This window comes from Actinacidiphila sp. bgisy167, from assembly GCF_965342175.1.
Classification (GTDB): Bacteria; Actinomycetota; Actinomycetes; order Streptomycetales; family Streptomycetaceae; genus Actinacidiphila.
Genome location: NZ_CBDRBL010000009.1, coordinates 1 through 55,924, shown reverse-complemented (window position 1 = coordinate 55,924; position 55,924 = coordinate 1). Strand labels below are relative to the sequence as shown.

Below are 55,924 nucleotides of genomic sequence, written 5' to 3'. Positions count from 1 at the left end.
AGAGCTGGGCGACCAGCGGGGTGTCCTCGGCGGGCTTGAGGACGACCGTGCAGCCGGCGGCGAGCGCGGGGGCGACCTTGGCGACGATCTGGTGAAGCGGGTAGTTCCAGGGGGTGATCGCGCCGACCACGCCGACGGGCTCGTGGAGGACGGTGGAGTTGCCGATCCGCTCCTCGAAGGAGTGGGTGGCGGCGAGTTCGGCGTACGAGCCGGCCACCACGACGGGAAGCCCCGCGTGGACGTTCTGACTGAACGGCAGCGGGGCGCCCAGCTCGGCGGTGACGGTCTCGGCGATCTCCTCGCGGCGGGCGGCGAGGACGTCGCGCAGCGCGGCGAGCCGGGCGGCGCGCTCGGCGGGCGGGGTGGCAGCCCAGCCTCGGAGGGCCGCACGCGCGGCGCGGACGGCGGCGTCGACGTCCTCGGCGGTGCCGGCCGGCACTCTGGCGAACACGCGCTCGTCGGCGGGGTCGACGACGTCGATCGTCCCCGTACCGGCGGCGGGCCGCCAGTCGCCGTCGATGTACATCCCGTCGTGCGGCTTCATCCCTCGTCCCTCCGGGTGGACCTGCCCTGGCCCGCCCAAACTAGCGCCGATAGTTTTCCTTTTCCAGGGCGGCGCCCGAACCGTCGGGAGTCCTCCGACGGGATCGCCGCTGCCGCACCGCAGGGCGGGGTGCCCGCAGGCGACCGTCGCCGTCATGGGCGCGAGGTGCGGCACAGGTTCTCCACAGGCCCCCGCGATCCCTTGCGGTCGCGATTCCTATGGACAACCATAGGAATCGTGACCAGCACAGAGATCGCCAGCACAGAGACCTCCGGCACACGGACCCCCGGCGCACAGACCCCCGGCACACGGACCCCCGGCACCGGGATCATGAACGGCCAGGTCCTCACCTACCTCCCCGGCTTCGGCAACGAGCACATGAGCGAGGCGGTCCCCGGTGCGGTTCCGGTGGGCCGGAACTCACCACAGCGCGCCCCGCTCGGGCTGTACGCGGAGCAGCTCAGCGGCACCGCCTTCACCGAGCCGCGGCATCACAACCGCCGCTCGTGGCTGTACCGCATCCGGCCGTCGGCGGCGCATCCGCCGTTCCGCCGCATCCCCAACGGGCGGCTGCGCAGCGCGCCCTTCACGGCCGAGCCCGATCCCAACCGGCTGCGGTGGAGCCCGCTGCCGCTGCCGCAGGAGCCGGCCGACTTCATCGAGGGCCTGGTCACCGTCGGCGGCAACGGCGATGTGCTGCGGCGCGAGGGCATCGGCATCCACTGGTACGCGGCCAATCGCTCCATGGACAGCCGGGTGTTCTCCTCCTCCGACGGCGAGCTGCTGATCGTGCCGGAGCGCGGGCGGCTGCTGCTCCGCACCGAGATGGGGGTCCTGGCAGCCGGTCCCGGCCATGTCGCGCTGATCCCGCGCGGGGTGCGCTTCCGGGTCGAACTGCCGGACGGCGAGGCGCGCGGCTACGTCTGCGAGAACTACGGCCAGCACTTCCGGCTGCCCGATCTGGGGCCGATCGGCGCCAACGGCCTGGCCAACGCGCGGGACTTCATGGCGCCGGTGGCGGCGTACGAGGACCGGGAGGAGCCGGTGGAGGTGGTGAACAAGTTCGGCGGCAACCTCTGGGCCGCCGAGTACGGCCACTCCCCCCTCGATGTCGTCGGCTGGCACGGCAACCTGGCGCCGTACGTGTACGACCTGCGGCGCTTCAATGTGCTGGGCAGCGTGAGCTACGACCACCCGGACCCGTCGATCTACACGGTGCTGACCTCTCCCTCCGACACCCCGGGCCTGGCCAACGCCGACTTCGTGGTCTTCGCGCCGCGCTGGCTGGTCGGCGAGGACACCTTCCGCCCGCCGTACTTCCACCGGAACGTGATGAGCGAGTTCATGGGGCTCATCGAGGGCGCGTACGACGCCAAGGCGGAGGGCTTCGTCCCCGGCGGGGCCTCGCTGCACAACATGATGTCGGCGCACGGCCCGGACCGGACGACCTTCGACAGGGCGAGCGCAGCCGAACTGGTCCCGCAGAAAGTGGACGACGGGCTGGCCTTCATGTTCGAGACGCGCTGGCCGGTCGTGGCGACGGCGGAGGCGCTGGCGGCGGAGCACCTGCAGCGGGACTACGACGGTGTGTGGCGGGGGCTTGAGCGACACTTCAGAGCATGACGACGAGCCCGAGCCGCGCCTTCGCCCCCGACTCGCTGGTGCTGAACCGCAAGCTCCCGCTGTGGTACCAGGTCTCGCAGTCCCTGCGTGCCTCGATACTCGGCCGCCGGCCTGACGATCCGCTGCGACTGCCGACCGAGGACGCGCTCGCGGGCCACTACGGCGTCAGCGTGCTCACGATGCGCCAGGCCCTGCGGGAGCTGGAGGAGGAGGGGCTGATCAGCCGCCACCGGCGACGCGGCACGTTCATCGAACCCGCCGCGCTGCGCGGCGCGCCGGTGCGGCTGCTCGGCTCGGTCGACGCGATCGTCGCCCAGCAGTCGGGAGAGCGCACCAGCGTGCTCAGCCACGGTCCGTCGCCCGTGCCGCCGGAGTTCGCCGAGTACTTCCCGGGGCTCGCGGACACCGTCGCCTACCGCCGGCTGCGCTGCGACGAGTCGGGGGAGCCGACCAACTGGGCGGAGAACTTCGTCCTGCCGGAACTCGCCGCACGGATCGACCTGGCGGACCTGGCACGCTGGCCGATGACGAAGGTGCTCCGGGACGCCCTCGGGGTGCGGATCAGCCGCATCACCGACACCGTCGAGGCGCGGCTGGCCGACCCGGACACCGCCCGGCTGCTGCAGGTGCCCCTGCTCAGCCCGATCCTGCACTACACGGGGGTGACCTATGACGACACCGGCCGAGTGGTCGACGTGGTGCGCATCCACTACCGGGGCGACCGCTTCTCCTTCACCGTGACCATGGAGGCGCCCTGAGTGCCTCAGTAGCATGCTCACGGTGAGCCATGAAGCACCCATGCTGGCCGACCTGATGCCGTGGTCCGTCCCGCCCCTGCGCATGGGGCGGAGCTGGGTCATGGCTCCCGAGGCGGCGACTCTCACCGCCCGCTGGGACCGGTTGGTGACGGCGCGGGGCGCCGAGCGCGAAGTGCTGTTCCGCCCGACCCGGGCGCGCACCCCGCGCACCGCCGTCGCCCAGTTGCCGGGCCACCCGGCGCCCACCACGCGGCTGGAACGGGAGGACGGCCCGTGCGCGGACCCGGTGCGGGTGCTGCACGGCCCGTACGACCTGCAGTGGCTCATCCCCGACCACCGCCTCATCGACGCCGCCCGCCCCGAGTTGTGGCGGGTCGCCGACCGGGACCGGCAGGTGTACGCGGTGGAGATCGCGCGGCTGCCGCAGCTCCCGGGGCCGCCGCTGGCGTTCTCCGCGCTGCTCCCCGACGGCCACTCCCCCGCCGGGCGGCCGGGCCGGATCCGGCCGCTCTTCCGCCGCCCGGGCGGACGCGACCCGAACCTGGCACCGGGCCTGCTCGACCGCCTCGCCGAGCGGCTGGCCACCCCGGTCACCGCGGAGGACGTGCTCGCCTGGATCGCCGCCCTGGCCACGGGCTCGCCCGTCGAGGTCCCGCTGACCGCCGATCCGGCGCTGTGGGCGGAGGGGGTCGCGCTGGGCCGCCGTGTGCTGTGGCTGCACACCCGGGGCGCGCGCTACGCCGATCCGGCGCAGGACCGCCCCGCCGGGCATCCCCGCTTGCCGGGCGGTCGGCGCCCCTACGTCCGCGCGGCGCTGCCGGAGGTGCCGCGGGAGGCGCCTTCGTACGACCCGGGGGCCGAGGCGCTGATGCTGGGGAGCGGGCGGGTGGCGCCGCTGCCGGAGGCGGCCTGGGAGTTCCATGCCGCGGGGACGCGGGTGCTGGGGGCCTGGTTCGAACGGCGGATCCCCGCCGGGGCGGCCGACGGCCTGGACGCGATCGCGCCCGGCGCCTGGCCGCGGGCGAGGACGACCGAACTGCTGGAGATGATCAGTGTGCTGGCGCTGCTGGCGGAACTGCGGCCGTCACGTCGCGCGCTGGCCGCCCGGGTCGCGGACGGACCGCGGATCGGCGTCGCCGAACTGCGCGCCGCGCGCGTCCTTCCGGTGCCGGAGACGGCGCGCCGTCCGGCCTCCGTGCTGGACCATCACGAGGAAGGGCCGGACGGGCAGTTCGCCCTGCTGTGACCACAAGTCGATATGCCACAGGCCCGGACGGAGCACACCGACGCGCCGCATGACACGGCGCGGTGCCGGGACGGTGTGCTGCGCCCGAGCCTGTCCACTGAAGGAGCTCCGGAAAACGCCGGGAACTCTGAGATCAGTGGCGGCTGCCGAAGAGCGAACGGCGCAGCCGCCGCAGCGGGGCGAACAACGACACGCGCGCCCCGCGGTTGGCGTTCGCGCGCACATGGTCGCGCGCGGTCAGCTCGCGCATGAGCAGCGTGGCCTCCTCCGCCTCCCGCTGCGGCACGGCAGGGCCGGCCAGCACCGAGAGATGGCGGTCGAGACGCGCGCTGGTCGCGCTGCTCCCACACGTGATGGCAGGCACTCGCGGCCTGCTCCGCATTGCTATCTGATCCATGACACTCCCCACCCGTTCGAGGGCACCCGGCACCGGGCAGGGTAACCCTATCGTCCTGCGGCGTCACCTATGCATCCGCGCTCCCGGATTCACCTGTCCGTCAAGGGGGTTGACGAGATGCGGCTGATTCTCAGCGCTCACAGGGGGAGTTGAGCCACGGGATCCATGATCGGCTCCGCTGATCCGCCAGTCGGCTCAACCGTCACGGTGACGGTGTACGAAGGCGCCCCCGTCCCTCGGTCGCTCACGCACGGGCGCGCCGCGCGCCGCCGCGTCAGCGCCCGCGCCGACGCCGGGTGGCCCCCAGCACGCGGACGAGCGGCAGGGCACCGCGCGGCGCGGCGGGCGCCCCCGGCACCACCGCCGGTCCACTGACGCGCACACCGGCGCCGGCGACGACCGGTTGAGGGAGCTTTCCGCCGAAAGGGTCCGTTCGGCCCGAAGTTCGGTCATGCTGGACTCGGGCGGAGCGAAGGGGGCACGCCGATGACACGGCTCGTGGCGGGACGCTACCGGCTGATCAGCGAGCTGGGACGGGGCGGTATGGGCGTGGTGTGGCTGGCCCGCGACGAGCTGCTCCACCGCGAGGTGGCCATCAAGGAGGTCAAGGCGCCGGCGGGCCTGGAGGACAGCGAGATCGAGCGTCTGTACGCCCGGCTGCAGCAGGAGGGGATCGCCGCCGCCCGCGTCGAACACCCCAACGTCATCAAGGTGTACGACGTGGCCATGGCCGAGGGCAGTCCCTGGATCGTCATGGAGCTCGTGCGGGGCGTGGCGCTCGCCGACGTCCTCGACGCCGAGGGCCCCGTCGACCCGAGGCGCGCCGCGGGCATCGGCGGCAAGGTGCTGCGGGCACTGCGCGCCGGCCATGCCGCAGGGGTGCTGCACCGCGATGTGAAGCCGGGGAACGTGCTCATCGGCAACGACGGCCGCGTCGTGCTCACCGACTTCGGCATCGCCGTGATCGAGGGCACCTCGGCGATCACCCGCACCGGCGAACTGGTGGGCTCGCCCGAGTACCTGGCCCCCGAGCGGGCGCTGGGCCGCCGCCCGGGACCGGAGTCGGATCTGTGGTCGCTCGGCGTGCTGCTGTACGTGGCGGTGGAGGGCGGCTCCCCGTTCCGGCCGCGCCGCACGGCGGTGGCGGTGGGCGTGCTCGTCCTCGCACTGGGCCTCGGGGGCCTGGCCTACGCCCTGTTCGATGACGAGCCGGTCGGCCGTCCCGGTCGCGGGACCAGTGCCGGGGACACCCCCGGCGGGGGGCGATCCCCGTCCGCCGCGGACACGCAAGAGGACGACGGCGGCGACGCGGACGCCGCCGGTCACGAGACGACGGCCGGCAGCGGTTCACCGCCCTCCCCGCCCACCTCGGCGCCGCCCACCACACCCGTCCCGGTGAACGTCCACGTCACGGTGTCGGCCGTACGCGACAGCTACATCGGGAGCTGTCCACCGCCCCCGGAGCAGGCGCCGTCCTTCTCGGCGGTCGTCACGGTGGACCGCACTCCGGCGACGGTCACCTACCGCTGGACGTCGAACGCCGGCGGTTCCGGCGAGGACCGGCGGACCCTCGGCTTCGCCGAGGGGGGCCCGAAGAGCCGCACGATCCACTCCACGGAGGCGGCCTACGAGCCGGACGGCACTGTCGAGGGCTGGGTCGCGGTAGCTGTGCTGAGCCCGGTGAAGACGGAGTCCGGGCACGTCCCCTTCACGGTCACGTGCCGGGCTCCGAGCCCGTCGCCGAGCGGTTCCACCGAAACGGCGCCGACCTCTGAAGCCGACGCCCTGGAACCCACCGAGCAGCCGACGCCGTGAAACCGACCGAGCAGTCGGCGTCCCGAAACCCGCGTCCTGGGCCGCTTCCCGAAGTTCGGCCACGAAGCCGCCCTCCCGCGACCCGTCGCGCCCACCCCAGGACCGCCCGGCACGGAGGAGGGGTGCCGGGTGATGCCGGCACCCCTGGTCTCACGCCGTGCGGGTGCCGGGCGCGGCCGTCCCGCGTGCGTCACGCGGCCGAGGTGAACACCGGCAGGTAGCCGCCCGACTGCCCGGAGGCGGTGGGGTGGTACGACTCGTAGACAGGCAGGGTGAGGCTGTGCAGCCACGCCGAGCCGGAGCAGAGCTCGTGCCCGGTGAAGGTTCCCCGGACGTCGCCGAAGGCGAAGCCGTGATCGGCGGCGCGCTTGGCGGTGACGGTGTCGAGGAGGTCGGCCGCGTCGTTGATGGCCTTGCGCTTGGTCTCGCTGAGGCCGATGCAGGTCGTGCCCAGCTTGTAGAAGCGCGGGTAGCCGAGGACGACGACACGGGCTGAGGGGGCCCGGGAGCTGATGGCGTTGTAGACGGAGTCGAGGCGTGCGGGCAGCTGGTTGTTGGCGAAGTCCTTGGCCTGGTTGACACGGCTGAGGCAGGTGCTGTCCGAACTGAGGACGCAGGTGGTCATCACGTCGACAAAGCCGGCGTCGTTGCCTCCGATGCTGATGCTGACCAGGGCGGTCGAGGAGTTGAGCGGACCGAGTTGGTTGTTGAGCACGTCGGTCGTGGTCGCTCCGGAACACGCGGTGAAGGAGAACGCGGACGGGCTGTGCGCGTTGGCCCACAGTCGGGGGAACGCCTTGGTGCTGCGGTAGCAGCTGCCGCTCGAGCTGTCGTAGCTTCCGGCCCCGACTCCGGCGGAGTACGAGTCGCCCAGGGCCACGTAGACGGGACCGGCGGCCTGGGCGGTGCCGGCGCCGAACAGGGCGAGTACGGCGGTGAGGAGGAGTGTGGATGCGGCTGACACGGAACGGGACAGTCTCATGGAACCTCCCTCGGCAGGCTCTCTGCCGCGTCTTTCGTACCGCGCGGTAACCCGTTCGGGAAGTGTCCATGCCAAAAATTGTTCGCACGGTCCATTGCCGGGTCCGCAGGCAGCAGCATCTTGACGGCCGCTCAGACATCCTGCAGCCGACCGCTGAACAGCGTTTCTCCCGGACCTTTCCGCGGTGGCCCGGCTCGAACGCCGCAGCCTCCGGACCGCGCTGACACCGCCGCACGCACCCGGCGCCTCCCTCCCGCCAGGCCGGCCGGGCGCTCCGGCAACCGCATCGGCCATCGCACCCGGCGCGCGAACCGGCGTGCCTCCACCGGGCGTTCGAGGATCGCCGGGAATGGCCCCGCCCCGCAAAAACCCGGTGCGACGGGCAGCCCCGTGCCGGATCATGTGCGGCATGCCCGACGCAACGCCCCCGCATCGCGCCCTGTCCATCCGTCTCGGCATGAACGACGACGACTCGCCGTCCGACGCCATCGACGCCCTGTTCCTCAGCCGCTTCGTCACCGGCGAGCAGCCCCACTCGTGCGGCACGTCCCTGGACCGGGTCACGTCGGGGCACTCACTCGTCCCACGGGGCGGGTCGGTGCTGCGCTCCGCACGGGACAAGGACCGCGGCGCGACCCTGGCCGAGGGCGACGGCTGGACGATCCTCGTCTCGCGCTGGCACCGACGGGCCGACGTGACGGTGACGGCGGTCAGCGAGGAACTGGCGCGGCGTGTCCTCGCCGAGGCCGTCGAGGGCGCCGAGGACCAGCCGGAGCCGCAACCCGACGACGTGGCCATGGGTTTCTGGTACGTCGCCCCGCGCCGCGGGCCGCACCGCATCACCCGGCAGATCAGCGCCGCCCCCTGGGACGACGTGCGGGGCAACTACACGGCACCCGTGGCCGAGGCCATGGACGGGTTGATGAAGCTCGGCGCCGACGACGTCAGTGGCCGGTTGCTGCTCCTGCACGGCCCGCCGGGGACCGGCAAGACTTCCGTGCTGCGCACGCTGGCCCGCTCCTGGCGCGACTGGTGCCAGGTGGACTGCGTCCTCGACCCCGAGGTGCTCTTCAACGACGTCGGATACCTGATGGAGATCGCCATCGGCGAGGATGACGCCGAAGGGCCGGGCCGCTGGCGGTTGCTGCTCCTGGAGGACTGCGACGAACTCATCCGCGGCCAGGCCAAGCACCAGACCGGCCAGGCCCTGTCGCGGCTGCTCAACCTCACCGACGGCCTGCTCGGCCAGGGCCGCAACGTCCTGGTCGGCATCACCACCAACGAGGACCTTGAGCGACTGCACCCGGCAGTGGTCCGGCCCGGCCGCTGCCTGGCCCGTATAGAGGTGGGCCCGCTGACCCGCGCCGAGGCGACCGGCTGGCTCGGCACGTCCGAGGGGATCGGCCGGGACGGCGCCACGCTCGCGGAGCTGTACGCGCTGCGCCGCGCCGCCGCGTCCTCCGGCGGCGCCGCACTCCCCCACCAGACGGCCCCGGCCTCCGCCCCCGGAGGCCTCTACCTCTGACGGACGGCCCCCGGGGCCGTCCGCGGTCGCACGGCTGCTGGGACCATCTGTACGCGGCGCCGCTGTGGCCGCTGCACAGCGCCGATCTGAGGACGCTGCTGCGCACGTGCGACGCGGTCGGCGCGTGCCTGGTCGTCCCGCGCTTCCCTGGTGCCGCAGGCGCTCGGCCACGGCAACACCCTGCGGCGGCCGGTCTGCGTCCACTGGACCGTTGATCCCCTGGGCTGTTGCAGCGGCGGCGCGACCGCGGGGCGCACGTCTTCGGGCTCGAACTCGCCGACGAGGCCGTACGGCCGGCCGATCTGCCGGCAGCGCGGCGCACCACGGTCGTCGTGCTGGGGCACGAGCAGCACGGGATCCCGCCGGAGGCGCTGGACCTGCTCGACCTCGCCGTCGGGATCCCCACGGTGGGCACGGGCGCCGGCCTCGATATCGCGGCCGCCGGCTCGCCGGCGCTCTGCAAACCGGCCGACCGCTGTAGCGGCGCGGGCTACCCCTCGTACGCGGCGCGCAGCGCCTCCCGCACGGCGCTCTCCGCGGCGGCCCGGTCCAGTCCGAGGCGCCGGGCGCGCTGGGCGTAGGCGGACGCGGCCGCGGCCGCTTCCCGGGCGGCGGCGTCGCCCGCGGCCGCGACGAAGGTGCCGTTGCGGCCGCGGGTCTCGATCACACCGTCCGCCTCCAGGGCACGATAGGCCTTGGCCACGGTGTTCGCCGCCAGGCCGAGTTCGTCGGCGAGGCCGCGGACGGTCGGCAGCCGGTACCCGACCGGGAGGGCGCCGGAACGGGCCTGGTCCGCGATCTGCTCGCGCACCTGCTCGTAGGGCGCGGTGTCCACGCCCGGCCTGACGGTGATCTTGAGGCTCACGGTGTGTCGTCCTCCCGGCGGGACGGTTCGGCGTATTTTGTCGCGGCCATTGTGCTGCACGCGCCGTCCGCGAGGACGACGGCACGGTCCGGCCCCGCGGGATCGTGGGCGATGGCGTCGCCCGGATCGTGCAGATGCAGCACGAAACGCTCACCCGCACGGTATGCCTCCAGGCCTGCCCTGCAGTAGGCCACCATGTCGTCCGGCAGCGCGTGCAGCGGGAACCAGCCGAGCTCCGAGCACTTGTCGGGCTCGCGGTTGACCGGTTCGTGGGCGCCGCCGTCCGCCACGAAGAACCATCCGATGCGCTCGCGTCCGCCGGGCGCGCGGTGCTGCATGACGAGGGCGACCGAGACCTCCTCGGGGCGCAGCACGACACCCACCTCTTCGCGGGCCTCGCGGATCAGCGCCGTCAGGACGTCCTCACCGTCCTCGACATGGCCGGAGGGGGCGTGCAGCAGGCCGTCGGCATATCCGGTGTCGACGCGGCGGCCGAGCAGGACCTCGTCGCCGCGGCGGAGTACCAGGTGGACGTCGACGATCTCCGTGTGCCTGCGGGGCGGGCCGCTCCGCACGACCGCCACGTAGCGCTCGTCGTGGACCGGGCGGCCCCACAGCGCGGTGTCGTGCGCGAGCTGCTCGACCTCGGTGTGCTCGGCGAAGGGCCGCACCATGGCGGCCAGTTCGGCGGCGCGGATGCCCACCGGCTCGGCCTCCCCCCAGCGGCCCTCGACCAGCACCAGGCGCCCGCCGCGGCGCAGCAGCCCCGTCCAGCGACGCAGCACCGCCACGGGATCGGGCAGCGCCCACAGCAGGTGCCGGACGAGAACGACGTCGAACCGGCCCTCCGCGACGGGCGGTTCTGCCGCGTCCCCGAGCAGGACGCGGGCCTCGGTGCCGGCCAGCTTCGCCCGGGCCAGCGCGGCCATGCGCGGTGAGCGGTCGACGGCGGTCACCCGGTGGCCCTGCTCGGCGGCGAGCCGCGCGAGGCTGCCCGTACCGCAGCCGAGGTCGAGCACGTCCGCCGGGACCGCGGGCAGCCACTCGCGCAGCCGCGCCGCCCATGCCTCCCGCACCGCGGGCTCCCGCAAACCGTGGTCCGGCTCCTCGTCGAAGCGGTCCGCCATGCTGTCCCAGTACGCGTCTGTGCTCGAGCTCCCCATCCCGCGATCCTGCCACGCGCCACCGACAACGCCCGGCGGACGCCGGAGCCGAGGGGCCTCGGGGCGTCGGGACGCCGGGGCACGGCTTTGGCCCGCGAAGGGACGGGGCGTCAGCTCAGGCCCAGATTGCGGTAGCGGGTGCGGCGGGCGGCGAGGCGGACGGCACGGGGCCAGGTGCGCAGGGACGCGAGTTCGGCGCCCAGGACCGCGCCGAGGCGGGCGAGGAACGCCTCCGGCTCGTCCGCCGCGTCCGGCGTCTCCTCCACCACGCGGTCGACGATCCCGCGCGCGGCCAGGTCGGCCGACCGCGCACCCTGGCGGCCGGCCACTTCGTACGCCCGTTCCGTCGTCCGGTACAGGATCGCGGAGGCCCCCTCGGGCGGCAGCGGGGAGAGCCAGGCGTGCCGTGCCGCCACCACCCGGTCCGCGGGCAGCAGCGCGAGCGCGCCCCCGCCGGCGCCCTGCCCGAGCAGCAGGCACAGCGTGGGCGTGGGCACGGCCATCAGATCGGCGAGGGAGCGGGCGATCTCGCCCGCCAGGCCGCCCTCCTCGGCCTCCCGGGAGAGCGCGGCGCCCGCCGTGTCGACGACGGACAGCAGGGGCAGGTCCAGTTCCGCCGCGATGCCCATGCCGCGCCGGGCGACCCGCAGGCCGGCCGGGCCGAGCGCGGGCGGGCGGCCGTCGCCGGTCTCGCGCCGGTCGTGGCCGAGGACGACGCAGGGCGTGCCGCCGATGCGGGCGAGCGCGAGCAGGAGTCCGGGGTCCCGCTCCCCCGCACCGGTGCCGCTGAGCGGGGTCACGTCTCGGGCGGCCACCGCCAGCAGGGCCCGCAGGCCGGGCCGCTCGGGGCGCCGTGAGCGCCGGATGGACTCCTCGGCCGAGGGGACGGCGCGGGGTACGGCGGCGGCCTCGGGCTCGGTTCCGGGCTCCGGACCGGTTCCGGGCTCCGGCCCCGGCTCGGTGCGGGAGCCCCGCGCGCCCGTCGTGTCGCCGCACAGCACCCCGAGGACGCGTGCCACCGCGGCTGCGAGCTCCCCGGAGGGCAGGACCGCGTCGACGATGCCGTGGGCCAGCAGGTTCTCCGCGACCTGGACGCCGGGCGGGAACTGCTCTCCGTACAGGGCCTCGTGGACGCGCGGTCCGAGGAAACCGATGAGCGCGCCGGGTTCGGCGACGGTGACGTGCCCGAGCGAGCCCCAGGACGCGAAGACCCCGCCCGTGGTCGGATGCCGCAGGTACACCAGGTAGGGCAGGGCCGCGGCCTTGTGGTCGGCGATGGCTGCCGCGACCTTGACCATCTGCAGGAACGCGACGGTGCCCTCCTGCATCCGCGTCCCGCCCGAGGCCGGCGCGGCCAGCAGCGGCAGCCGCTCGCGGGTGGCCCGTTCGACGGCCCGTACGAGGCGTTCGCCCGCGGCGACGCCGATCGAGCCGCCGAGGAAGCCGAACTCGCCCGCCACGACGGCGACCCGGCGGCCGCGGATCCGGCCCGCACCGGTGACGACCGACTCGTCGAGACCGGTGCGCTCCCGTGCCCGGGCGAGGTCGGCGCGGTAGCCGGGATCGTCGAGATACCCGGGCAGAGCGGTCACGGGCTCGTCCCAGCCGCGCCAGGTGCCGGGGTGGACGACGGCGTCGAGGAGATCGAGGGCGGCCGCGCGCCGGGGCGTCGGTTCGGTCATGGCACCCACCCTAGGATGCCCGCGGCGACCCGCCGCCGGGGGCCGCCGCCTCACAGAACGCGGGGCGGTGTCACTCGTACGGCGCAACTCCATCACGGGTCGAGGGTCGTTGTGGGAATGTGGTCACAGTCGATCCCCAGAACGTGCCGTGTGCGCCGTCCGGGAGTGCGGTCCCCCGGACGCCGCCGGCGCCCGTCCGCCGCAGCCATCCGTACCGCCCGGCACAAGCCCTCCCCCTCGGGGAATGGATGCTCGTCCCGGGAACGGCGGGGCTCTTCGGCCGGAGTTGCGACGCCTACATCGAGCGTGGCGAGGAGCACGTTCCACTTGTGTACTGCTCTTCGGAACTGGAGCAGTTCGCCAACGAGATGGCCGGGATCGAGGGGGATTTCACCCGCCGCTGCTCCGGAGCCGATCCGGATGCGCGGTATTAGGGCGTGCATTCCCCGTACCCGCCGCCCGCGCCCGGCCCCGACAGGAATCTCTTCATGCCGCCTTTGCAGGACCGTTTCCGTTTCGAGAACGACGTGCCGTACGAGGACCACCACCTCAACGGCCACGCCATCTTCCGTCCCCGCCAGACCACGGACGACACTTCGGGGAACGGCGTGTTCTCCGCCCCGGACTACGACGTCCTGAACGGGGCGTGGACGTCCGAGGAGGAGCTGGCCCAGCTCCTGGAATCGCCTCTGCCGGAGGACGTGGACGAGGACGAGGACGACGACGTCTTCGCCGCGCCCTCCCCGCAGTCCGCGACCCACGAGCTGCCGCTCACCCGGCACCGGCACCGCAGGATCCGCCGGGCGGCGCTGCGCCAGAAGGTGAGCCGTACCCAGACGCTCAGCTTCGTCGTGGCGGCCGTCACCGCCACCATCGTGGCCATGGTGAGCGTGCTCGGCGGGATGGTCGCCCACGACCCGCTGCGCCACATCGCGTCCCCCGACGGGGCGTCGAAGCTGGCGAACTGGTGGCCGCTGCTCGTCTACGGCCCCTGGATGGTGGCCTCGTTGTCGATCCTGCGGGCCGCGCTCCACCAGCGCCGCGCCCCGCACTCCTGGGCGGTCGTCCTGCTCTTCTCCGCCTTCGCGATCCTGTTCTGCGTCGCCTCCGCCCCCCGGACGATCACCGACTGGACCGTCGCGAGCCTCCCGGCCATCGCCGCGCTGTCCTGCTTCCACCAGCTCGTGCGGCAGATCACCCTCACCCACCCCCCGCGGCGCACCTCCCGCAGCCGGCACGCCTCCTGAGGGGCGGGCACGGCGGACACCGCCCGCGATCCGCATCATTGGCGTGTCCATTGCGATGGTGTGAGGACGCCGGTGATCCAGTCGGGCAACGAGCCTTTCCTGGAGGGGACTGAACAAGCCCAGGGGCGCCTCGGTCGCCGCGGCCGTGGCCGCGACGCTCACCGGAATGCCGGCGCTCGCCGCCCCGGCGAACGCGAGCGCGCCCTGCAAGGCGTACGCGACGAGCGCGGCCTGCAAGACGGCCGGCCAGAACGTCGTCAACTCCGGCCAGGACTGCCAGTGCACGTGCACATGGGACAGCCCGGGCCACCTCCTGACGCTCTGGCTCGGCTGACGGCCCCGCCGGGACCGGGAACAGCAGCACCCGCGCCGCCTCGCCGACGACGGCGGGTGCACCGCCGCCGTCACCCGGTGCGCCGGTGCTGCTGCCCGCCCCCGCAGCCGCCGGGCGGCGGGGGCCGATGCGGACCGTCAGCTGAAGGCGTCCCCGCAGTCGGTCGCCTCGGCGTGCGCCGGGTCGAGGGCGTTGGCCGTCTCATGGAACACGATGCGGTCGGCCAGCCCGACGAGGACGTGCTCGGACAGGTCGAGCGGGCACAGGTCCTGCAGCACCACGTTGCGGACACCGGGGCCGGACAGGAACTGCGAGGTGTACGGCGTGACCACCTCGTCGTACCTGGTCGCGATCACCGTGTAGCGGATGCCTGGGAGGGTGTCCCCGCCGGCGTTCAGCCGGGTGAGGAAGGCCGATCCCGCCATCTGGTCGGTCAGTGCCTGCGGGGTGAGGTGCTCGATGGCCTCGGCCGCCCCGGGGAAGTAGGGCAGCAGCCTGAGCAGCCCGCCGAGGTCCGTCCCGTGGTTGCTGGGCGCCAGGCCGACGAGCGCGTTCACCTTCGGGGCGCCGCCCAGGAAGTTGATGTAGTGGCGCGGCATCACGCCGCCCTGGGAGTGCCCGACGATGTCGACCTTGGCCGCGCCGGTGGCCGCGAGCACCCGGTCGACGTGGTCGGCGAGCTGCCCGGCGGACGCGGCGATGGAGCCGAGCCCGTGGAAGAGGGGCACACCGGGCAGTTGGCCGTAGTCGAGGGAGTAGACGCAGTAGCCCCGCTTGACCAGGTAGGGCGCGAGGCCGAGCCAGTTGTCGACGGAGTTGCCGAAGGTCCCGTGGACGAGGACGACGGGCCGCGGGTGGGCGGCGGACGGCTTGCACGACCAGTTGTTCCACCCGCTGCTCGCGGCGGCGGTGACGGAGCCCGCGGAGGTGGCGTGGCCGGCCGCGCTGGCGGGGGGCGCGTCCGCCGCCGTGGTGGCCCTGGTGTCGTAGGCGGGCGCCTTCGCCAGCGCCGCCGGGGCGGTGTCCGCCAGGACGGGGGCGGTGATGAGGGCGGCGGTGAGAGTCAGCGCGGAGAGGAGCCGGAGCGCTGATCGCGGTCTGATGGGCGGCATCGAGCGATCTCCTCGCAGGTGGAAGGACTGGCTCCCGTGCGGCCTGTGATCCGGATCACCGGAGTGCTGAGCCTCCGTCAAATCTACGGAGGAGTAACAAGCCGTGCCAGCTACCTGCGGGTAAAAGAATCGCCGCAACGGTTGCGCGCCGGTGCCGCGACGAGGCGTCAGGCGGCGCCCGACAGCGTCGCGGGCATCAGCGCCCGCGGGCCGAAGCGGGCCCGCGCCCGGTCCGCGACCGCCTCGATCCGGCGCGCCTTCTCGTCCCCCGGATCCAGGCTGAGCTGCAGCGGCGCGAGAGCGGCGTCCGTCAGCCCCTCCGCGCGCAGCGCGAGTGCGCGCACCCGTGCCCGCTGCAGCCCCAGCCCCTCGTAGAGCCGGTACGCGGCCTCGGCGAGGACGGTGCCGTGGCCGCTCGGCTCGGGCAGCGCGCGGGTGCGGATGGTCGTGGAGCGGTCGGCATAGCGGACGGTGAGGGTCAGTGAGCCGGCGACCCTGCCCGACGCGCGCAGGGTGGAGCCCAGTTCCTCGGTGAGCGACAGCAGGGCGCGGCGGTGCCGCACCGGGTCCAGCTCGTCGTGGCCGAAGCGGCGTTCGGCGCCGGCCGAGCGGGCGGGGGCGTTCGGCACGACCGGGGTCGGGTCGATGCCGCGGGCCCGCTCGTGCGTCCTGCGACCCGCCGCGGCGCCCAGGATCCGCTGCAGGGTGCTCAGGGGCGCGGCCGCGACCCGGCCCACGGTGTCCAGGCCGTACGTGCCCAACTGCCGCGCCGTCGCCGGGCCCACCCCGTGCAGTGCCGCCACCGGGCGCTCGGCGAGGAAGGCCGCCGCGGCCGCGGGGTCGGTGGGCGCGACGCGCACCGCGCCCTCCGGTCCGTCCTGCGCCGCCATCCGGGCGAGCAGCGGGTTCGGGCCGACGCCGATCGTGCAGTCCACGCCGTGGAGCGCGAGCAGCCGCACCCGCAGCAGCGTGGCCAGTTCCGCGGCGTCGCGCCCGAAGTAGCGCAGCGCCCCGCGGACGTCGGCGAGCGCGGCGTCGGGCGGCAGTGCCTGGACGACGGGGGTGAGGTCGCCGAGCAGCGCGAGAAGCCGCTCGTACGCCGCCTCGCCGGCGTGGACATGCACGTACAGCACCTGCAGGTCGTCCGTCATCGTCCCGCGCTCCCCGGGCTGGAGTGCCACAGCTTGCGGCCGGTCGGGGCGCCCTCGCCCGCGGGCCGCAGATCGGCCCAGGGGTGCATCTCGTAAACGGTGGGCATGCGGACCCGGCGGCCCTCGGGCGGGGGCCCGGGGCGGCCTGCGGGTTCGCCCGGGGTCTCCGCCAGTCGTGCCGCGACCGCCTCCAGGCCGCCCTGCCTGCGCAGTTCGACCAGTTCGGCCAGGTTCCAGGCGGCGGCGCCGACGACGGACAGGCTCTGCGGTCCCCGGCGCTGGACCACCCCGCGGACCAGCAGCAGCCAGGAGTGGAAGACGGTGTGGGCGCAGGCCTCGTGGCTGTCGTCGAAGAAGGCGAGGTCGACCAGGCCGGTGCCGTCGTCGAGGGTGGTGAAGACGACCCGGCGCCCGGAGCGGACGGGCGGGGTCTGGGTGGCCGCCTTGGCCCCGGCGACCAGCACGGTCTCGCCGTGCCGCACCTCGCGCAGCCGGTTCGCCGGGATCGCGCCCAGCTCTTCCAGGAAGGCGAGGTGGTCGTCCATCAGATGGCGGGAGGCGTCCATGCCGAGGACGCCGAGTTCGGCGCCGAGCCGTTCGCCGTCGTCCATGTCGGGCAGGCCGATCGGCGCGAACGCCGGCTCGTCCGCCCCTCCGGTCAGGGTGAGCTGGCCGTCGTACGCCGACGCCCGGCCCTGCCGGTGCAGTTCCGCGACCTGGAGCAGCATGTCGCGGCGGTTGCCCCCGAAGGAGTCCAGCGCGCCGACCTGGACCAGGCGTTCGGCGGCGGCGCGGCCTGGGCGGGCGCGCTCCCACAGGTCCTGGAGGGAGGCGTAGGGCGCTCCGGCGGTGATCCGGGCGACCTCGGCCTCGCTGATGCCGTGCACCTCGCAGAGCGCGAGCCGCAGCCCCCACAGCTCCTCGCCACTCTCCTCACCGGACACCAGTTCGATTCGATAGGCCGCGCCCGACCGGTTGACGTCCAACGGCAGCACCGGCACCCCGCGCCGGCGGGCGTCCGCGAGCAGCAGCCGCTTGGGGTACATCCCGGGGTCGTGGGTGAGCACCCCGGCGTAGAAGGCCGCCGGGTGGTGCGCCTTGAGCCAGGCGGACTGGTAGGTCGGCACGGCGAAGGCGACGGCGTGCGCCTTGCAGAAGCCGTACGCGCCGAAGGCCGAGACGATCTCCCAGGTGTGCCGGATGACCTCGCGGGAGTAGCCGCGCTCCCGGGCCGCCTCCGCGAACCAGGCCCGCAAGCGCCCCTGCCGTGCCTCGTCCGACAGCGCGCGCCGGGCCTCGTCGGCGAACCCCCGGTCGCAGCCGGTCATGACGCACATGATGCCGATGAGCTGCTCGTGGAAGACGACCACCCCGTGGGTCTCGCGCAGCACGGGCTCCAGGTCGGGGTGCGGGTAGTGGACGGGCCTGCGGCCGTGCCGGGCCTCGATGAAGGGCCGCACCATGTCGGCGGCGACCGGCCCGGGACGGAAGAGGGAGATGTCCACGACCAGGTCGTGGAAGGTGGCCGGCTGCAGTCGCCCCACCAGGTCGCGCTGGCCGGGGGACTCGATCTGGAAGCAGCCCAGCGTCTCGGCGGAGCGGACCAGTTCGTACGTGGCGGGGTCGCCCTGCGGGATGCGGTCCAGGTCGATCCGGCCGCCGCCGGTCCGTTCCACCTCGTCCAGGGTGTGCGCCATCGCGGACTGCATGCGCACCCCGAGCACGTCGAGCTTGAGCAGCCCGAGGTCCTCGACGTCGTCCTTGTCGAACTGCGACATGGGGAAGCCCTCGCCGCTGGTCGGCACGACCGGGGTGCGGTCCAGCAGCCCGGCGTCCGACAGCAGCACCCCGCAGGGATGCATGGCGACCCCGCGGGGCAGCGCGTCCAGCGCCTCGACCAGCTCCCACAGCCGGCCGTGGTCCTCCCCCGCCACCTGCCGCAGCTCGGGCAGTTCGGCGAGCGCGGCCCGCGCGTCGCGGGCCCGGATGTGCGGGAAGGCCTTGGCCAGCCGGTCGGTCTCCTCCGGGTCCATCCCGAGGGCGGCGCCCACGTCGCGCACCGCGTGCCGGACGCGGTAGGTCTCGGGCATGGCGACGGTGGCGACTCTATCGCCGCCGAAGCGGTCCAGGATGCGCCGGTAGACCTCCAGCCGGCGGGCGGACTCCACGTCGATGTCGATGTCGGGCAGGGAGACGCGCCGGCCGGACAGGAAGCGTTCCATGAGCAGGTCGTGCTCGACGGGGTCGGCGGCGGCGATGCCCAGCAGGTGGTTGACGAGCGAGCCGGCGCCCGAACCGCGCGCGGCGACCCTGATGCCCATCCCCCGTACGTCGGCGACCACCTGGCCGACGGTGAGGAAGTACGACGCGAAGCCGAGTCGCTCGATGATCCGCAGTTCGTGGTCGAGCCGCGCCCAGTACTCCGGGTCCCGGTCGTGGCCCTCCCGGACCATCCCGGCGGCGCAGCGCGCACGCAGTACGCGGTCGGCGCTGCGGGCGCCGGCGCCGACGACCTCCGGCTCGGGGAAGTGCACCTGCCCGAGCCCCAGGTCCTCCTCCGGGTCGACGGCGCAGCCCGCGGCGGTCTCCTCGGTGGCCCGCAGCAGCCGGCGGGCGTCGCCGCGGGTGAACCCGGCCGCCTCCATGACCCGCTCGGCGGTGCGCGCCATGTCCCCGGAGTCCTTCAGCCAGCGCTCGCCGCTGTCCAGGCTCCCCGCGTCGCGTACGTCGACGGGCACCAGGCGGCGCGCCGAGTCCAGGACGTCGGCCACCTCCCCCTGGCCGGGGTCGGCGTAGCGGACGGCGTTGGTCAGCACCGGAACGACGCCCTGCTCGACGGCGAAGCCGACGGTGCGGGCGGCGAGCCGCAGCGAGCCGTGCCCGGTGCCGGTGCGGCCGTGGTGCACGGCCTCCAGACGCAGCGCGTCCCCGTACACCTCGCGCCAGGGGCGCAGCAGCCCGGCGGCCCGGTCGGGGCGTCCGGCCGCCAGCGCGCGGCCGACCTCGGAGTCCGCGCCGAGCAGCACGTACAGCCCCTCCCGGCCCAGGTCCCGCCAACCGATGCCGCCGTCGGCGTGGGCGGCGCTGACCAGCCGGCACAGCGCACCCCAGCCGCGGCGGTCCCGGGCGAGGAACACCGCCCGGTCGGTCGCCTCCGGCACGAAGGCGCCGCCGCGCACCGGGGTGCGGCGGCGGGGCTGCGGGCCGGCCTGCGGGCCGGTGCCCTCCCCCGCGTACGCCGCGGGCACCGCCAGGGAGACACCGAACAGCGGCCGCACCCCGGCCCGCGCACACGCCTTGGCGAAGCGCACCACCCCGGCCACCGTGTCCCGGTCGGTCAGCGCCAGCGCGTCCATCCCGCGTTCGGCGGCGCGCTCGGCGAGCTGCTCGGGGTGCGAGGCCCCGTACCGCAGCGAGAAACCCGAGACGGTGTGCAGGTGTGTGAATCCCGCCATGCGCACCTCCGACCGCCCGCTTCTCCCCCCTTCTCGAACCCTCTGCCTTCCACCATAGACCACTTATCGAACGCGTGTACGAAACCCGCCTCGGGTCGGCTCCCCAGCGACCCCGAGCGGGCCCGGACGGGAGCGCGCCGCGCACATCCCCGAGGTCATCACGCACAACCCGAGGTCACCGCCGCCGCACCCCACGACGCCGCTCCCGGGCACGGACCCCGCCCTCACCCCGGCATGACGACGGGAGCGAGCCCGGCCGCCCACCGCAGCAGCTCCTCGTCCTCACCGGGGCGCCCCACGACCTGCAGTCCGAGCGGCAGACCGTTCGCCGCGGACCCGGCGGGCAGGCTCACCGCGGGGAAGCCGGCGTTGCTCCACGGCAGGCACATCACCGCGTCGCCGGTGCCCGCCAGCCCGAAAGGTGCGGGGCCGGTGGCGGACGGCGCCAGCCAGAGGTCGACCGCCCCCATGGCCGCCAGCAGCCGCTCGCGGAAGACCCGGCGCTCGCCCACGGCCCGCTCGTAGTCGTCGCGGCCGATGGCGTGGCCCTCGCGGATGGCGGCGACGGTCTGCTCCCGGTAGAGGTGGCCGTACCGGGGGAACCAGTCGGCGTGCGTACGGGCGACCTCGAAGCGGTTCATGACGTACAACTGCCGGACGACCGCCGCGAAGTCGGGCATCAGCGGCACCTCGCGCACCGTCCAGCCCGCCGACTCCAGCCGCTTGACCTGCGCCGCGAAGGCTTCCCGGGCCTCCTGCCCCGCCCGGTCCAGATACGGGCCGACCGGGACGCCGAGCACCGGCGGGCCCTCGCCGGCCGGCTGCTCCCGCCAGTCGTCGCACAGGACACGGGCGCCCCGCGCCGCCGTCGCGACGTCCGCGGCGAGCACCCCGACCGTGTCGAAGCTCGGTGCGTTGGCGATCACCCCGTCCACCGGAACGCGCCCGAAGGTCGGCTTGAAGCCCACCACCCCGCAATAGGCCGCGGGCCGGATCACCGAGCCGACGGTCTGCGTCCCGACCGCCAGCGGCACCAGTCCCGCCGCCACCGCCGCAGCCGAGCCGCTGCTCGAACCCCCGGGGGTGTGGGCGGTGTTGCGCGGGTTGCGGGTGGGGCCCGGAGCGGTCACCGCGAACTCGGCCGTCACCGTCTTCCCCGCGACCAGCGCCCCGGCTCCCCGCAGCCGGTCCACCAGCGACGCCTGCGGTCCGGCCAGCGCCTCCGGCGGCACCGCGGACCCGGCCCTGGTCTCCATCCCGTCGATCCGGACGATGTCCTTGACGCCCACCATCACCGCGGACAGCGCCCCCGGCGGCGCCGCGGCCGCCTCGGCCAGCTCTGCCGCCAACCGGCCCCTCCGGTCCGGCTCTCGCACGAACGCCTTGATCCGGGCGTCGAGCCGGTCGATGCGGTCGCACGTTCGTGTCACCAGATCCGTCACGGCGGACACGCTACGCCGGACCGCCCCTCTGCACCCCGGACACGGCGTCATCGCCCCGACCCGCGGGTCCCGGTGGCGCCGGGCGGGCGGCCGGGCCGCGAGGGAGGCAGGGCAACGCACCCTCCAGGACGGCCCAAACACCGCACGGGTGCGAGATGTGTCACCTCCGGGCGCCCCATCGATGCTCCTCCGTCCCATGCGTCGACCCGCGTCACGCGAAGCGCCACCCCGGTGCTGCCGAGAAGTTGCGTCGGCAAGGGGACGGCACGGTTTACTGAACGCCATGACGGCGACCGACACCCTCTCCAAGCCCGTGACGCACCGCGGACGGCCGCGCATGGTGAGCCTCCTGCGCCGCCTCGCGGACTCGGGTCTGGTGGAACCGCCGTACGGCGCACGGCCCCCGCAGCACCCGGGGGACGAGGAAGCCGAGGTCTGGGACGACTTCCGGCACCGGCTGGCGGCCCTGCTGGTCGGCCTGCACGAGGAGGCCAAGGCGCCGCGCCCGGCGCACCGGACGGCGCACGTCGGCGCGACGGTCATGGCCTTCCCCCTGCAGCGCCGGTTCCGCTGATCTACGCGAGCCCGGCCCCCAGGGCCCTGCGCTCCGGACCCCGAGCACCGCGCCCGGCTGCCCCGGCGCCAATGCGTTCGCCCCGCAACGTGGTTGTGTGGAATCCACCCGCTGTGGGGCGGTTCCGCCCTCCCCCAGTGGCGGGAACAGGACAGGGCGCCCACCGGGCGACGGTGGCGCCGGGCCCGGCCGGCGGTCGCGGCGGGGCACCGCTTCGTCCAGGTCTACGCGACCCCGGACAGCGCCCCCATCCTGCGGCTGGGCCTGCGGCCGGTGGCGGCGGCCGTGCCGTACGTCTGGCGACCGGACGGGCCGCAGGCGGAGGACGGACTCAGCTGGCGGGTGGGGCGGACTCAGCTGACGTCGGTGGGCCGCTGCGGCCCGAGGGTGTCCAGCAGCGGGTCCGCGGCGAGGTTCCCGCGCACCTCGGCGGGAAGCTCCTCGGCGGTCCCGGTCGTCCCGACCGTCCCGACCGTCCCGGCGGTCCCGGTCGGCGGCGTGCCGGAGTCGGACGGGCCGGGCTCCGGCGCTGCGGACTCGTACGAGTCGGCGGTGCCCCGAGGAGCAGGCGTGGATGCGGGACCGGCCGCCACACCGGGTCCGGCCGGGGGCCGCTGTTCGACGACCGCGGGGTAGGCGTTCTGGGCCCGCTCGAGGAAGCGCAGCAGCTCCACCGGGAAGGGAAGCACGAGCGTGGAGTTCTTCTCCGCGGCGACGGCGACGACGGTCTGCAGCAGGCGCAACTGGAGTGCGGCAGGGGTGTCGCTCATGACTGCCGCGGCGTCGGCGAGCTTCTTGGACGCCTGGAACTCGGCGTCCGCGTTGATGATGCGCGCCCGGCGCTCGCGCTCGGACTCGGCCTGGCGGGCCATCGAGCGCTTCATGGCCTCCGGCAGCGACACGTCCTTGATCTCGACACGGTCGATCTGCACGCCCCAGCCGATGGCCGGGCTGTCGATCATCAGCTCCAGGCCCTGGTTGAGCTTCTCGCGGTTGGAGAGCAGGTCGTCCAGGTCGCTCTTGCCGATGATCGACCTCAGCGAGGTCTGGGCCATCTGCGAGACGGCGAACCGGTAGTCCTCGACGTTGATGATCGCGTCGGCGGCGTTGACGACCTTGAAGTAGACCACCGCGTCCACCCGGACCGTGACGTTGTCGCGGGTGATGCCCTCCTGGGCGGGCACCGGCATCGTCACGATCTGCAGGTTCACCTTCCGCATCCGGTCGACGACCGGCACGATCATGGTGAATCCCGGGGGCCGTACGCCGCCCCTCACCCGGCCGAGCCGGAACACCACGCCCCGCTCGAACTGCTGCACCACGCGGGCTCCTGCCAGAAAGTACAACGCTCCTGCCGAGAGCACACCGGCTATCAACTCGACGACCATCACAGCCCCCGGGTGTCTGGAATCGCGGTACTTCCACGGTACCTCGCGGGTAACCTGCGGGAAACGGGGCGGAGGCCGCTCACGGTCCCGGTGGCGCCCCGGCGGCGTCCCCCCGCGGCGCGCCCGCCGCCCGGGCGAGCCGGTCCGCGACGGCCCGGAGCCGTTCGGCCGGCTCCAAGGGCTCCCGCACCTCGCAGTCGACACCGAGCATGCCGATGGAGACGGCGAGCGCGTCGAGGGACTCCGAACCGGCGCGCAGCACGCAACTGTCCGGCCCGGTGGATTCCACGGTCGCGTACGCGGCGTACTCGGCCACCGCCTCGGCGGGGGCGTGCACGACGACGACGGCCTGGTGGCGGTAGGCCCGCGAGGTGACGCCGTGGGCGACGTACGACGCGGCGTCGGCCGGCGGCCGCCGCGGCGTGAAGCGGGGGCCGGTCGGGGACTTCAGGTCCATCCGGTCCACACGGAAGGTCCGCCAGTCCTGCCGGTCGGTGTCCCAGGCGAGCAGATACCAGCGGCGGCCATGGTGCACCAGGCTGTGCGGCTCCACGGTGCGGCGGCCGACAGCGCCGCCGTGCGCCCGGTAGTCAAGCGCAGCCGTTCGCGGTCGCGGCAGGCGGCGCCGATCACGGTCAGCGCTTCCGGGGCGACGGCGCCCGGAAAGGCCCGCGGGCCGGGAGACCGCGACGGCTTCCATGGCCTGGGCGCGGCGACGCAACCGGGCGGGCAGCACCTGCTCCAGTTTGGCCAGGGCGCGCAGCGAGGTCTCCTCGATCCCCTCGACGCTGCCGCCGGCGCCGGTGCGCAGGCACAGCGCGACCGCGATCGCCTCCTCGTCGTCGAGCAGCAGCGGGGGCAGCGCGGCGCCCGCGCCCAGCCGGTAGCCGCCGGCCGGGCCAGGCGTGGCGTGCACGGGGTAGCCCAGGGCGCGCAGCCGCTCCACGTCGCGGCGCACCGTGCGGGCGGTGACGTCGAGGCGCTCGGCGAGTTCGGGCCCCGTCCAGTCGCGCCGGGACTGGAGCAGGGACAGCAGGCGCAGCAGTCGGGCGGAGGTTTCAGGCACAGCGGCAGTCTGACAGGCATCGCGGACGGGTCCTGACCGCGATCCGCCCTACCGTGACCGCCCATGGAGACGATCCCCGAAGGCGCCGTGCTGGACCGCCGGACACTCAACCGCTCGCTCCTGGCCCGGCAGTCGCTGCCGGGCCGGGTGCGCACCGGCGCCGCGCAGATGATCGAGGGGCTGGTGGGACTGCAGGCGCAGGAGCCCGCGCCCGCGTGCCCGGCGGCCGTGCGGCCGCCGGGCACGTCCGTGACGGAAGGGAGGCGCGGACCTCCCGGAGGGTCAGAAGACGCTGACGCCGTAGACGCTGAGCGCCTCCGTCACCGGCTGGAAGAAGGTCGTCCCGCCGGTGCGGCAGTCGCCGCTGCCGCCGGAGGTCAGACCCAGGGCGATGCCGCCGGAGGTGTACAGCGCGCCGCCGGAGTCGCCGCCCTCGGCGCACACATTGGTGCGGATCATCTGGTAGACCACGTCGCCGCCGCCGTAGTTGACGGTGGCGTTGAGGCCGGTGACCGTACCGCTGTGGATGCCGGTGGTGGAGCCGTCACGCAGGACGGCCTGGCCCACGAAGGCGTTGCCGGCACTGGTGATGTCGGTGTTGCCGGCCGTACCGCTCTTGGTGACGGAGGTGTTGCTGTACCGGACCAGGGCGTAGTCGTTGGTCGGGAAGCTGTAGCCGGCGTTCGAACCCAGCACTGTGGTCTGGCCGGAGTTGGAGTACCAGGTGGAGGCGACCTCGGCGCAGTGCCCGGCGGTGAGGAAGTAGTTGGTGCTGCCGCTGCGCACGTTGAAGCCCAGCGAGCAGCGGTAGCCGCCGCCGTAGATGGCGTCGCCGCCGGCTATCAGCCGCTTGTAGGTGCCGGCCTCGCGGCGGAGGGTGACCGCGTCGCCGTAGGAGGCGGTGGCTTCCCGCAGCTTGGCCATCTCGGCGCCGGAGACGGTGCTGTCGGCCGTTATCTCCAGTCGGTTGGTCCTGGGGTCGACGACCCACGAGGTGCCCGCGACGTCCGCGGCGAGCGTGGCCTTGCCGGCCTTCTCCAACTGGGCGGTGCTGTGCGCCACGAGCTTCGGGACCGCGCCGGCCGCGCTGACGGCCCGGGCCGCCTTGTCGTTGGTGACGTTGACGACCATGGCCTTGGCCTTGGCGTCGTAGTACGCACCTGCGGTGGAGGTGGAGCCGAGGGACGTGGTGAGTGCGGCTGCGGCCTCGGGGGTCGCCGTGGGCGCGGGGGCGGCCTGGGCGGCGGGCAGGGCGAGCGCGGTGGCCGCGAGCAGACCGGACGCCACAGCGATCAGCCGTGCGCGTCTCGGGACGAGGGTGTGAGTGGTGCGCTTGATCCTCACGGTTTCCTCCTGTGGGGGAAGGGAAGTTGACCCGCGTAGCGCGGGCCGGTGAGGCGCAGTGAAGGCGCCGCCTTGCTGTGGGGATGGCGTGTTCCTGACAATTCCTACGCCTCACCGGGAGTATTCAGAGTCGGGCACAAGCGCACAAGGGCGGGTTTCGGCCGCATCACACTCCCGTAACACTCCGATACCGGCGTGTATCCGCTTACATGACGACGTATCACCTGCTACTCCACGCACCGGCTGGCGAGATGCCCGCCTTTTCGGCCCAGCCTCAGCTTTGGCGCGAAGGGACGGCTCCGCTGCCCCTGCCCCTGCCCCGGGGCCGGCGCCGGATCAGCCGGCGCTGCGTCAGCAGTCGCAGCCGCAGCAGTCGCAGTCGCAGCAGCCGTCTCCACAGCTGTCTCCGCAGCCGCAGTCGCAGTCGCACCTGGAGCACCAGCCTTCGCGCCGTTCACCGCTCCAGGGGTCGTCATAGTGCTCCTGGCAGCAGAGCCGGCAGGTGCAGCAGAGCCCCGCGAACACCGCACACCCGGCGAGGAGTCCTCGGCGGGGGCCCTGTCGGCGCGCAGGGCCGGGGGTCCGCCAGGGCGACCCCACCGGACCTCCGGGCCCGCCCGGGTGGTGTGCGCACGAGGCGCCGAACACCCGGTCCACGGACCGCCGCAGCTCGTGGGCGAGCAGGAGGCGGGCGAGGGCGCCGTCGGTGAACTCGACCTCGCGCAGCGCCAGCCGGATGCCGTGCACGGCGTCGTCGCACAGCCGCCGCGCCTCCTCCAGGCTCGCGCCGGTGGCGGTCAGCGGGTTCCACGCCCCCGCCGCCGCGTCGGCGTCCAGGTCCTCCACGGCGTCGAGCAGGTGCGCGAGACGGCCGAAGAGCCGGCCCGCCTCCTCCAGCGGGGCACGGTTCGCCGGGCGTCCGGCCAGCACGGCCGTGTGGGCGAACGCGGCGGCGGTCGCGGTCTCGGTGGGCTCGGTGACGGTCGGCAGCGATGTGCCGGGCCCCGCGGCCGCCTCCACGGCGGTCTGCCGGCCGGCCGCCTCCACCAGCACCGCGGTGTCGAAGCCGAGCCCCGAACCGGTCACGGCCCCCGCGCGGTCCCAGCGCCGGGCCACCGAGCGGGCCGCGGCGGCGACCGGGCGGCGGGCCGGCAGCCCGTCCCCGTCCGCCATGTGGTCGCGCAGCTTCGCCGAGGCCAGCACCAGCGAGACCGCGGCGGCCAGCCGGGCGCCCTCCCCTGTGGCGACGAGCGCGGTGCGCATCGCGCGCAGCGGGCACCGCCCCGCGGTGCGGCGACGGCTCTCCGTCCGTCCGGCCTGCGCCTCGACCAGCACCGAGATGACGAGCCCGTCGTAATTCGTGGCGGGCCTGGCCAGTTGACCGTGCTCATCCCGCAGGACGAGGCAGAGGCCGCACAGATGAGCCGCCCACTCCATGGCGAGCCTCTCCGGCAGACGGTGCCTGCACGGCCTGACGATTCCGAACATCGCGGTCCCCCGTACGTCATTCGCAGCAGCGGAGCATGTCATCGGCTGGTCGTCCGGTACCCCCGCCCGTTCGGCTGTCCGGCGGTGCGCCCTCACTCTACCGAGCGAGACCCTTTCCGATGATCCGTCAGAAGACGTATGACATGGGTTGACTGGGGGCCACTAGTGCGATTTATGCACCAGGTCTGTCACGAATCCACCCCACAGTGGGTATCCGCTTGGCGCAACATCCGCATCATGCACGACCATAGAGGTGCGGACGGCAGACTGACCGCGTGCGAGAGGAGGCGTCCATGGGATCGGTACGACGGGCGAGCGCCTGGCTGGGACTCGTCGACGACAACAGCGCCGAGGAGTACTACGACGAGGATTACGCCGATTACGGCGACGGCGCCGAGGCGTCCTCCCCCGACTCCTGGGTCACCGACCCCCGCGTGCGCGTGGCCTCCGACTCGGCGGAGGAGCAGGGCCGCAGGATCGCCACCGTCACCCCGGACGGCTTCCGGGACGCCCGCGGCATCGGCGAGCTGTTCCGGGACGGCGTCCCGGTCATCGTCAACCTGACGGCCATGGAGCCCGCCGACGCCAAGCGCGTCGTCGACTTCGCGGCCGGTCTCACCTTCGGTCTGCGCGGTTCCATCGACCGTGTGGCCAACCGCGTCTTCCTGCTGACCCCGCCCGACTACCTGGTCGTCAACGCCGACAACAAGCGCGGCGGCGACGGGTTCTTCAACCAGAACTGACCGCGGCGGCCCCCGGTGCCGCGGACACCGGAGCGCGCCGCGGACACCGGAGCGCGCCGCGGCCACCGGAAGGCGCCGCTCTACCGGAAGGCGTCCAGGCCGGTGAGCGCCTTGCCGAGCACGAGCTGGTGCATCTCGACGGTGCCCTCGTAGGTGAGCACCGACTCCAGATTGGTCGCGTGCCGCATGACGGGGTACTCCAGGGAGATGCCGTTCGCGCCGAGCACGGTCCGGGCCGTGCGGCAGATCTCGAGCGCCTCGCGCACATTGTTGAGCTTGCCGAAGCTCACCTGCTCCGGACGGAGCGTCCCCGCGTCCATGCGCCGCCCGAGGTGGTGGGCGAGGAGGACGCCCTTGTGCAGTTCCAGCGCCATGTCGGCGAGCTTCGCCTGGGTCAGCTGGAAGCCGCCGATGGGCCGGCCGAACTGCTCACGGGTGCGGGCGTACTCCAGAGCCGCCTCGAAACTGCTGCGCGCGGCGCCCATGGCGCCCCAGACGATGCCGTAGCGGGCGTGGTTCAGGCAGCTGAGCGGACCGCGCAGGCCGGTGACCTCGGGGAGGACGGCGTCGGCGGGCAGGCGCACGTCGTCCATCACCAGCTCGCTGGTGACGGAGGCGCGCAGCGACCACTTGTGCTTGATCTCGGGGGCGGAGAACCCGGGGGCGTCCGTGGGCACGGCGAAGCCGCGGATGCCCTCGTCGGTGCGGGCCCACACCACGGCGACGCCGGCGACCGAACCGTTGGTGATCCACATCTTGCGGCCGTTCAGGATCCAGTCGGATCCGTCCCGCTTGGCGTGGGTGCGCATGCCCGCCGGGTCCGAGCCGTGGTCCGGTTCGGTGAGTCCGAAGCAGCCGATGACCTCGCCGGCCGCCATCTGCGGCAGCCACCGCTGCTTCTGCTCCTCGGAGCCGTAGCGGTGGATGGCGTACATCGCCAGCGAGCCCTGGACGGAGACCAGCGAGCGGATGCCGGAGTCGGCCGCCTCCAGCTCCAGGCAGGCCAGGCCGTACTGCACGGCGGTGGCGCCCGCGCAGCCGTAGCCCGTCAGCGACATGCCCAGCGCGCCGATCGAACCCAGTTCCCGGGCCAGCTCGCGGATCCCGGGCAGTTCGCCGCGCTCGTACCACTGCGCCACGTGCGGCAGCACGCGGTCGGCGGCCCAGCCGCGGACGGTGTCCCGCACCGCGCGGTCCTCGTCCTCCAGCAGGTCGTCGAGGCCGAGCGGGTCGTACGGGTCGAACTGCGGCTTTCCAGCGGACATCGTCGTCCTCTCCGGTGATCACTGCGCTTCGCCGACGAAGCTACTTCCGCGGCGGGAGCGGGTAAAGCCCCCGGAGGTGTGCTCAGCGCGACGCGTCGGCGCCGGCCAGGGCGTGCTCGCGGGGCGCCGGGATCCCGGGCGCCGCGGGCCACTGGGCCGCCGCGCCGCACTCCATACGGCGGGGCAGCCGCAGCGCGGCGACCGCGCCGAGCAGCAACAGGGCCGCGCTGACCACCAGGGTGAGGTGCATCCCGTGGACGAAGGCGTGGCGTGCGGCATGCCGCAGGGACGCCCCGGCCGAACCGCCGAGGTGGTCGGAGACCTCGTAGGCCTCGCCGAGCGACTTCCCGGCCGACGCGCGGGCGTCCGCCGGCACTCCGGGGACCCGGCCGACGGCGGGGGCGTAGGCGGCGTTCATGACGCTGCCCAGCAGGGCGATGCCGAGGCCGGCGCCCAGTTGGTAGGACGTCTCGCCGATCGCCGCCGCGCCGCCCGCCTGTTCCGCGGGTGCGTCGCTGAGCATGGACTCGTACGCGCCGAAGAGCGTGGTCTCCAGCCCGAAGCCGAGCAGAACGAAACCCGCGGTCAGCACAGCGGGCCGGTCGTGCTGGCCCATCAGGGTCAGCACGAGCACCGCGCCTGCGGTGAGGACGAAACCGGAGCTCACCATGGCACGCGGGCCGAGGCCGCCGAGCATCCGCGAGCCCAGGAGCCCCGCGGCCATGGCGGCGAGGGTGAGCGGCAGCAGCCGCACCCCCGTCTGCAGCGGGCTCAGGTCGAGGACCAGTTGCAGATACTGAACGGCGATCAGTTCGAGGCCGACGAGGGCGAGCAGCGCCAGCACGATGCAGCCCACGGAGGTGCCGAAGGCCGGCCTGCCGAACATGCGTATGTCGATGAGCGGGTGCTCGCGCCGCCGCTGCCGGCGTACGAACAGCACCAGCAGGGCCGCCCCGGCGAGCAGCGGGACGAGCGCGGAGGGCTCGTACGGAGCCGCTCCGCCGCCGATCTGCTTGACGCCGAGGATGGCGCCGAGGATGCCCAGCGCGGCCATCACCGCGCCGAGGACGTCCCAGGGACCGTCCAGCTTGCCGCGCGACTCCGGCAGCAGCCAGCGGGCCACCGGAAGGATGGCTGCCATCAGCGGGATGTTGATCAGAAAGACCGAGCCCCACCAGAAGTGCTCGACGAGGAAGCCGCCGAGGACCGGCCCGACGGCCGCGCCGACGGCCGCGACGGCGCTCCACACGCCGATGGCGACGGCCCGCTCCTGGCGGTCGGGGAAGACCTGCCGGAGGATCGACAGCGTCGCCGGCATGATCATCGCGCCGCCGACGCCGAGCAGAGCGCGGGCCGCGATGAGGACGCGCGGGTCGGGTGCGAAGGCGGCCACCGCCGAGGCTGCCGCGAAGATCGTGTAACCGAGCAGCAGGATCCTGCGCCTTCCGACCCGGTCGCCCAACGTGCCGAAGAGGATGAGCAGGGACGCGGCGACGAGCGGGTAGGCGTCGACGATCCACAGCAGCTCTATCGCTCCGGGGCGCAGGTCCTCGCTCACCGCGGGAACGGCGACGTGCAGCACGGTCGCGTCGAGCGCGACGAGCAGCAGGCTGACGCAGAGGACGATCAGCACGGTCCAGCGGTTGACCGGCCGAGTGTGCCGTGGGACGGCGGCAGGCGCGGGGATGCCGGCCGAGGACGTCCCTGTCATGTACGTACCTCCCAGCGGTGCGCTCGCGGTCGCTGGGCAGGACGAGGGGACGGTCCTGGGGGAACCCAGTGACGAGGGCGAGTGAAGTCGTCAGACTACGCGAGTCCGCGCCGATGGCGAGTGGCGCGTGTCACGTTCTCCCGTGACCGGCACAGCGCAGGCCACGCGCCGGCCACCCACGGGTCACCCGTGCGAGAACTGCCGGACACCTCCCTTGCGCGGGCGAACGGGCATCCGCCCGGATCGCCGGCGCTCGGACCGGCCGGGCCGGCGAGCCGCCCCGAGGGGGGCGAGCCCCGGCGGAAGTGACGGCCGATCAACGGCGGCCACTGCGCACGAAAAACCATGGCCGTATTTTCCGCGAACAGCACTCGGCGCACGTCGAAACACAAAAACAATGAGTTCCCGCATTCGGCTCAATGCACATGCCGGCCCTGCCGCCATTGGGTGGAGTGAGACGCAGTCCACATCACATGGTCATTACGAACCAGCCCTTCCGGCCGAACTCCGCCATCACACGCTGTAACGTCGATTGAGTGCGTACCGATGACAAGCCTCGCCTCGTGGAGGAGCCCGGGACAGCTCAGGCGCCACCCGGCATGAGCCGGACACGCGTACTGCTGTTCGGCTCGACGCTCGTGGCCTATGTGGCCATCGTCGTAGCCGTCCTGACCACGTCCAAACTCGTGACGCTGGACTGGCAGGTGATGATGTGGCGGCCGTACAAGCAATGGCCGCAGATCCACGCGTTCCTCGACTACTTCGTCGTCCTGGGACAGCGCGGCCCGACGGCCGTGATCGTGGCCTCCTGGCTGGGCTGGCGCGCCTGGCGTCAGCGCACCCTGCACCCGCTGCTCGTGCTGGGCACGTCGCTGCTGCTGCTGAACGTCACGGTGGGCGCGGTGAAATACGGTCTCGGCAGGCTGGGCCCGCACTACGCGACCACCGCCGGATCCGCCGAACTCTTTGCCGGCGGCGATATATTTCCCTCCGGTCACACCGCGAACGCCGTGGTGACCTGGGGCGTCCTGGCCTATCTCGCCTCCACCCCGTGGGTCCGCCGGGTCGCCTCCGTGATCGCCGCCCTGCTGGCGCTGGGCGTCGGCATGACCACCATCTACCTCGGCACCCACTGGGTCAGCGACGTCCTGCTCGGCTGGGCGGCCGGCCTGCTGATCCTGCTGGCACTGCCCTGGTTCGAGCCCCTGATGGCCTCCGCCGAGCAGCGGATCACAGCCGCCTGGGAGCGGCGCCGCGCCACCGGCCCGGTTCCGGCGGCAGCCCGCCTCGCGAACACGGCGGCGGCCCCCGGCCAGCTCTGCGACAACCCGGACGGCCTACTCGAGCCCGTCGTTCTCAGCGGCCGCGCGACGGCGTCCGCCTCGGGGGTACCGCACCACCCGGCACATCCGCACACCAACCGGCACGAGCGCACCCCGGTCACCCCCTCCGGCAGCCGCCGACCGCCCGCCGACCGGCCGGGCCGCCCGGCGCCCGTCGGCCAGGCCGGCGCTGCCCGCCGCCGCGGCGCCACCGGCTGACCGGCCGCGGGGCAGGTACGCACGCTCCCACCCCGCCCAAGGCCGCACGAAGGCCCTGACCGCCCCGAGACGGGCGGCCAGGGCCTTCTTCCGTACGGGGCGCCGTGTCCTTCTGCGCGGCGCCGTGCGGGGGCCGGAGACCTCAGCCGCTCCAGCAGCGGATCACCCGGCCGCCCTGGACGGTGAAGTTGAGCCGGCCCACCCGGTACTCCATGGTGATGACGGCGCCCGGCGGCAGGGCGCGCACCGTGCTCCAGCCGCGCTCGGTGGCCCGGCGCTCGGCGTCGTCGGCCGGGAGGCCGACGTAGGAGTCCGGTTCGTCCTGCGGTTGCCGTGCGGCGATCGGATCGGTTGCCATATGAGCAACCGTAGGCGCACACGAGCCGTGACGGAAGGAGTGGGCGACTTGATCGTCACACTTGTGTCACAGAATCCCGGTCGGCGTTTGGCGTGCACCGTTCACTCTTTGGGGGTGACTTTTCCCGGCGGCCACCGAATTCACGGACCTGGCCCCTGAATATCGTCCGGAGCGGTCGCGCGGAATTCCCGGCGAACGTCCCACACACATCCCTCACATCACATCCCAAGCGTCGACAACTCGTCGTCCGTCAGCAGTCGGGAACGAATGAGAAACCGGTTGCCCGTCGGCGCTTCCAGCGAGAAGCCGCTGCCGCGCCCGGGCACCACGTCGATCGTCAGATGGGTGTGGCTCCAGTAGGCGAACTGGTCGCGCGACATCCACACCGGCACCGGATCGATGCCCGGGACGCCGAGGTCGCCGAGGTGCACGTCGGAGTCCCCGGTGAGGAACTCCCCCAGCGGGTAGCACATGGGCGAGCTGCCGTCACAGCAGCCGCCGGACTGGTGGAACATCAACGGGCCGTGCTGGTCGGCGAGGCGCCGCAGCAGCCTCGCTGCCTCATCGGTGACGGCGACCCGGGCGGCCCTCGGTGCGGTTGAGGTCATGGGGTCAGAGTGCTCCCGCCGAGCGCCGCCCGCCAGACCGCCGCAGGACGTGCCGCCGGGCGGAGCCCACGGTCGACGCGGCCTCGCGTTCCGGCAGACCGACGCGGACGGCCGCTTCGACCATCCGGGCGGCGACGTGGTCCCCGTGCCCGTTCTCGAACGCCCGGCAGGCGGCCCAGAAGAGCCGCTCGTTGCGCTCCCCCACCGGCGAAGCGAGGACGAAGCGGATCAGCGGCTCGGCCGCGCCCGCCGTCGTGCCCGTCGTGGCCCGCCCGGCCCGGCGCTGCGGGGACGCCAGCAGCAGCCGCAGCAGCCGCCTTGGCACGGCGGCAGGCGGCATCGAGGCCGTCGGCGGGTCCCAGCGGTAGCGGCCCGCCGTGGTGACCGAGCCCGGCCCCACCAGGTAGCCGCCGCTGCCGCGCACGTCGATCCCAGGGCCGAGCCTGCGCACGGAGTTCGGCACGATCACTTCGGCCGGCCCGCGCAGCCACAGGTGCCGGCCGCCGCTCGGGGTGAGCACCGTACGCGTCCACGGCACGGCGAAGCCCCACCGGGCGGCGAGGTCCACCAGGTCGGTCACACCGTCGACGCCGTCCTTGCGGTCGAGGTCGAGGCCGATCAGATGGTGCGGCGACCGCCCGCACGCGATCCCGTACCCGCTGGCCCAGGGCGCCGCCGCGAACAACTCGGCTATCCGGGCGGGCTCGGTGGCGGCGTCGTGCACCCCGTGACCGAGCCGTCCGCACTGTCCGCGGCACATGCCACGGCCGGTCTCCCCGCGGTGCGGTGAACGGATCGCGGGGAGCTTGGTCCGCGACAGCGGGATGACCGGGAGGCCGCGCCGCGCGGCCGCGAGCGCGCATTCCAGCGCGCGGTCGTGCTCCGGATGCGTCACGGGGTGCCCCCCTCGATGCGCTACGGCATGACCCCCTCATCGTAATTTCGTTCGACCGGACGCTCAATGACGCACCGAGCAGGCAGAACGCGCCCGCGAGCCGCCCCACCGGATCCGGCCGATCACGAACGGCGGGGACCGGCCGGAGCGGGCGCGATCAGGCCCGACCTCCCGGCACTCGGCGTCGACCTCACCGCGGACTCCTCCGAACCCGCCGTCGGGAGATCTCTCCCTCCTCATCCCTCTTCATCGGCGACGCCGGTGTGGTCCCCGGCGACGCCCGCCATCCGCGCCCGCCGTCCCCGCCGTCCGCCTCGCGCGCGGCCGGGGTCCCACCGTGCCGGACGCGGGCAGCCGGCACCCTCCTCCGGGCGGAGCCGTTCGACGACACGCGCTATCGGTCGGTCGGCCCCCCGACCGGCGATCCACCCTTCGTTCCGTGCCCGCGAAGCATGCCCCGCGCCTTGCCCCGCAGCTTCTTGCGGAGGCGGCGAGCCCGCCGCCGCGCCGCGCCGGCCAGGTCCTTGCCGGAGTACGCGACACCCACGCCCAGGCCGCCGACATGGCGTCCGACGGCACGCAGCCTGCCCCCCGTCCCCGCCCGGCGGGCGACCAGTTCCTCCATCAGGCCCTCGAAGGCGCCGGCGATCTGCGCGGGGTCGTAGCGGGCGCCCTTCTCCAGGGCTGCCCTGCCCATCCGCTGACGGAGCTCGTCGTCGTTGATCAGCCGGAGTATCGCCGCCGCCAGCCCGTCCACGTCCCGCGGGGGCACCAGCAGACCGTCCACCCCGTCGCCGATGATCTCGCCGGGGCCGAGCGGGCAGTCCGTGCTCACCACCGGCAGGCCCACCCGCATCGCCTCGACGATGGTCATGCCGAACGACTCGGTGCTGGAGGACACCGCGAGCAGCGAGGCCTTGGCCATCTCCGGCTCGATCGGCGACGCCGCGCCCATCATCGTCACCCGGTCCCCGACGTCCAGGTCGGCGATGAGCCGCTCCAGCTTCTGCTTCTCCCCGCCCGTGCCGTACAGCCGCAGACCCCAGTCGGGGCGTTCCCGCGCGACCTTGGCGAAGGCTCGGATGAGGTCCCCGTAACGCTTGACCGGGGCCAGCCGGCCGACGGCCACGACGTACCTGGCGTCCAGGGTGCTGGGCGCGATGCCCGGGTCGGGGACGCTGTTCGGCACGGCGACCACCCGCACCCCGGGCAGCCGCAGTCTGCGGCGGTAGCAGGCGGCGTCGGCCTCGGTGGTCGTGGTGACGGCGTCCAGCCGTGGGTACAGCCGGCGCAGCGTGAGCACCAGCGGCACGGAGTGGGTGTCCAGCGTCAGGTGCTCCTGCGCGATCCGGACGGCGTGACGCGGGGCCTGCAGGGCGATGTGGACGTTCAGCCCGGGGCGCGTGCCGATGACGACGTCGGCGTCCAGGGACGCCAGATGGGCCGCGATCCGCCGGTCGGTGAGGGCGTTGTACTGCTGGTAGCGGTTCTCGCCGGACGGGAAGACCTTCGCCGGCCTGCCGTACAGCGGGTCGTCGAGATCGCACGTCCCGCCGCCGCGGCGCAGGTCCAGCAGATGGCGCAGGCCGACGCGCGGGTCGAGGGCGAACGTGGGCTCGTCACGGTGGCGGAAGACGGAGACGATCTCGACCTCGTGCCGTTCAGCCAGGGCGCTGGCCAGGTTGTAGGTCGTGCGGATGGTGCCCCCGACCCCGTACGCATTGTGGATCAGTATGGAAATACGCATGCGTCCCCGTGTTCCTGCTCCCATGGACCGGTGCCCGCCGTCGTGCTGGAAAGACCCCGCTCACCAGACCCACAGGTTGTACCGGTTCGCCTTCTCGTACGCCCTCGTGTCCGCACTGTTTCCCCCCTGTGACGTTTGTCACCGGTTCCGGGGCGGCGGGCAGGCGCTCCACGCTGCCTTCCCCGGATCGGCCGGCCGCTCGGGCCACGGGTGGCGCTGTCACCCCGCCGGGCTACGGACAGGGACTCGCCGGGTGACGGCCGCGGGCCGCGGGCGCGGGCACGACGGTGGGGCGGGCGGTCCGGCGTGAGCGCGGCAACGGCCGGGACGCTGCGGCCGAAACGGTGCGGCCTGACCGGCGGTCCAGGTCGGAGCGCCGCCGCAGTGCTCCCGACGGCCTCACTTCGGCAGGCGCAGCAGTGTCCCCGGGGTGAGCTGCCGGTTCGGGTCGGAGCCGATGACGTCCTGGTTGAGCCGGTACAGCTCCGCCGCGCCGCCGCTGACGTCGAAGCGCCGGGCCACCGACTCCAGGGTCTCGCCGCGCTGCAGCGCGTGCGCCCGCCCGGACAGCCGCAGGCGCTGCGCGCAGGTCGGCCAGGCCTCCCAGCCCTGGTCGCGCAGGATCTCCTCGGCGACGGTCACCTGCTGGTCGGGGGTGGCGCGGTCGGGCCTGGGAGCCAGGTCGAGACCACCGTGTTCGGCCCAGGTGGGCTGGAAGATCTGCAGCCCACCGTAGAAGCCGTTGCCGGTGTTGGTGTTCCAGCGGTTGCTGCTCTCGCAGGTCGCCAGCTCCAGCCAGACGGGTGCGTGTCCGTCGGCCTGCGCGGCCCCTGACGCGAGGGCCGCCGACGCGGCGAGCGATACGAGCGCGGTCACCGCGAGACGGCGGGGACGGGACATGCGGGCCAGGTTAGGCGCGGCGGTGGCGGCAGCCGCCTCCCGCCGCGCCGTGCGCGCCCCGGGGCCCACCCGGTCGGAGCACGGCCGGGTGGGCAGGGGTGCGCGGAGGGTCAGATCGACAGCCGCTGACCGGGAAGGATCAGGTTGGGGTCGGCGCCGATCACGGACCGGTTGACGGCGTAGAGCTTCTTCCAGGTCGTCCCATGGGCCGCCGCGATGCCGCTCAGGGTGTCGCCGCTGCGGACGCGGTAGTCGCCGTGGCCCTTCGCGACCCGGCTCTGGCCGCGGTCGGTACGGCCTGCGGCACCGCGCGACTGCCGCTGCGGCGCCGGGGACGTGTGCCGCCTCTCGGGCGCGGTCGGGGCGGCGCCGAGGGCGGGGGCGCTCCCGTAGGCGCCGGCACGGGCGGAGCAGGTGGGCCATGCCCCCCAGCCCTGCGCCCGCTGCACCTTGACGGCGACGGCGATCTGCTGCTCACGGCTCGCCCGGTCGGCGGTCGCCGCGTACACGGTCCCCCCGTAGGCGCGCCATGTCCCGGCCGAGAACTGGAGTCCTCCGTAGTATCCGTTACCGGTGTCGATGTGCCAGTCTCCCCCGCTCTCGCAGCGCGCGATGCGGTCCCAGACCCCGCTGTCGGCGGCCTTCGCGGGCCCCGCGACGGCCATGAGGGCCAGCGGGGCGAGGACGGTGACGCCGGCGGCGGCTGCGGACCGGCGGTACGTGCCTGATACGGCCATCAGATCCCTCTCCACGGACCCGGGACTCCCCCACGTCGCCGCACCCCTGGTGCGGCGGCCGGCGGACGGGCACCCGCGCGTCCGGCGCGGCCCCCGTCCCCGTCGCTCGCCGACCGACGGCTTTCCGATCCGCGGTCGCCCTCCGTGCGAGCCCTCCCGGGTGGTGCTCCCTGCACACGGCGGGCAAATCTAGGCAGAGTCGCGTTCCGTCACCAAGCATGTGCCTTGCGTCGCAGGCCAGTTGCCGGTTACCGGAAGTAAAGTCCTATTCCGGACAGTGGATTGATGGCGCTTTTTACGGCATGTCCGTACAGCGCATATGCACCATGTGATCCGTCTCATAGGCGCATGGGCATCGCGGGGTGAAAGGTGGGACGGGGAGTGATCGGCTACGCGCCTCCGCTCACTCTCCGCAGGCGGACGTGCGAGCACGCGCCAAGTAGGCCGTGACTCCCGCCACAGATCGGCCGTTGTCACTGTGTGCCGGGCGAGGCTCGGCAAAGGAGCTCTTAGCCGTCATTCCCAAGGAGGCTTCAGTGCCGCCCATGCTCGACGTCAGCGACGAGGTACGAGCCGAGATCGGCGATGAGGAGGCGGCACGCCTGCTGGCCGGCGTCAGCGCGCCCGGCACGTACGACTGCACCTCCTGCCGTACTCCGGGGGACACCGCCACGGAGCGCACCAGCACCGTGCTGTTCGTCGGCGAGGAGACGGCCGTGCTGGCCTTCGCCCACGCGACCTGCATCCCCTCCCAGGTCGTGCCGGTACCGGAGGAGCAACTGCAGGGCGCCGTGCAGAGCATGGCCGTCGAGGAGACGGCCGGAGCCGCCACCGCGGCCGCCGCGCCGCGCCAGGCGGTGCTCGGCATCACCTGCGGCCTCATCCTCCTCAAGGAGGAGGTGTGCCCGGCCCTCGTCATCGAACCCACTGGTCCGATCGCCCGCCCGGGGCACGACGGCCCCGGCGACGACTTCCTGCCGATCCTCATCGAGCAGGGCTTCCTCCCCGTGAACGACCTCTCCACACCGCCCTCCCCGCTGCCCGGCTGGTCCGTCCTGCTGGCCATGGGGCAGCTGCACGCCATCCTGCAGCCCGGCAACGCCGGGGCGTGGTGGCAGGCGCACCAGCCGCTCGCGGTCAGCGAGGGCTGGCGCCAGGCGGTCAACAGGTCCAACGCGGTGTACGTGTACGCCGCCCCGTACGGCACCATCGGCCAGCAGCCCCGCGAGGACCTGCTGCGCGACGCTCTCGAGCGCGCCTGCGGGCGCGGACTCCTCGTCGCGGCGACGATGCCCCTCTCCGGGACCTGACGGCCCCGGCTCACGCAGAAGGCGCGTACGGCCGACCGTACGCGCCTTCTGCGCGTGGCGGTGCATATGCGTGATTCATCCGCCCGACCCGCATCCCCGCAGCTGAGCCGCTCGTTGCCACGACGTGCACACCTTTGACGCTTCCTCACGAGCCCAGTACCGCAGCCCCATCCCTCCCATGCGCACCGCGCAGGAGGCGTCCGCGCGTGAAGGCACGCCGATCTACGACGCGCTCTACTCCGAGTACCGCAGGCTCTTCCGCACCCTCCCCGGCGACCGCACCGGCGAGGAGGACCTGCAGTTCAACGGGTTCGCCGACCGCGGCGGCGCCAACTCCGCCTACCGCTCCGGCCGCCATCGCGGCGACCTGCCCGCGCTTCCCCCGGGGTTGGCCGAGAACCGCATGCACGGCGGGCTCTGATCTGACCGCTCGCCCCGCGCGAACAGCCGCCCGCCGGGACTGCCTCCGAGGAGGCGGCCCGGCGGGCGGCTCCATGTCCGGACCCGGAAAAGCTACTTCTTGCGTCCGCGCTTCTCCCGCACCCGGACCGACACCTGGATCGGCGTCCCCGCGAACCCGAACTCCTCGCGCAGCCGGCGCTCGATGAAGCGGCGGTAGCCGGCCTCCAGGAAGCCGGAGGCGAAGAGCACGAAGCGCGGGGGCTTGGTGCCGGCCTGGGTGCCGAAGAGGATGCGGGGCTGCTTGCCGCCGCGGATCGGGTGCGGGTGGGCGGCCACGAGCTCGCCCAGGAAGGCGTTGAGGCGGCCGGTGGGTACCCGGGTCTCCCAGCCCGCCAGGGCGGTCTCGATGGCCGGGACCAGCTTCTCCATGTGGCGGCCGGTACGGGCCGAGACGTTCACCCGGGGCGCCCACTGGACCTGCACGAGGTCCTTCTCGATCTCGCGCTCGAGGTAGTAGCGCCGCTCCTCGTCCAGCAGGTCCCACTTGTTGTAGGCGATGACGATGGCGCGGCCCGCCTCGACCGCCATCGAGATGATGCGGGTGTCCTGCTCCGCGAGCGTCTCTCCGGCGTCGATCAGGACGACGGCGACCTCCGCCTTCTCCAGGGCGGCCGCGGTGCGCAGCGAGGCGTAGTAGTCGGCGCCCTCCTGGAGGTGGACCCGGCGGCGGATGCCCGCGGTGTCCACGAACTTCCAGGTCTTGCCGCCGAGCTCGATGAGCTCGTCGACCGGGTCGCGGGTCGTGCCGGCCAGTTCGTTGACGACGACGCGCTCCTCGCCGGCCACCTTGTTCAGCAGCGAGGACTTGCCGACGTTCGGGCGGCCGATCAGCGCGACCCGGCGCGGGCCGCCGACGGTGTTCGCGAAGGACTGCATCGGCGCGTCGGGCAGCGCCTCCAGCATCGCGTCCAGCAGGTCGCCGGTGCCGCGGCCGTGCAGCGACGAGACGGGGAAGGGCTCGCCGAGGCCGAGGTTCCACAGCATGGCGGCGTCCGCCTCGCCCGAGGGGCCGTCGACCTTGTTGGCGCACAGCACGACCGGCTTCCCCGCCTTGCGGAGCAGCCTGACGACGGCCTCGTCGGTGTCGGTCGCGCCGACCGTGGCGTCCACCACGAAGACCACGGCGTCGGCGGCGTCGATCGCGAACTCGGCCTGCGCCGCCACGGACGCGTCGATGCCGAGTACGTCCTGCTCCCAGCCGCCGGTGTCGACGATCTTGAAGCGGCGGCCGTTCCAGTCGGCCTCGTACGTGACACGGTCGCGGGTGACGCCGGGGCGGTCCTCGACGACCGCCTCACGGCGGCCGATGATCCGGTTCACCAGAGTCGACTTGCCGACGTTCGGGCGGCCGACGACCGCGACGACCGGCAGCGGGCCATGACCCGCTGCCGCGAGGTCGCCCGCGACCTCGTCGAGGTCGAAGCCCTCCTCGGCGGCGAGCTCCATGAACTCGGCGTACTCGGCGTCGTCGAGCGCGCCGACTTCGCCGTACTCGTTCTCGATGTCCATGAAAGCTTCTCCGTCGATCGTCAGATGTGCGGGGGCTTGCACGCCCCAGTGTGGATCAGGCCGCCGCTAGGAGGTGCGGCCCGTGGTGCGCCGGGCGTACTCGAGGTGGCCGGTGAGGTGCTTCTGGATGCGCACGGTGGCGGCGTCCAGCGCCGTACGGGTACGGCGCCCGGTGCCGTCGCCGGCGTCGAAGGGGTCGCCGAAGACGATGTCGACCCGGCCGCGCACCGGCGGCAGGCCGCGGATCAGCCGTCCCGGCCGGGATGTGCCGAGGACCGCGACCGGCACTATGGGCGCGCCGGAGCGCACCGCGAAGTACGCCAGGCCCGCCCGCAGGTCGGCGAAGTCGCCCTCGCCGCGGGTGCCCTCGGGGAAGATGCCGAGGACCCCGCCGCGCTCCAGCACGCCGAGCGCGCTGGTCACCGCGGCGCGATCGGTGCTCTTGCGGTCCACCGGGAGCTGGCCGATCCCACGCAGGAACGGGTCCAGCGGCCCGATGAACGCCTCCTTCTTGATCAGGAAGTGCACGGGACGCGGGCTGGTGCCCATGAGCACCGGCCCGTCCACGTAGTGCGAGTGGTTCACGGCGAGGATCACAGGCCCGGTGGCGGGCAGCCGCCAGGCGCCGAGCACCCGGGGGCGCCAGAGGCTGTTGATGATCCCGATGCCGAGGCGGCGGCCGACAGCCGCGCCCTTGGGCCCCGGAACCGCGGAGGTGTCGCTCACGAACCGGCTCGCTTCTCCTCGATCAGGGTGACGACGGTCTCGATGACCTGGTCGAGGGTGAGGTCACTGGTGTCGACCTCTATGGCGTCGTCGGCCTTGGCCAGCGGGGAGGTCTTGCGTCCGGAGTCGGCCGCGTCGCGCCGCACCAGGGCCTCCCGGGTCGCCGCGAGATCGACCTGGGCGCTGCCGGCGGCCTTCAGCTCGCCGCCGCGGCGGGCGGCCCGGGCCTCCGGGGAGGCCGTGAGGAAGATCTTCACGGTGGCGTCAGGCAGCACGGTGGTGCCGATGTCCCGGCCCTCGACGACGATCCCGGCCGGCGCGGCGGCGGCCGCGTCGCGCTGCAGCCCGACCAGCCGGGTGCGCACCTCCGGCACCGCGCTGACGGCGCTGACCGCCGCGGTGACCTCCTGGGAGCGGATCGGGCCGGAGGCGTCCACGCCGTCCACGGTGATCGTCGGCGCCGCCGGGTCGGACCCGGAGACGAGCACCGGCTTCTCCGCGGCGGTGGCGACGGCTGCCGCGTCGTTCACGTCGACGCCGTTGCTCAGCATCCACCAGGTCATCGCCCTGTACTGCGCGCCGGTGTCCAGGTAGCTCAGGCCGAGCTTGGCCGCGACCGCCTTCGAAGTGCTGGACTTGCCAGTGCCCGAGGGGCCGTCGATCGCGACGATCACCGGATTCGACACAGTCGGGGGACCTTCCTTGTGCGTGGAACAGGTACACGGCTGGCACGATGCCATCCCCACAAGGTTACCGGCCCACCCATTCGGCTCTGTACCGCGAATGCGCCGACCCCGCCTCTGCGCGCGGTGACCTGTCCCGGCCGGCCCACGCACGCCCCTGCCGTGCCCGGGGCCGGCGCCGCGCCCCGCTCACTTCGCCCGGCCCCGTCCACCGCCCCTCAGGCGCGCAGCGACCAGCCGCGCTCCCGCAGCGCCGCCGACAGGCGCGCGGCCGCGGCCGGCTCCACCATCAGCTGCACGAGACCCGCCTGCTGCCCCGTCGAGTGCTCGATGCGCACGTCCTCGATGTTGACCCCCGCCGCCCCGGCGTCCGCGAAGAGCCGCGCGAGCTCCCCGGGCTGGTCGCCGATGAGGACGGCCACAACCTCGTAGGTCTTGGGAGCCGAACCGTGCTTGCCCGGGACCTTGGCCCGGCCGGCGTTGCCGCGGCGCAGGAGGTCCTCGATACCGGCGGCGCCGTCGAGGCGCTTCGCGTCGTCCGCGGACTGCAGGGCCCGCAGGGACGCGACGGTCTCGGTCAGGTCGGCGGCGATGTCGGCGAGGACGTCGGCGACCGGGCCCGGGTTGGCGGAGAGGATGTCGATCCACATGCCGGGCTGGGAGCCCGCGACCCTGGTGACGTCGCGGATGCCCTGGCCGCACAGACGCACCGTGCTGTCCTCGGCGTGCTGCAGGCGCGCCGCGACCATGCTGGAGACGAGCTGCGGGGTGTGCGAGACGAGGGCGACGGCGCGGTCGTGGGCGTCGGCGTCCATGACGACCGGGACGGCGCGGCAGAGCGCGACCAGCTCCAGGGCGAGGTTGAGCACCTCGGTGTCGGTGACCGGGGTCGGGGTGAGCACCCAGGGGCGGCCCTCGAAGAGGTCGGCGGTCGCGGCCAGCGGGCCGGAGCGCTCGCGGCCCGCCATGGGATGGGTGCCGATGTACGAGGTCAGGTCGCAGCCGAGCGCCTCCAGGGCGCGGCGCGGTCCCGCCTTGACGCTGGCGACGTCGAGGTAGCCGCGGGCGACCCCGCGGCGCTGGGCGTCGGCGACGGTCGCGGCGACGTGGGCCGGCGGCACGGCGACGATCGCCAGGTCGACCCGGCCGGACGGGGGCTCGTCGGTGCCCGCGCCGAGCGCGGCGGCGGTGCGCGCCTCGGCGGGGTCATGGTCCTCCAGGTGCACCTCGACGCCGCGCGCCGCGAGCGCGAGGGCGGCGGAGGTGCCGATGAGGCCGGTGCCGATGACGAGGGCGGTCCTCACTGGGCGATGTCCTTGCGGAGGGCTGCCGCGGCGCCGAGGTAGACGTGGGCGATCTCCTCCTTGGGCAGTGGGGACTCGACGTGGGCCAGGATGCGCACGACCCGCGGCATCGCGCCGGTGATGTCGAGTTCCTGCGCGCAGATCAGCGGGACATCGGTGATGCCGAGCTTGCGCGCGGCGACCGCCGGGAAGTCGCTGTGCAGATCCGGGGTGGCGGTGAACCACATGCTGATCAGATCGTCCACCGCGAGGCCGTTGCGCTCCAGGATGGCGGTGATCAGCTCGGCGACCCGCTCGTGCATGTGCTCCGCATCGTCGCGCTCCAGCTGCACGGCTCCGCGGACCGCTCGTACCGCCACGTCTTCGCTCCCTGTGTTGCTGCGCACACGTACCTGGTCAGCGTAGTCGCGGTGGACGGGGTGCGGTGGACACGCCCGCCCTGCGAGACGCGAGGGGCGCCGCGGTACACCATGAAGCATGATCTTCCACCTGGTTCCGCTGGACGACTGGCTGCGCGACCCGGACCGTCCGTACGCGCCCTCGTCGCTCGCCGAGGACGGGTTCGTGCACTGCGCGCCCGACGAGTCGGTGGCGCTCGCCGTCGCCGACGCCTTCTACCGGGGCACCACTGGGCCGCTGATGGTGCTGCTGATCGACGAGGAGGCCCTGGAGGCCCGTGTGCTGTGGGAGGACGCCGAACCGGCTGTGCCGCCCGGGGTGCCGCGGGAGACCCGCTTCCCGCACGTATACGGGCGCATCAACCGCAGTGCGGTGGTCGGGATGCTGGAGGTGCGGCGGGACGCCGAGGGCCGGGCGGTGGCGCTGGCGGTGTGGTCGTGAACGCCTCTGCGCGGCCCGCCGCCGCGTGCGCGGCCGGCAACCATTGGGCTGTCCGAAGTACAGCGGCCGCGTGATCGGGCACGCGCTGTCCGGGTGCTTCGTTTTCGGGGCATTCGCCGCAAAGATGCTTCTGCTGCGGGCCGGACGACTGCCGGACCGGCCGCTGCCGGTCGGCAGCGGGCTGGTCCGCACCGCGTCGACGGCCGCGGCCGACATCAGCGTTGGGGTTCTTCGAACAGTCGGGGTGACAACATGAAGCGACGCATGGTGCTGCTGTCCACGGCGGCGCTCGCGGCATGCGGCAAGTCCGGTGACGAGAGCGCGCCGCAGGGCGCGGCGACATCGGCGCCGCCTCCCTCGGATCCGGCCACCGCGCCGGCCTCGGCGAAGGCGGAGGGCGAGTCGCTGGTGAAGACCGCCGACGTGCCCGTGGGCGGCGGCACGGTGATCACGGACAGAAAGGTCGTGGTGACCCAGCCCCAGGCCGGCGAGTTCAAGGCCTTCTCCGCCGTCTGCACCCACCAGGGCTGCCTTGTGAACAACGTCTCCGACGGCACGATCAACTGCCCCTGCCACGGCAGCAAGTTCCGGATCACCGACGCCTCGGTGGCCGCCGGACCTGCCGAGAGGCCGCTCCCCGCCGAGTCGATCACCGAGAAGGACGGCGAGATCTTCCTCGTGTGACCCCGTACGATCCGGCCATGCGCGACCACGACCTCATACGCCGCCACACCGTCTACGCCTGTGTGATGGGCTCGCGCGCCTTCGGCCTTGCCACGGACGGCAGTGACACCGACCGCCGCGGGGTGTACGTGGCGCCCACCCCGCTCTTCTGGCGCTTCGACAAGCCACCCACCCATGTGGACGGCCCCGAGCGGGAGCAGTTCTCCTGGGAGCTGGAGCGGTTCTGCGAGCTCGCGCTGCGCGCCAACCCCAACATCCTCGAGTGCCTCCACTCCCCCCTCGTCGAGTACGCGGACGACACCGGGAAGGAACTGCTCGCGCTGCGCGGCGCCTTCCTCTCCCGGCACGTCCACGAGAGCTTCGCGCGCTACGCCACGGCCCAGCTGCGCAAGCTCGAGGCCGACGTCCGCACGCACGGTGCGCCCCGCTGGAAGCACGCCATGCACCTGCTGCGGCTGCTGATCAGCGCCCGCGACCTGCTGCGCACCGGCGAACTGCGCATCGAGGTCGGCGACCACCGCGAGCGGCTGCTGGCGGTCAAGCGGGGCGAGGTCGGCTGGGCCGAGACGGAAACCTGGATGCTGCGGCTGCACGACGAGGCCACGGCCGCCGCACCGCGCAGCCCGCTCCCGCACGAGCCCGACCGGGCCCGCGTCGAGGACTTCCTCTTCCGGGTACGACGGGCGTCAGCCGCCGACGCCGTCCCACAGGACCCCGAAGGCGAGTAGCTCGCCGCGGTACTCGAGCCGCTCCACCCAGGCATCCGGCCACGCCGCCAGGCCCTACCGCGCACCCGGCAAACGCATCGAGGTCGGCGACCACCGCGAGCGGCTGCTGGCGGTCAAGCGAGGCGAGGCCGGCTGGGCCGAGACGGAAACCTGGATGCTGCGGCTGCGCGACGAGGCCTCGGCCGCCGCACCGCGCAGCCCGCTCCCGCACGAGCCCGACCGGGCGCGCGTCCAGGACTTCCTGTACCGGGTACGACGGGCGTCAGCCGCCGACGCCGTCCCCATCCCAAAGGGCGCCGAAGGCCAATAGCTCGTCACGGTGCTCTAGCCGCTCCACCCAGGCGTCGGGCCACGCGGCCAGGCCGTGGTGCGCTCCGGCGAAGGCGCCCGTCAGGCACGCGATGGAATCGGAGTCACCGGAGGAGCACGCCGCCCGGCGCACCGCGGTGACGGGCTCGTCCGGGAAGAGCAGGAAGCACAGCAGGCCGGTCGCCAGCGCTTCCTCGGCGATCCAGCCGGCGCCGGTGGCCAGGCACGGGTCGGCCTCCCGGTCGGGCGCCGCGAGCGCCGCGTCGAGGCGGTCGAGCACCCCGAGGCACTCGTCCCAGCCGCGCCGGACGAAGGCCAGCGGTCCGTGGTCGTGGGCGCGCGTCCACAAATCACCGAGCCACCACTCGTGGTAGGTATCGCGCTGCTCCACCGCGTAGTGGCGCAGCAGGCCGGGCAGTTCGCCCGGGGCCGCACCCTTCGCGAGGAGGTGGACGGCGTGCGCGGTGAGGTCGGAGGCCGCGAGCGCCGTGGGATGGCCGTGGGTCAACGCGGACTGCAGCTGCGCCGCCCCCGCCCGTTCCTCGGGTCGCAGCCCGGGGACGAGACCGACCGGGGCGACCCGCATGTTCGCGCCGCAGCCCTTGGAGCCGGTCTGGCTGGCCTCCTGCCAGGGCCGGCCCGGCTTGTCCAGCTTCTGGCAGGCGGTCAGGCAGGTGCGGCCGGGGGCACGGTTGTTGTCGGGCGAGTGGTACCAGTCCACGTACTCCTCGCGCACCGGGCGGGCGAGCCGGGAGGGAGTGAGGGGGCCGCGCTCCGTCGCCGTGCGCAGCCCGCGGGCGAGGGCGAGGGTCATCTGCGTGTCGTCGGTGACGAAGGCCGGGCGGGGCAGCTCCATCTCCCGCCACGGGCCGCACTTCGCCAGGATGGACGGGACGTCGTTGAACTCGGTCGGAAAGCCGAGCGCGTCACCGATCGCCAGCCCCGCCATCGCCCCCGCCGCCGCCCGCCGCCCGGTCACGGCGGAGCTCATGCGGCGGCCGTCCGGGTGCGGACGACCAGGTCGTGGAGGGCGTCGTAGGCCGTCGGCTCGCCGGGCAGCCGGCTGTCGCGCTGCGCGTCGTCCAGGACCGCGTGGAGTGCGTCGACATCGGCACGGACGCGTCGCGGGTCGAGATCCATGGCGAGGCCGTGCTCGGCGGCGGCCTTCTCGTGGATGAGTTCGCGGACGTAGCCGGGGGCGGTGACGTGCTCCAGCAGCGTCGGCAGGTGCGCCTCGACGGCGCCGGTGCGCATCAGGTGGATGCCGGTCAGCAGCACCCGGAAGGTGTAGAGCAGCGGCTTGAGTTCGCCGGTCTTCTCGTACAGCTCCCACTGGGTACGGGCGAAGCCACGGTAGTGGTGGGCGTGCTGGGCGGTGATGACGCCGGGCGCCAGGTCGGCCAGTCGGGCGTGGACCTCGCTGGTGTGCACCACGAGCGGCGACAGCAGCTGCTCCAGCACATAGCCGTTGCGCCGCAGCATGAGCCGGACGAACTTCAGCAGGTCGTGGGTGACCAGGTCGAGTTCGAGGCCGTCCTGCTCCCACATGCGGGTCTGGGTCTCCTCCCCCTCCCGCAGCCCGATCAGGTCCGCGAGTGGAAGGAGGTGGACGCCGCGCAGGTCCACGTCCGAGTCGCGGGAAGGGAAACCGTACAGGTGCGCGCCGGAGACGGTGGCGAACAGCAGGGGGTGTCCCTGCTGGACGAGGGCCGGGGTGAGTTCGGGCAGCCCGGCCTCGCGCAGAGGTTCGGCGTGGATGGTCATCGCGCCATCCTCCCCGGTGCGGCGGCCTGCGGGAAAGTCCTTATCCGCGGCCGGGCGGCCGGGAAGCCGCTCCGGTACGGGGCGTGGGCCGCCCCGTACCGGCGGTCACGGGCGGCTCAGAGATCGACCTCGCGCATGAGCATGCCCACCTCGGTGTTGGTGAGCCGCCGCAGCCAGCCCGACTTCTGGTCGCCGAGCGCGATGGGTCCGAAGCTGGTGCGGACCAGCTTGTCGACCGGGAAGCCCGCCTCGGCCAGCATCCGGCGCACGATGTGCTTGCGGCCCTCGTGCAGGGTGACCTCGACCAGGTAGTTCTTGCCCGTCTGCTGCACGACGCGGAAGCTGTCTGCGCGGGCGTAGCCGTCCTCCAGCTGGATGCCGTTCTTCAGCTGCTTGCCGATGTCGCGCGGCAGCACACCGCTGATCGCGGCGAGGTAGGTCTTCTGCACGCCGTAGCGGGGGTGTGTGAGGCGATGGGCCAGCTCGCCGTGGTTGGTGAGCAGGATGATGCCCTCGGTCTCGGTGTCCAGCCGCCCGACGTGGAAGAGCCGGGTCTCGCGGTTGGTGACGTAGTCGCCGAGGCACTGGCGGCCCTCGGGGTCCTCCATCGTGGAGACGACGCCGGCCGGCTTGTTCAGGGCGAAGAACAGGTACGACTGCGTGGCGACGGTCAGCCCGTCGACGCGCACCTCGTCCTTGTCCGGGTTCACGCGCAGGCCCTGCTCGGTGACGATCTTGCCGTTCACCTCGACCCGGCGCTGCTCGATCAGTTCCTCGCACGCGCGCCGGGAGCCCATGCCGGCCCGGGCCAGCACCTTCTGCAGGCGCTCGCCCTCCTGCTCGGCGCCCGGGAAGGTCTTGGGCAGGTTCAGCTTGGGCTTGCTGTGCCGCTCGCGGTTGCGCTCCTCGATCTGGGCGTCCAGTTCGCGCGGGCGCGCGGGGGCCGACCTGCGGGGCTTGCCGGACGCGCCGCCCGGCTTGCCGCCGGTGCCGCGCTTGGCGCCGCCGCCCGCTCCACCGGGTCCGCCGGGTCCGCCGGAGCTGCCGCCGACGTCGTAGCGGCGCTCCTCCGGACGGGGTCGGCCCGCGCGCTTCTGCTTGTCGTCGCGCCCGTTGCCGGCACCCCGGTAATTCCGGTTGCCACCGCTGTTCCTGCCGCTGCCGCTGCTGCTTCGCATCAAGTTTCCGTCGTCGAGTCCGGGTCGAATGAGGGGACGCCCTCCAGGGAGTCCGCCTCGACGGCGTCCGCCTCCGGGAGGAACGGGGCGAGCTCGGGCAGCTCGTCCAGGCCGCGCAGGCCCAACCGCTCCAGGAAGTAGTTCGTCGTCCTGTACAGGATCGCACCTGTCTCGGCTTCCGTCCCACACTCCTCCACAAGACCCCGCTGCAGGAGGGTGCGCATCACACCGTCGCAGTTGACCCCGCGCACCGCCGAGACCCGGGACCGGCTGACCGGCTGCCGGTACGCGACGACCGCCAGCGTCTCCAGCGCGGCCTGGGTGAGCCGGGCCTGCTGTCCGTCCAGGACGAACTTCTCCACGGCCGCGGCATAGGCGGGCCGGGTGTAGAAGCGCCAGCCTCCCGCGACGAGGCGCAGGTCGAAGCCGCGGCCCTGGGCGGCGTACTCCCCGGCGAGGTCGTGGAGCGCGGTCGCGATCTCCCGGCGCGGGCGCTCCAGCACCTTGGAGAGCGTCTCCTCGGTGACGGGCTCGTCCACGACCATCAGGACCGCCTCCAGGGCAGGCCGCAGCTCCAGATCCGCCACCGAGAGCAGTCCCGCGGGGGCGCCCTGCTCCTCCCCGGCGGTCTCCGCCACCGCGGTCATTCCCGTGACCTCCGTCACGTCAGCCATCCTTACCGTCCTTCGCGGCGGGCGCCTGGTCGAATTCGTCGGTGACGAGCGGCCGGTCAGGGGCCGCCGCACCGCCCGTCCAGCGGACCTGGAGCGTACCCAGGGCCTCTTCCTGGTCGAGCGCGACCGCCTTCTCCCGGTACAGCTCCAGCAGGGCCAGGAAGCGGGCCACGACGGTCAGGGTGTCCGGTGCGTCGAGGGTGAGTTCCGCGAAACTCGCCTCGCCCCGCTCCCGGAGCATGGCGACGACGTGGCCGGCCTGCTCGCGCACGCTCACCAGCGGCGCGTGGATGTGGTCCACGTACACCTGCGGCTTCGGCTTGGGCTGCATCGCCTTGACGGCGAGCTGTGCGAAGCGCTCCGGCCCGATGCCGAGCACCACCTCGGGCAGCAGTTCTGCGTGCTGCGGCTCCAGGCCCACGGTGCGGGGGTGGTGCAGCGCCTCGGCCTCCAGGCGTTCGGCGAAGATCGCGGCGATCTGCTTGTAGGCGCGGTACTGGAGCAGCCGGGCGAAGAGCAGGTCCCGGGCCTCCAGCAGGGCGAGGTCCTCCTCGTCCTCCACCTCGGCGGCGGGCAGCAGCCGCGCGGCCTTCAGGTCCAGCAGGGTCGCCGCGACGACGAGGAACTCCGTGGCCTGGTCGAGGTCCCAGTCCGGTCCCATGGCACGGATGTGCGCCATGAACTCGTCCGTCACCTTGGACAGGGCGACCTCGGTGACGTCGAGCTTGTGCTTGGAGATCAACTGCAGCAGCAGGTCGAAGGGGCCCTCGAAGTTCGCCAGCCGGACGGTGAACCGGCCGTCGTCCGGGGAGGCGGCGCCGTCCTCGTCCTGTGGCGCGGGGGCCTCCGGGCCGGACGCGGGGGCCTTTGCCGCGGGAACGGGCGACGGGCCGGCGTCGGGCGGCGGCGCATCCGGAACCGGGGCCGGCTCCGCCGGGGCTTCGACGGCGGTGGCTTCGACTGCCGCTTCGGCGACTGCCGGAGGCGGCGGGGCGGTGTCGCCGAACTCACCGGCCGCGTCGCTCACACCCGCCTCGCCCGTGCCCTCCTCGGCCACCGCCCGGGGCGGCACAGGGCGCGCGCCCGGGCCGCGGCCGAGGAGGCGGCGGGGGCGCTGCGGACTGGCGGGGACGTCGGGGGGCATGAAGATCCAGGTGCTGCTGACGGGGCCGTACGGAGGACGGCACCGTATCGCGATGGGCGCGTCAGCGGCCGCGCAGGCGTCGTACGAGGATGCTCGCGTCGCCTCGGGACTCGAGGTCGGCCAGGACCACCGCGACCGCCTCCCGCACGATCCGGCCGCGGTCCACGGCGAGCCCGTGCTCGCCGCGCAGGACGAGGCGGGCGTGCTCGAGGTCCATGAGCTCCTCGGCGGAGACATAGACGGTGATCTTCTCGTCGTGGCGTTCCCGCCCGCTGGGCCGCCTCGGGGCCCGTCCGGACTTGCGGCGCGGCTGCTGGGGCTGCGGGGGCTGCGGCGGCTGGGAGGCCGCCTGAGGGCCCGTGGAGGCCGCTGCGGGGGCCTGCGGGCCGCGTCGTACGGGCGCGCCGGAAGGACCCGCCTGTTCCGGGACGGAACGGGCCGCTGGGACCGGCGAGGCGCCCGGGCCGGCGCCGTTGTCCCGTCCGCCGTGCTCGGCGGAATCGGAGGGCGCCGCGGAATCGCGGACCGGCGCCTCCTCCGGCGCCGGCTCCTCGACGGGGGCCGGGACGGACCTCAGGGGGCGTTCGCCGGTGCCGCCGGTGTCCGCGCCCGGGCCGGCGCCGGGGCCCGTGCCGGGAGTCTCACCGCCGGAGTGCTGCCGCGGTGTCGAGGACTGGAGCCCCCGCCCCCCGGTCGTACGGAACAGTTCGTCGGCCCCGGGGAGACTCACTCGGCGTGACACCGGGCGAGCACCTCCCTGGCGAGCTGGCGGTAGGCTGCGGCGCCCACGGAGTTGGAGGCGTAGGTCGTGATCGGCTCACCGGCGACCGTGGTCTCCGGGAAGCGGACGGTCCGTCCGATGACGGTGTGGAAGACGTGGTCGTCGAAGGCCTCGACGACACGCGCCAGCACCTCCCGGCTGTGCACGGTGCGCGAGTCGTACATCGTCGCGAGGATGCCGTCCAGCTCCAGCTCGGGGTTGAGCCGCTCCCTGACCTTCTCGATGGTCTCGGTGAGCAGCGCGACACCGCGCAGCGCGAAGAACTCGCACTCCAGCGGGACGATCACCTGGTGGGCTGCCGTCAGGGCGTTGACGGTCAGCAGGCCGAGCGACGGCTGGCAGTCGATGATGACGTAGTCGTAGTCGGGCAGCAGCGGCTTCAACGCCCGCTGCAGCGAGGACTCCCGGGCCACCTCGCTGACCAACTGGACTTCGGCGGCCGACAGATCGATGTTGCTGGGCAGCAGATCCATCCCCGGCACCGCCGTCTTCAGCAGCACCTCGTCGGCCGACAGCCCGCGTTCCATCAGCAAGTTGTAGACCGTGACGTCCAGTTCCATCGGGTTGACGCCGAGGCCGACGGAGAGCGCGCCCTGCGGGTCGAAGTCGACCAGGAGGACGCGGCGGCCGTATTCGGCGAGCGCGGCACCGAGGTTGATGGTGGACGTCGTCTTGCCGACGCCGCCCTTCTGGTTGCACATTGCGATGATCTTCGCCGGGCCGTGGTCCGTCAGCGGGCCGGGGATCGGGAAGTACGGCAACGGGCGGCCGGTGGGGCCCACGCGCTCACGGCGCTGACGCGCCGCGTCGGGCGCGAGGGTGGCCGCGTACTCGGGGTCGGGTTCGTACTCCGCGTCGGGGTCGTAGAACTGACCGTCCTGCAGCTCTTCTTCGTATTGCGCCATGGGGTTCGCGTAACGCGTCTCGTTGTCTGTACCGGCCCTGCGCGCCTCGAACGTGCGGACGGCCACGGAGGCCACCGGCTCGAGTCGTGCGGAGCCCTCGGTCTGCACGGTCATTCCTGGCTGACCACCCCCGGGAGCAAATGTCGACTCATTCACAAGTCGTCTTACCTCCTTGGTGACCAGGAAACTTCTCTATAGGTCAGCGTTGCAGCATGCCGACGGTTGGCGACTCTATGGCGTGTCGGTGGTTCACAGCAACACAATCCGCCGGACACGGCACGATGTGTCGGCAACCGAACGTCTCGCTGTCAAGGGTGTAACGGCGACGCCGGGGACGTTTCACAGGGGTGCGAATCGGCAAAACAGTATGGTTCCGCGCGAACGGCCGGGCCCTGTGGACAAGGACCCGGCCGTGCGTCGCACGTCGGCGACACGTTGACGCCGAGGCGAAATATCGACCAATCGATGAGGCGGCGTCAGCCCAGGACGCTGACGAGCTCCACCGCGTCCAGGCCGTGCGCCTCGGCGACCGGCCCGTAGACGACCTGGCCCTCATGGGTGTTGAGGCCCTTGGCGAGTGCGGCGTCCCGGCGCAGTGCCTCGCGCCAGCCGCGGCCCGCCACCTCCACGATGTAGGGCAGCGTCGCGTTGGTCAGCGCATAGGTGGAGGTGTTGGGCACCGCGCCCGGCATGTTGGCGACGCAGTAGAACACCGAGTTGTGGACCGTGAAGGCCGGCTCGGCGTGCGTGGTCGGACGGGAGTCCTCGAAGCAGCCCCCCTGGTCGATGGCGATGTCGACGAGCACCGAGCCCGGCTTCATGCGCGAGACCAGTTCGTTGCTGACCAGCTTGGGCGCCTTGGCGCCGGGGATCAGGACCGCGCCGATGACGAGGTCGGCGTCGAGGACCGCCTTCTCCAGCTCGAAGGCGTTGGAGACGATGGTCTGCACCCTGGTGCCGAAGACCTTGTCGGCCTCGCGCAGCTTGGTGATGTCCCGGTCGAGCAGGGTGACGTGGAAGCCCATGCCGACGGCGATCTGCGCGGCGTTCCATCCGGAGACACCGCCGCCGATGACGACGGCCTTGGCGGGGGCCACACCCGGGACGCCGCCGGGGAGCACACCGCGGCCGCCGGCCGAACGCATCAGGTGGTAGGCGCCGACCTGCGGGGCGAGCCGGCCGGCCACCTCGGACATCGGGGCGAGCAGCGGCAGCTGGCGGTTGGCGAGCTCGACGGTCTCGTAGGCGATCGCGGTGGTTCCGGACTCCAGCAGGGCGTCGGTGCACTCGCGGGACGCGGCCAGGTGAAGGTAGGTGAAGAGGGTCTGGCCCTTGCGGAGCCGGTGGTACTCCTCCGCGATCGGCTCCTTGACCTTCAGCACCAGGTCGGCGACGCCCCACACCTCGTCGGCGGTCGGGAGGATGGTCGCGCCGGCGGTGACGTACTCCTCGTTCGGGATGGACGAGCCGAGGCCGGCGTCCTGTTCGACGTAGACCTCATGGCCGCCTCGGACGAGCTCGTGCACGCCCGCGGGGGTGATGGCCACGCGGAACTCGTTGTTCTTGACCTCGCGGGGGATGCCGACCTTCACGTCGATCACGGTCCTGTTCACGGGAGTGGAAGATGTGGGCAGGTCTCGGAACAAATCACCCTTTGTAAGGGTACGTCGGACCCGGCCGCGATGTTCTGCGGTGTGACCAAGTGTAGTGAAGGAGGAGTCGCTGTCCAGCCTTACAAAGTGACTACTTCCAGCGAAGGCATCAGTGGTTTCGCAGGCATGACCCGTGTCGGGACGGGCCCTGAGGGGCCCCGCCGGGCACCCCGCCCGGGAAACCGGGCTCCTCACTCCTCATCGGGCCGCGGGATCTCCTCCGGGGGCAGCAGCCGGCGTGCCGCGGCCCGCTGCAACTGGGCGCCCGCCGGGTCACCCAACCGATCCAGGGTGTCGGCCATGCGCAGCAGCACCGCGCCTTCCAGCCGCCGCTCCTTCGCCAGCCGGGCCCAGTACAGCGCGTCGCGGCAGGTCCGCAGCGCGTCCTCCGGGTGCCCCGCGTACTCCTGGACCCTGGCCACCTCGCTGAGGGCACGGGCCTGTGCGGGCAGGTCCTTCAGCCGGCGGTGGGCGGCGGAGGCCGCACGCCACTCGCGCAGCGCGTTGCCGTAGTGGCCCGCGTAGGTGAACAGGGCGCCGAGCCGCCCGTGCAGTCGCGCCTGGTGCGCGAGTTCGCCGCGGGCCTGCCGCAGGGCCAGCGCCCTGCCGTACCAGTCGGAGGCGCGCTGCGGGTCGTCCAGTTCCAGATAGGTACCGGCGACGGCCTCCAGCGCGCGGCCCTCGGCGTCCCCGTCGAAACCCTCCCGGGAGGCGACCAGCGCGGCCCGGTAGCGGTCGAGGGCGTCGAGCGGGCGGCCCGCCTCCACGTCCAGGTCGCCGATGTTCAGCAGGGCCGCCGCCTTCTCGCGGTGCAGTCCGCGTCGCTCGGCGACGTCCAGCACCAGATGGTGGAGCCGGTAGCGCTCGGGCGCCGTCGCGCCGCCGTCCGGGTCCGCGGCCAGGGCCCGCACGAGACCCGCCATGAGACGGCGGGCCAGGGTGTCCAGTTCGCCGTCCGCGACCGCCAGCCGCGCCGAGGCCAGCAGGACCGGCAGCCGCATCCGCAGCCAGCCTGCCGCGACCGGACGACTGGGGAAGCGCAGCGAGGTCGGCAAGCCGTCCGGTTCCGTCTCCCCCTCCAGGCGCATTCGGCAGGCATGGAGCAGCCGCACCGTGCGCTCCAGCAGCCGTGCCCGGGCGAGCTGCACCTCGGACGGCTTCTCCGTGCTCTCCAGCAGCGCCCGCAGCGGTGGGGTCAGCCAGCCGGGGAGGCGATACTGCGCCTGCGCGTCGGGCAGGCCGGCGGGCGACGGCTCCGGGTGCAGCAGCCCGCAGGCGGCGAGGTCCGCCAGGGTGGCCTGCGCGGCCTCGACGGAGCAGCCGCCCAGCGCGGAGGCGGTCTGCGCGTCGGTCAGGCCCGAGGGGGTGAGCACCAGCAGTCGCAGCATGCGGGCCACGGCGGGCGAGAGCGCCTCGTAGACGAAGCGGAAGGCGCGCAGCAGCTCCGGGGCCGGGGTGGCGCGCGGGGTCGGCGGCGGGGCACTGTGCCGTTTCTGCGTCGCCTCTCCGGCTCCCGCGGCGTCCCCGGCACCGTCGCCCGCCTGCGCGGCCGGGCCGGCGCCGAC

Annotated in this window: 53 protein-coding genes (1 of these 53 cut by a window edge); 17 read left to right on the top strand and 36 right to left on the bottom strand. The window is 73.4% G+C overall.

Features of this window, described 5'->3' with window-relative positions; genetic code table 11:
• A protein-coding gene (locus ACRWND_RS05700) for an aldehyde dehydrogenase family protein (RefSeq protein ID WP_431946563.1) crosses the window boundary here: on the bottom strand, positions 1-544 show its start. The gene continues 851 nt to the left of window position 1, outside the view; the window shows 544 of its 1,395 coding nt (coding positions 1-544); its start codon is at positions 542-544; its stop codon lies off the left edge, out of view.
• Between the two features lie 330 nt (positions 545-874).
• On the opposite strand from ACRWND_RS05700, the gene hmgA reads away from it, so the two are divergent.
• From hmgA to ACRWND_RS05685, 3 genes are read left to right on the top strand one after another with little or no spacing between them, the layout of a single operon-like run.
• Positions 875-2,167: a homogentisate 1,2-dioxygenase gene (hmgA, locus tag ACRWND_RS05695; protein WP_431946690.1), complete on the top strand. Its 1,293-nt coding sequence runs from the start codon at positions 875-877 to the stop codon at positions 2,165-2,167.
• Positions 2,164-2,925 carry a GntR family transcriptional regulator gene (locus ACRWND_RS05690; protein ID WP_431946561.1) on the top strand — a complete coding sequence of 254 codons (762 nt, stop codon included), beginning with the start codon at positions 2,164-2,166 and terminating at the stop codon, positions 2,923-2,925. Before hmgA ends, ACRWND_RS05690 begins: the two co-directional genes overlap by 4 nt.
• 13 nt (positions 2,926-2,938) lie before the next feature.
• A complete protein-coding gene (locus ACRWND_RS05685) occupies positions 2,939-4,171 on the top strand; it encodes a type ISP restriction/modification enzyme (RefSeq protein WP_431946559.1) in 1,233 nt (410 codons plus the stop codon).
• 133 nt (positions 4,172-4,304) lie between these two features.
• On the opposite strand, the gene ACRWND_RS05680 is transcribed toward ACRWND_RS05685, so the two are convergent.
• Positions 4,305-4,568, bottom strand: coding sequence for a hypothetical protein (locus ACRWND_RS05680; RefSeq protein WP_431946557.1), 264 nt, complete (start codon positions 4,566-4,568; stop codon positions 4,305-4,307).
• A gap of 486 nt (positions 4,569-5,054) precedes the next feature.
• On the opposite strand from ACRWND_RS05680, the gene ACRWND_RS05675 reads away from it, so the two are divergent.
• Positions 5,055-6,383, top strand: a complete 1,329-nt coding sequence (locus tag ACRWND_RS05675) for a serine/threonine-protein kinase (protein WP_431946555.1) — start codon at positions 5,055-5,057, stop codon at positions 6,381-6,383.
• Positions 6,384-6,573: 190 nt separating this feature from the next.
• Here the strand turns inward: ACRWND_RS05675 and ACRWND_RS05670 are convergent, their stop codons facing one another.
• Entirely contained in the window at positions 6,574-7,365 is a 792-nt protein-coding gene (locus ACRWND_RS05670; protein WP_431946553.1) for an SGNH/GDSL hydrolase family protein, read from the bottom strand.
• Between the two features lie 349 nt (positions 7,366-7,714).
• Between ACRWND_RS05670 and ACRWND_RS05665 the strand changes: the two genes are divergently transcribed.
• A complete protein-coding gene (locus ACRWND_RS05665) occupies positions 7,715-8,890 on the top strand; it encodes a DUF5925 domain-containing protein (RefSeq protein WP_431946551.1) in 1,176 nt (391 codons plus the stop codon).
• 227 nt (positions 8,891-9,117) lie between these two features.
• A complete protein-coding gene (locus ACRWND_RS05660; RefSeq protein WP_431946549.1) occupies positions 9,118-9,471 on the top strand; it encodes a TrmH family RNA methyltransferase in 354 nt (117 codons plus the stop codon).
• Here ACRWND_RS05660 and ACRWND_RS05655 read toward each other — a convergent pair.
• The 3 genes from ACRWND_RS05655 to ACRWND_RS05645 all read right to left on the bottom strand — a co-directional run bounded on the left by ACRWND_RS05655 (position 9,381) and on the right by ACRWND_RS05645 (position 12,600).
• The gene (locus ACRWND_RS05655) at positions 9,381-9,755 is read right to left on the bottom strand and encodes a GntR family transcriptional regulator (protein ID WP_431946547.1); all 375 of its coding nucleotides are present in this window, start codon (positions 9,753-9,755) and stop codon (positions 9,381-9,383) included. The genes ACRWND_RS05660 and ACRWND_RS05655 overlap by 91 nt on opposite strands.
• A complete protein-coding gene (locus ACRWND_RS05650) occupies positions 9,752-10,918 on the bottom strand; it encodes a methyltransferase domain-containing protein (protein ID WP_431946545.1) in 1,167 nt (388 codons plus the stop codon). Before ACRWND_RS05650 ends, ACRWND_RS05655 begins: the two co-directional genes overlap by 4 nt.
• A gap of 110 nt (positions 10,919-11,028) precedes the next feature.
• Positions 11,029-12,600 (bottom strand): carboxyl transferase domain-containing protein, encoded by a 1,572-nt coding sequence (locus ACRWND_RS05645; protein WP_431946543.1) that lies wholly within the window; start codon positions 12,598-12,600, stop codon positions 11,029-11,031.
• 488 nt (positions 12,601-13,088) lie between these two features.
• Between ACRWND_RS05645 and ACRWND_RS05640 the strand changes: the two genes are divergently transcribed.
• The gene (locus tag ACRWND_RS05640) at positions 13,089-13,847 is read left to right on the top strand and encodes a DUF2637 domain-containing protein (RefSeq protein WP_431946541.1); all 759 of its coding nucleotides are present in this window, start codon (positions 13,089-13,091) and stop codon (positions 13,845-13,847) included.
• Between the two features lie 166 nt (positions 13,848-14,013).
• The gene (locus tag ACRWND_RS05635; protein ID WP_431946539.1) at positions 14,014-14,181 is read left to right on the top strand and encodes a hypothetical protein; all 168 of its coding nucleotides are present in this window, start codon (positions 14,014-14,016) and stop codon (positions 14,179-14,181) included.
• Between the two features lie 137 nt (positions 14,182-14,318).
• On the opposite strand, the gene ACRWND_RS05630 is transcribed toward ACRWND_RS05635, so the two are convergent.
• The 4 genes from ACRWND_RS05630 to ACRWND_RS05615 all read right to left on the bottom strand — a co-directional run bounded on the left by ACRWND_RS05630 (position 14,319) and on the right by ACRWND_RS05615 (position 21,341).
• The gene (locus ACRWND_RS05630) at positions 14,319-15,293 is read right to left on the bottom strand and encodes an esterase/lipase family protein (RefSeq protein ID WP_431946537.1); all 975 of its coding nucleotides are present in this window, start codon (positions 15,291-15,293) and stop codon (positions 14,319-14,321) included.
• A 167-nt stretch (positions 15,294-15,460) separates the two neighbouring features.
• The gene (locus ACRWND_RS05625) at positions 15,461-16,444 is read right to left on the bottom strand and encodes a DNA polymerase Y family protein (RefSeq protein ID WP_431946535.1); all 984 of its coding nucleotides are present in this window, start codon (positions 16,442-16,444) and stop codon (positions 15,461-15,463) included.
• Entirely contained in the window at positions 16,441-19,899 is a 3,459-nt protein-coding gene (locus ACRWND_RS05620) for a DNA polymerase III subunit alpha (RefSeq protein WP_431946533.1), read from the bottom strand. The genes ACRWND_RS05625 and ACRWND_RS05620 overlap by 4 nt, the downstream gene beginning before the upstream one ends.
• Positions 19,900-20,123: 224 nt before the next feature.
• The gene (locus ACRWND_RS05615) at positions 20,124-21,341 is read right to left on the bottom strand and encodes an amidase (protein ID WP_431946531.1); all 1,218 of its coding nucleotides are present in this window, start codon (positions 21,339-21,341) and stop codon (positions 20,124-20,126) included.
• A gap of 283 nt (positions 21,342-21,624) precedes the next feature.
• Here ACRWND_RS05615 and ACRWND_RS05610 point away from each other — a divergent pair, with 283 nt between their 5' ends.
• Positions 21,625-21,915: a hypothetical protein gene (locus tag ACRWND_RS05610; protein WP_431946529.1), complete on the top strand. Its 291-nt coding sequence runs from the start codon at positions 21,625-21,627 to the stop codon at positions 21,913-21,915.
• A 353-nt stretch (positions 21,916-22,268) separates the two neighbouring features.
• On the opposite strand, the gene ACRWND_RS05605 is transcribed toward ACRWND_RS05610, so the two are convergent.
• From ACRWND_RS05605 to ACRWND_RS05590, 4 genes are all read right to left on the bottom strand, one after another.
• Positions 22,269-23,303 carry an SPFH domain-containing protein gene (locus ACRWND_RS05605; RefSeq protein WP_431946688.1) on the bottom strand — a complete coding sequence of 345 codons (1,035 nt, stop codon included), beginning with the start codon at positions 23,301-23,303 and terminating at the stop codon, positions 22,269-22,271.
• A 79-nt stretch (positions 23,304-23,382) separates the two neighbouring features.
• Positions 23,383-24,369, bottom strand: coding sequence for a helix-turn-helix transcriptional regulator (locus tag ACRWND_RS05600; RefSeq protein ID WP_431946527.1), 987 nt, complete (start codon positions 24,367-24,369; stop codon positions 23,383-23,385).
• Between the two features lie 282 nt (positions 24,370-24,651).
• Entirely contained in the window at positions 24,652-25,713 is a 1,062-nt protein-coding gene (locus ACRWND_RS05595; RefSeq protein WP_431946525.1) for a S1 family peptidase, read from the bottom strand.
• Positions 25,714-26,064: 351 nt separating this feature from the next.
• Entirely contained in the window at positions 26,065-27,201 is a 1,137-nt protein-coding gene (locus ACRWND_RS05590; RefSeq protein WP_431946523.1) for a DUF5685 family protein, read from the bottom strand.
• Between the two features lie 293 nt (positions 27,202-27,494).
• On the opposite strand from ACRWND_RS05590, the gene ACRWND_RS05585 reads away from it, so the two are divergent.
• Positions 27,495-27,944, top strand: a complete 450-nt coding sequence (locus ACRWND_RS05585) for a cell division protein SepF (RefSeq protein ID WP_431946521.1) — start codon at positions 27,495-27,497, stop codon at positions 27,942-27,944.
• A gap of 80 nt (positions 27,945-28,024) precedes the next feature.
• Here the strand turns inward: ACRWND_RS05585 and ACRWND_RS05580 are convergent, their stop codons facing one another.
• Together ACRWND_RS05580 and ACRWND_RS05575 are read right to left on the bottom strand one after the other, a co-directional pair.
• A complete protein-coding gene (locus ACRWND_RS05580) occupies positions 28,025-29,209 on the bottom strand; it encodes an acyl-CoA dehydrogenase family protein (RefSeq protein WP_431946519.1) in 1,185 nt (394 codons plus the stop codon).
• 82 nt (positions 29,210-29,291) lie between these two features.
• Positions 29,292-30,920: an MFS transporter gene (locus ACRWND_RS05575; protein ID WP_431946517.1), complete on the bottom strand. Its 1,629-nt coding sequence runs from the start codon at positions 30,918-30,920 to the stop codon at positions 29,292-29,294.
• 536 nt (positions 30,921-31,456) lie between these two features.
• On the opposite strand from ACRWND_RS05575, the gene ACRWND_RS05570 reads away from it, so the two are divergent.
• A complete protein-coding gene (locus ACRWND_RS05570) occupies positions 31,457-32,461 on the top strand; it encodes a phosphatase PAP2 family protein (protein ID WP_431946515.1) in 1,005 nt (334 codons plus the stop codon).
• Between the two features lie 142 nt (positions 32,462-32,603).
• Here ACRWND_RS05570 and ACRWND_RS05565 read toward each other — a convergent pair whose 3' ends face one another.
• The 6 genes from ACRWND_RS05565 to ACRWND_RS05540 form a co-directional block, all read right to left on the bottom strand.
• Entirely contained in the window at positions 32,604-32,819 is a 216-nt protein-coding gene (locus ACRWND_RS05565) for an I78 family peptidase inhibitor (protein WP_431946513.1), read from the bottom strand.
• Positions 32,820-33,037: 218 nt separating this feature from the next.
• A complete protein-coding gene (locus tag ACRWND_RS05560) occupies positions 33,038-33,427 on the bottom strand; it encodes a DUF779 domain-containing protein (protein ID WP_431946511.1) in 390 nt (129 codons plus the stop codon).
• Positions 33,428-33,431: 4 nt separating this feature from the next.
• Positions 33,432-34,322 carry a bifunctional DNA primase/polymerase gene (locus ACRWND_RS05555; RefSeq protein WP_431946509.1) on the bottom strand — a complete coding sequence of 297 codons (891 nt, stop codon included), beginning with the start codon at positions 34,320-34,322 and terminating at the stop codon, positions 33,432-33,434.
• A 394-nt stretch (positions 34,323-34,716) separates the two neighbouring features.
• Positions 34,717-36,069 carry a glycosyltransferase family 4 protein gene (locus ACRWND_RS05550; protein ID WP_431946507.1) on the bottom strand — a complete coding sequence of 451 codons (1,353 nt, stop codon included), beginning with the start codon at positions 36,067-36,069 and terminating at the stop codon, positions 34,717-34,719.
• A 399-nt stretch (positions 36,070-36,468) separates the two neighbouring features.
• Positions 36,469-36,969, bottom strand: coding sequence for a transglycosylase family protein (locus ACRWND_RS05545; protein WP_431946505.1), 501 nt, complete (start codon positions 36,967-36,969; stop codon positions 36,469-36,471).
• Between the two features lie 110 nt (positions 36,970-37,079).
• Entirely contained in the window at positions 37,080-37,706 is a 627-nt protein-coding gene (locus ACRWND_RS05540; RefSeq protein WP_431946503.1) for a transglycosylase family protein, read from the bottom strand.
• 536 nt (positions 37,707-38,242) lie between these two features.
• Here ACRWND_RS05540 and ACRWND_RS05535 point away from each other — a divergent pair.
• Together ACRWND_RS05535 and ACRWND_RS05530 are read left to right on the top strand one after the other, a co-directional pair.
• Positions 38,243-39,016, top strand: a complete 774-nt coding sequence (locus tag ACRWND_RS05535; protein ID WP_431946501.1) for a hypothetical protein — start codon at positions 38,243-38,245, stop codon at positions 39,014-39,016.
• A 178-nt stretch (positions 39,017-39,194) separates the two neighbouring features.
• Positions 39,195-39,437: a hypothetical protein gene (locus tag ACRWND_RS05530; RefSeq protein WP_431946499.1), complete on the top strand. Its 243-nt coding sequence runs from the start codon at positions 39,195-39,197 to the stop codon at positions 39,435-39,437.
• A gap of 92 nt (positions 39,438-39,529) precedes the next feature.
• On the opposite strand, the gene der is transcribed toward ACRWND_RS05530, so the two are convergent.
• The 5 genes from der to aroH all read right to left on the bottom strand — a co-directional run bounded on the left by der (position 39,530) and on the right by aroH (position 44,059).
• Positions 39,530-40,987, bottom strand: a complete 1,458-nt coding sequence (der, locus tag ACRWND_RS05525; RefSeq protein ID WP_431946497.1) for a ribosome biogenesis GTPase Der — start codon at positions 40,985-40,987, stop codon at positions 39,530-39,532.
• A gap of 66 nt (positions 40,988-41,053) precedes the next feature.
• A complete protein-coding gene (locus ACRWND_RS05520) occupies positions 41,054-41,713 on the bottom strand; it encodes a lysophospholipid acyltransferase family protein (RefSeq protein ID WP_431946495.1) in 660 nt (219 codons plus the stop codon).
• A complete protein-coding gene (cmk, locus tag ACRWND_RS05515; protein WP_431946493.1) occupies positions 41,710-42,453 on the bottom strand; it encodes a (d)CMP kinase in 744 nt (247 codons plus the stop codon). Before cmk ends, ACRWND_RS05520 begins: the two co-directional genes overlap by 4 nt.
• A gap of 161 nt (positions 42,454-42,614) precedes the next feature.
• Positions 42,615-43,700, bottom strand: a complete 1,086-nt coding sequence (locus ACRWND_RS05510; protein WP_431946491.1) for a prephenate dehydrogenase — start codon at positions 43,698-43,700, stop codon at positions 42,615-42,617.
• On the bottom strand, positions 43,697-44,059 hold the full coding sequence (gene aroH / locus ACRWND_RS05505) for a chorismate mutase (protein WP_431946489.1): 363 nt from the start codon (positions 44,057-44,059) through the stop codon (positions 43,697-43,699). The genes ACRWND_RS05510 and aroH overlap by 4 nt, the downstream gene beginning before the upstream one ends.
• Before the next feature lie 118 nt (positions 44,060-44,177).
• On the opposite strand from aroH, the gene ACRWND_RS05500 reads away from it, so the two are divergent.
• From ACRWND_RS05500 to ACRWND_RS05485, 4 genes are read left to right on the top strand one after another with little or no spacing between them, the layout of a single operon-like run.
• Entirely contained in the window at positions 44,178-44,540 is a 363-nt protein-coding gene (locus tag ACRWND_RS05500; protein WP_431946487.1) for a DUF952 domain-containing protein, read from the top strand.
• Positions 44,467-44,796: a DUF6529 family protein gene (locus ACRWND_RS05495; protein ID WP_431946485.1), complete on the top strand. Its 330-nt coding sequence runs from the start codon at positions 44,467-44,469 to the stop codon at positions 44,794-44,796. Before ACRWND_RS05500 ends, ACRWND_RS05495 begins: the two co-directional genes overlap by 74 nt.
• Positions 44,793-45,224, top strand: a complete 432-nt coding sequence (locus ACRWND_RS05490; RefSeq protein ID WP_431946483.1) for a Rieske (2Fe-2S) protein — start codon at positions 44,793-44,795, stop codon at positions 45,222-45,224. The genes ACRWND_RS05495 and ACRWND_RS05490 overlap by 4 nt, the downstream gene beginning before the upstream one ends.
• A gap of 17 nt (positions 45,225-45,241) precedes the next feature.
• Positions 45,242-45,952: a nucleotidyltransferase domain-containing protein gene (locus tag ACRWND_RS05485; protein ID WP_431946481.1), complete on the top strand. Its 711-nt coding sequence runs from the start codon at positions 45,242-45,244 to the stop codon at positions 45,950-45,952.
• A 262-nt stretch (positions 45,953-46,214) separates the two neighbouring features.
• Here ACRWND_RS05485 and ACRWND_RS05480 read toward each other — a convergent pair whose 3' ends face one another.
• The 9 genes from ACRWND_RS05480 to ACRWND_RS05440 form a co-directional block, all read right to left on the bottom strand.
• Positions 46,215-47,252 (bottom strand): ADP-ribosylglycohydrolase family protein, encoded by a 1,038-nt coding sequence (locus ACRWND_RS05480; protein WP_431946479.1) that lies wholly within the window; start codon positions 47,250-47,252, stop codon positions 46,215-46,217.
• Positions 47,249-48,025, bottom strand: a complete 777-nt coding sequence (locus ACRWND_RS05475; RefSeq protein ID WP_431946477.1) for a nucleotidyltransferase domain-containing protein — start codon at positions 48,023-48,025, stop codon at positions 47,249-47,251. The genes ACRWND_RS05480 and ACRWND_RS05475 overlap by 4 nt, the downstream gene beginning before the upstream one ends.
• A 116-nt stretch (positions 48,026-48,141) precedes the next feature.
• The gene (locus ACRWND_RS05470; protein ID WP_431946475.1) at positions 48,142-49,203 is read right to left on the bottom strand and encodes a pseudouridine synthase; all 1,062 of its coding nucleotides are present in this window, start codon (positions 49,201-49,203) and stop codon (positions 48,142-48,144) included.
• Positions 49,203-49,877 carry an SMC-Scp complex subunit ScpB gene (gene scpB / locus ACRWND_RS05465; protein ID WP_431946473.1) on the bottom strand — a complete coding sequence of 225 codons (675 nt, stop codon included), beginning with the start codon at positions 49,875-49,877 and terminating at the stop codon, positions 49,203-49,205. The genes ACRWND_RS05470 and scpB overlap by 1 nt, the downstream gene beginning before the upstream one ends.
• Entirely contained in the window at positions 49,870-51,021 is a 1,152-nt protein-coding gene (locus ACRWND_RS05460; RefSeq protein ID WP_431946471.1) for a segregation and condensation protein A, read from the bottom strand. The genes scpB and ACRWND_RS05460 overlap by 8 nt, the downstream gene beginning before the upstream one ends.
• A gap of 61 nt (positions 51,022-51,082) precedes the next feature.
• A complete protein-coding gene (locus ACRWND_RS05455; protein WP_431946686.1) occupies positions 51,083-51,751 on the bottom strand; it encodes a hypothetical protein in 669 nt (222 codons plus the stop codon).
• Entirely contained in the window at positions 51,748-52,821 is a 1,074-nt protein-coding gene (locus ACRWND_RS05450; RefSeq protein WP_431946469.1) for a ParA family protein, read from the bottom strand. Before ACRWND_RS05450 ends, ACRWND_RS05455 begins: the two co-directional genes overlap by 4 nt.
• 362 nt (positions 52,822-53,183) lie before the next feature.
• On the bottom strand, positions 53,184-54,299 hold the full coding sequence (ald, locus tag ACRWND_RS05445) for an alanine dehydrogenase (protein WP_431946684.1): 1,116 nt from the start codon (positions 54,297-54,299) through the stop codon (positions 53,184-53,186).
• A 251-nt stretch (positions 54,300-54,550) separates the two neighbouring features.
• A partial coding sequence (locus tag ACRWND_RS05440; protein ID WP_431946467.1) for a tetratricopeptide repeat protein occupies positions 54,551-55,924 on the bottom strand: 1,374 nt, incomplete at its 5' end.

Excerpts from the sequence above, each read along its gene's own strand:
- hmgA (WP_431946690.1), top strand. The coding sequence starts at position 875 with ATGAACGGCCAGGTCCTCACCTACCTCCCCGGCTTCGGCAACGAGCAC.
- ACRWND_RS05690 (WP_431946561.1), top strand. The coding sequence starts at position 2,164 with ATGACGACGAGCCCGAGCCGCGCCTTCGCCCCCGACTCGCTGGTGCTG.
- ACRWND_RS05685 (WP_431946559.1), top strand. The coding sequence starts at position 2,939 with ATGCTCACGGTGAGCCATGAAGCACCCATGCTGGCCGACCTGATGCCG.
- ACRWND_RS05680 (WP_431946557.1), bottom strand. The coding sequence starts at position 4,568 with ATGGATCAGATAGCAATGCGGAGCAGGCCGCGAGTGCCTGCCATCACG.
- ACRWND_RS05675 (WP_431946555.1), top strand. The coding sequence starts at position 5,055 with ATGACACGGCTCGTGGCGGGACGCTACCGGCTGATCAGCGAGCTGGGA.
- ACRWND_RS05670 (WP_431946553.1), bottom strand. The coding sequence starts at position 7,365 with ATGAGACTGTCCCGTTCCGTGTCAGCCGCATCCACACTCCTCCTCACC.
- ACRWND_RS05665 (WP_431946551.1), top strand. The coding sequence starts at position 7,715 with ATGGCCCCGCCCCGCAAAAACCCGGTGCGACGGGCAGCCCCGTGCCGG.
- ACRWND_RS05650 (WP_431946545.1), bottom strand. The coding sequence starts at position 10,918 with ATGGGGAGCTCGAGCACAGACGCGTACTGGGACAGCATGGCGGACCGC.
- ACRWND_RS05645 (WP_431946543.1), bottom strand. The coding sequence starts at position 12,600 with ATGACCGAACCGACGCCCCGGCGCGCGGCCGCCCTCGATCTCCTCGAC.
- ACRWND_RS05640 (WP_431946541.1), top strand. The coding sequence starts at position 13,089 with ATGCCGCCTTTGCAGGACCGTTTCCGTTTCGAGAACGACGTGCCGTAC.
- ACRWND_RS05635 (WP_431946539.1), top strand. The coding sequence starts at position 14,014 with ATGCCGGCGCTCGCCGCCCCGGCGAACGCGAGCGCGCCCTGCAAGGCG.
- ACRWND_RS05630 (WP_431946537.1), bottom strand. The coding sequence starts at position 15,293 with ATGCCGCCCATCAGACCGCGATCAGCGCTCCGGCTCCTCTCCGCGCTG.
- ACRWND_RS05625 (WP_431946535.1), bottom strand. The coding sequence starts at position 16,444 with ATGACGGACGACCTGCAGGTGCTGTACGTGCATGTCCACGCCGGCGAG.
- ACRWND_RS05620 (WP_431946533.1), bottom strand. The coding sequence starts at position 19,899 with ATGGCGGGATTCACACACCTGCACACCGTCTCGGGTTTCTCGCTGCGG.
- ACRWND_RS05610 (WP_431946529.1), top strand. The coding sequence starts at position 21,625 with ATGACGGCGACCGACACCCTCTCCAAGCCCGTGACGCACCGCGGACGG.
- ACRWND_RS05605 (WP_431946688.1), bottom strand. The coding sequence starts at position 23,303 with ATGGTCGTCGAGTTGATAGCCGGTGTGCTCTCGGCAGGAGCGTTGTAC.
- ACRWND_RS05590 (WP_431946523.1), bottom strand. The coding sequence starts at position 27,201 with ATGTTCGGAATCGTCAGGCCGTGCAGGCACCGTCTGCCGGAGAGGCTC.
- ACRWND_RS05585 (WP_431946521.1), top strand. The coding sequence starts at position 27,495 with ATGGGATCGGTACGACGGGCGAGCGCCTGGCTGGGACTCGTCGACGAC.
- ACRWND_RS05580 (WP_431946519.1), bottom strand. The coding sequence starts at position 29,209 with ATGTCCGCTGGAAAGCCGCAGTTCGACCCGTACGACCCGCTCGGCCTC.
- ACRWND_RS05575 (WP_431946517.1), bottom strand. The coding sequence starts at position 30,920 with ATGACAGGGACGTCCTCGGCCGGCATCCCCGCGCCTGCCGCCGTCCCA.
- ACRWND_RS05565 (WP_431946513.1), bottom strand. The coding sequence starts at position 32,819 with ATGGCAACCGATCCGATCGCCGCACGGCAACCGCAGGACGAACCGGAC.
- ACRWND_RS05560 (WP_431946511.1), bottom strand. The coding sequence starts at position 33,427 with ATGACCTCAACCGCACCGAGGGCCGCCCGGGTCGCCGTCACCGATGAG.
- ACRWND_RS05550 (WP_431946507.1), bottom strand. The coding sequence starts at position 36,069 with ATGCGTATTTCCATACTGATCCACAATGCGTACGGGGTCGGGGGCACC.
- ACRWND_RS05545 (WP_431946505.1), bottom strand. The coding sequence starts at position 36,969 with ATGTCCCGTCCCCGCCGTCTCGCGGTGACCGCGCTCGTATCGCTCGCC.
- ACRWND_RS05540 (WP_431946503.1), bottom strand. The coding sequence starts at position 37,706 with ATGGCCGTATCAGGCACGTACCGCCGGTCCGCAGCCGCCGCCGGCGTC.
- ACRWND_RS05530 (WP_431946499.1), top strand. The coding sequence starts at position 39,195 with ATGCGCACCGCGCAGGAGGCGTCCGCGCGTGAAGGCACGCCGATCTAC.
- der (WP_431946497.1), bottom strand. The coding sequence starts at position 40,987 with ATGGACATCGAGAACGAGTACGGCGAAGTCGGCGCGCTCGACGACGCC.
- cmk (WP_431946493.1), bottom strand. The coding sequence starts at position 42,453 with ATGGCATCGTGCCAGCCGTGTACCTGTTCCACGCACAAGGAAGGTCCC.
- ACRWND_RS05500 (WP_431946487.1), top strand. The coding sequence starts at position 44,178 with ATGATCTTCCACCTGGTTCCGCTGGACGACTGGCTGCGCGACCCGGAC.
- ACRWND_RS05490 (WP_431946483.1), top strand. The coding sequence starts at position 44,793 with ATGAAGCGACGCATGGTGCTGCTGTCCACGGCGGCGCTCGCGGCATGC.
- ACRWND_RS05485 (WP_431946481.1), top strand. The coding sequence starts at position 45,242 with ATGCGCGACCACGACCTCATACGCCGCCACACCGTCTACGCCTGTGTG.
- ACRWND_RS05480 (WP_431946479.1), bottom strand. The coding sequence starts at position 47,252 with ATGAGCTCCGCCGTGACCGGGCGGCGGGCGGCGGCGGGGGCGATGGCG.
- ACRWND_RS05475 (WP_431946477.1), bottom strand. The coding sequence starts at position 48,025 with ATGACCATCCACGCCGAACCTCTGCGCGAGGCCGGGCTGCCCGAACTC.
- ACRWND_RS05470 (WP_431946475.1), bottom strand. The coding sequence starts at position 49,203 with ATGCGAAGCAGCAGCGGCAGCGGCAGGAACAGCGGTGGCAACCGGAAT.
- scpB (WP_431946473.1), bottom strand. The coding sequence starts at position 49,877 with ATGGCTGACGTGACGGAGGTCACGGGAATGACCGCGGTGGCGGAGACC.
- ACRWND_RS05460 (WP_431946471.1), bottom strand. The coding sequence starts at position 51,021 with ATGCCCCCCGACGTCCCCGCCAGTCCGCAGCGCCCCCGCCGCCTCCTC.
- ACRWND_RS05450 (WP_431946469.1), bottom strand. The coding sequence starts at position 52,821 with ATGACCGTGCAGACCGAGGGCTCCGCACGACTCGAGCCGGTGGCCTCC.